50 protein-coding genes and 1 pseudogene (2 of these 51 running past the window's edge) are annotated in these 55,230 nt (G+C 74.5%); 34 read left to right on the top strand and 17 right to left on the bottom strand.

Going from position 1 to position 55,230, the window contains the following annotated elements; all coding sequences use genetic code 11:
* Positions 1 to 512, bottom strand: partial view of a MerR family transcriptional regulator gene (locus ACFVUH_RS01250; RefSeq protein WP_387910348.1) — the 5' portion only. Its footprint begins 265 nt before the window's first position; 512 of the gene's 777 nt are visible here — the first part of the coding sequence; it begins with the start codon at positions 510 to 512; its stop codon lies off the left edge, out of view.
* Between the two features lie 180 nt (positions 513 to 692).
* Between ACFVUH_RS01250 and ACFVUH_RS01245 the strand changes: the two genes are divergently transcribed.
* The 3 genes from ACFVUH_RS01245 to ACFVUH_RS01235 are packed head-to-tail and all read left to right on the top strand — an operon-like array spanning position 693 to position 4,296.
* Positions 693 to 2,393, top strand: coding sequence for a flavin-containing monooxygenase (locus tag ACFVUH_RS01245; RefSeq protein WP_387910347.1), 1,701 nt, complete (start codon positions 693 to 695; stop codon positions 2,391 to 2,393).
* A complete protein-coding gene (locus ACFVUH_RS01240) occupies positions 2,390 to 3,406 on the top strand; it encodes an alpha/beta fold hydrolase (protein WP_387910346.1) in 1,017 nt (338 codons plus the stop codon). Before ACFVUH_RS01245 ends, ACFVUH_RS01240 begins: the two co-directional genes overlap by 4 nt.
* On the top strand, positions 3,403 to 4,296 hold the full coding sequence (locus tag ACFVUH_RS01235; RefSeq protein ID WP_355365732.1) for an SDR family oxidoreductase: 894 nt from the start codon (positions 3,403 to 3,405) through the stop codon (positions 4,294 to 4,296). Before ACFVUH_RS01240 ends, ACFVUH_RS01235 begins: the two co-directional genes overlap by 4 nt.
* 114 nt (positions 4,297 to 4,410) lie before the next feature.
* On the opposite strand, the gene ACFVUH_RS01230 is transcribed toward ACFVUH_RS01235, so the two are convergent.
* The 4 genes from ACFVUH_RS01230 to ACFVUH_RS01215 form a co-directional block, all read right to left on the bottom strand.
* A complete protein-coding gene (locus ACFVUH_RS01230; RefSeq protein WP_387910345.1) occupies positions 4,411 to 5,448 on the bottom strand; it encodes a serine hydrolase domain-containing protein in 1,038 nt (345 codons plus the stop codon).
* Positions 5,449 to 5,502: 54 nt separating this feature from the next.
* Positions 5,503 to 6,480, bottom strand: coding sequence for a DUF6895 family protein (locus tag ACFVUH_RS01225; RefSeq protein WP_387910343.1), 978 nt, complete (start codon positions 6,478 to 6,480; stop codon positions 5,503 to 5,505).
* On the bottom strand, positions 6,477 to 7,370 hold the full coding sequence (locus ACFVUH_RS01220) for a hypothetical protein (RefSeq protein WP_387910341.1): 894 nt from the start codon (positions 7,368 to 7,370) through the stop codon (positions 6,477 to 6,479). Before ACFVUH_RS01220 ends, ACFVUH_RS01225 begins: the two co-directional genes overlap by 4 nt.
* Positions 7,371 to 7,465: 95 nt before the next feature.
* Positions 7,466 to 7,666, bottom strand: coding sequence for a hypothetical protein (locus ACFVUH_RS01215; RefSeq protein WP_355365744.1), 201 nt, complete (start codon positions 7,664 to 7,666; stop codon positions 7,466 to 7,468).
* 186 nt (positions 7,667 to 7,852) lie between these two features.
* Between ACFVUH_RS01215 and ACFVUH_RS01210 the strand changes: the two genes are divergently transcribed.
* Together ACFVUH_RS01210 and ACFVUH_RS01205 are read left to right on the top strand one after the other, a co-directional pair.
* Positions 7,853 to 8,626 (top strand): SDR family NAD(P)-dependent oxidoreductase, encoded by a 774-nt coding sequence (locus ACFVUH_RS01210; protein ID WP_387910340.1) that lies wholly within the window; start codon positions 7,853 to 7,855, stop codon positions 8,624 to 8,626.
* Between the two features lie 270 nt (positions 8,627 to 8,896).
* The gene (locus tag ACFVUH_RS01205) at positions 8,897 to 10,711 is read left to right on the top strand and encodes an ABC transporter ATP-binding protein (protein ID WP_387910338.1); all 1,815 of its coding nucleotides are present in this window, start codon (positions 8,897 to 8,899) and stop codon (positions 10,709 to 10,711) included.
* Positions 10,712 to 10,849: 138 nt separating this feature from the next.
* On the opposite strand, the gene ACFVUH_RS01200 is transcribed toward ACFVUH_RS01205, so the two are convergent.
* Entirely contained in the window at positions 10,850 to 11,518 is a 669-nt protein-coding gene (locus tag ACFVUH_RS01200; protein ID WP_355365753.1) for a lysophospholipid acyltransferase family protein, read from the bottom strand.
* A 215-nt stretch (positions 11,519 to 11,733) separates the two neighbouring features.
* Here ACFVUH_RS01200 and ACFVUH_RS01195 point away from each other — a divergent pair, with 215 nt between their 5' ends.
* A complete protein-coding gene (locus ACFVUH_RS01195; protein ID WP_355365756.1) occupies positions 11,734 to 11,946 on the top strand; it encodes an EF-hand domain-containing protein in 213 nt (70 codons plus the stop codon).
* Positions 11,947 to 12,084: 138 nt separating this feature from the next.
* Here ACFVUH_RS01195 and ACFVUH_RS01190 read toward each other — a convergent pair whose 3' ends face one another.
* Positions 12,085 to 14,295 carry a CDP-glycerol glycerophosphotransferase family protein gene (locus ACFVUH_RS01190; protein WP_387910336.1) on the bottom strand — a complete coding sequence of 737 codons (2,211 nt, stop codon included), beginning with the start codon at positions 14,293 to 14,295 and terminating at the stop codon, positions 12,085 to 12,087.
* 665 nt (positions 14,296 to 14,960) lie between these two features.
* Here ACFVUH_RS01190 and ACFVUH_RS01185 point away from each other — a divergent pair.
* Together ACFVUH_RS01185 and ACFVUH_RS01180 are read left to right on the top strand one after the other, a co-directional pair.
* Entirely contained in the window at positions 14,961 to 15,236 is a 276-nt protein-coding gene (locus ACFVUH_RS01185; protein WP_350542760.1) for a hypothetical protein, read from the top strand.
* Positions 15,237 to 15,457: 221 nt separating this feature from the next.
* On the top strand, positions 15,458 to 15,907 hold the full coding sequence (locus tag ACFVUH_RS01180; RefSeq protein WP_355365762.1) for a YjbQ family protein: 450 nt from the start codon (positions 15,458 to 15,460) through the stop codon (positions 15,905 to 15,907).
* 52 nt (positions 15,908 to 15,959) lie between these two features.
* On the opposite strand, the gene ACFVUH_RS01175 is transcribed toward ACFVUH_RS01180, so the two are convergent.
* A complete protein-coding gene (locus tag ACFVUH_RS01175) occupies positions 15,960 to 16,724 on the bottom strand; it encodes a DUF1990 family protein (RefSeq protein WP_387910334.1) in 765 nt (254 codons plus the stop codon).
* A gap of 67 nt (positions 16,725 to 16,791) precedes the next feature.
* On the opposite strand from ACFVUH_RS01175, the gene ACFVUH_RS01170 reads away from it, so the two are divergent.
* Complete coding sequence (locus tag ACFVUH_RS01170; protein WP_387910332.1) at positions 16,792 to 17,055, top strand: hypothetical protein; 264 nt, start codon at positions 16,792 to 16,794, stop codon at positions 17,053 to 17,055.
* A gap of 71 nt (positions 17,056 to 17,126) precedes the next feature.
* On the opposite strand, the gene ACFVUH_RS01165 is transcribed toward ACFVUH_RS01170, so the two are convergent.
* Both ACFVUH_RS01165 and ACFVUH_RS01160 read right to left on the bottom strand, forming a co-directional pair.
* Complete coding sequence (locus tag ACFVUH_RS01165) at positions 17,127 to 20,294, bottom strand: AAA family ATPase (RefSeq protein ID WP_387910330.1); 3,168 nt, start codon at positions 20,292 to 20,294, stop codon at positions 17,127 to 17,129.
* A complete protein-coding gene (locus ACFVUH_RS01160; protein ID WP_387910328.1) occupies positions 20,291 to 21,460 on the bottom strand; it encodes an exonuclease SbcCD subunit D in 1,170 nt (389 codons plus the stop codon). Before ACFVUH_RS01160 ends, ACFVUH_RS01165 begins: the two co-directional genes overlap by 4 nt.
* A 409-nt stretch (positions 21,461 to 21,869) precedes the next feature.
* On the opposite strand from ACFVUH_RS01160, the gene ACFVUH_RS01155 reads away from it, so the two are divergent.
* The 4 genes from ACFVUH_RS01155 to ACFVUH_RS01140 all read left to right on the top strand — a co-directional run bounded on the left by ACFVUH_RS01155 (position 21,870) and on the right by ACFVUH_RS01140 (position 25,230).
* Positions 21,870 to 22,718, top strand: coding sequence for a hypothetical protein (locus ACFVUH_RS01155; protein WP_387910326.1), 849 nt, complete (start codon positions 21,870 to 21,872; stop codon positions 22,716 to 22,718).
* Between the two features lie 217 nt (positions 22,719 to 22,935).
* On the top strand, positions 22,936 to 23,844 hold the full coding sequence (locus tag ACFVUH_RS01150; protein WP_387910325.1) for a hypothetical protein: 909 nt from the start codon (positions 22,936 to 22,938) through the stop codon (positions 23,842 to 23,844).
* A gap of 38 nt (positions 23,845 to 23,882) precedes the next feature.
* A complete protein-coding gene (locus ACFVUH_RS01145; RefSeq protein ID WP_387910324.1) occupies positions 23,883 to 24,224 on the top strand; it encodes a glyoxalase in 342 nt (113 codons plus the stop codon).
* A gap of 205 nt (positions 24,225 to 24,429) precedes the next feature.
* Positions 24,430 to 25,230, top strand: coding sequence for an SGNH/GDSL hydrolase family protein (locus tag ACFVUH_RS01140; RefSeq protein ID WP_387910322.1), 801 nt, complete (start codon positions 24,430 to 24,432; stop codon positions 25,228 to 25,230).
* Between the two features lie 333 nt (positions 25,231 to 25,563).
* Here the strand turns inward: ACFVUH_RS01140 and ACFVUH_RS01135 are convergent, their stop codons facing one another.
* Together ACFVUH_RS01135 and ACFVUH_RS01130 are read right to left on the bottom strand one after the other, a co-directional pair.
* The gene (locus ACFVUH_RS01135; RefSeq protein ID WP_387910320.1) at positions 25,564 to 26,724 is read right to left on the bottom strand and encodes a polysaccharide deacetylase family protein; all 1,161 of its coding nucleotides are present in this window, start codon (positions 26,722 to 26,724) and stop codon (positions 25,564 to 25,566) included.
* A gap of 227 nt (positions 26,725 to 26,951) precedes the next feature.
* Positions 26,952 to 28,796 carry an AMP-dependent synthetase/ligase gene (locus ACFVUH_RS01130; protein ID WP_387910319.1) on the bottom strand — a complete coding sequence of 615 codons (1,845 nt, stop codon included), beginning with the start codon at positions 28,794 to 28,796 and terminating at the stop codon, positions 26,952 to 26,954.
* 462 nt (positions 28,797 to 29,258) lie between these two features.
* Here ACFVUH_RS01130 and ACFVUH_RS01125 point away from each other — a divergent pair, with 462 nt between their 5' ends.
* From ACFVUH_RS01125 to ACFVUH_RS01100, 6 genes are all read left to right on the top strand, one after another.
* A complete protein-coding gene (locus ACFVUH_RS01125) occupies positions 29,259 to 32,216 on the top strand; it encodes a nitrate- and nitrite sensing domain-containing protein (protein ID WP_387910317.1) in 2,958 nt (985 codons plus the stop codon).
* A gap of 163 nt (positions 32,217 to 32,379) precedes the next feature.
* The gene (locus ACFVUH_RS01120; protein WP_350542745.1) at positions 32,380 to 32,799 is read left to right on the top strand and encodes a roadblock/LC7 domain-containing protein; all 420 of its coding nucleotides are present in this window, start codon (positions 32,380 to 32,382) and stop codon (positions 32,797 to 32,799) included.
* 140 nt (positions 32,800 to 32,939) lie between these two features.
* The gene (locus tag ACFVUH_RS01115) at positions 32,940 to 33,344 is read left to right on the top strand and encodes a DUF742 domain-containing protein (RefSeq protein WP_355366042.1); all 405 of its coding nucleotides are present in this window, start codon (positions 32,940 to 32,942) and stop codon (positions 33,342 to 33,344) included.
* Complete coding sequence (locus ACFVUH_RS01110) at positions 33,325 to 34,002, top strand: ATP/GTP-binding protein (protein WP_380679068.1); 678 nt, start codon at positions 33,325 to 33,327, stop codon at positions 34,000 to 34,002. The genes ACFVUH_RS01115 and ACFVUH_RS01110 overlap by 20 nt, the downstream gene beginning before the upstream one ends.
* A 601-nt stretch (positions 34,003 to 34,603) precedes the next feature.
* Entirely contained in the window at positions 34,604 to 34,873 is a 270-nt protein-coding gene (locus ACFVUH_RS01105) for a hypothetical protein (RefSeq protein WP_387910315.1), read from the top strand.
* A 424-nt stretch (positions 34,874 to 35,297) separates the two neighbouring features.
* The gene (locus tag ACFVUH_RS01100; protein ID WP_387910754.1) at positions 35,298 to 35,855 is read left to right on the top strand and encodes a winged helix-turn-helix domain-containing protein; all 558 of its coding nucleotides are present in this window, start codon (positions 35,298 to 35,300) and stop codon (positions 35,853 to 35,855) included.
* 64 nt (positions 35,856 to 35,919) lie between these two features.
* On the opposite strand, the gene ACFVUH_RS01095 is transcribed toward ACFVUH_RS01100, so the two are convergent.
* Positions 35,920 to 36,702 carry an IclR family transcriptional regulator gene (locus tag ACFVUH_RS01095; protein WP_387910314.1) on the bottom strand — a complete coding sequence of 261 codons (783 nt, stop codon included), beginning with the start codon at positions 36,700 to 36,702 and terminating at the stop codon, positions 35,920 to 35,922.
* Between the two features lie 399 nt (positions 36,703 to 37,101).
* Between ACFVUH_RS01095 and ACFVUH_RS01090 the strand changes: the two genes are divergently transcribed.
* The 6 genes from ACFVUH_RS01090 to ACFVUH_RS01065 all read left to right on the top strand — a co-directional run bounded on the left by ACFVUH_RS01090 (position 37,102) and on the right by ACFVUH_RS01065 (position 43,123).
* Entirely contained in the window at positions 37,102 to 38,163 is a 1,062-nt protein-coding gene (locus ACFVUH_RS01090; protein WP_387910312.1) for an ABC transporter substrate-binding protein, read from the top strand.
* Between the two features lie 130 nt (positions 38,164 to 38,293).
* Complete coding sequence (locus ACFVUH_RS01085; RefSeq protein ID WP_387910311.1) at positions 38,294 to 39,313, top strand: NrtA/SsuA/CpmA family ABC transporter substrate-binding protein; 1,020 nt, start codon at positions 38,294 to 38,296, stop codon at positions 39,311 to 39,313.
* A 17-nt stretch (positions 39,314 to 39,330) separates the two neighbouring features.
* Entirely contained in the window at positions 39,331 to 40,200 is an 870-nt protein-coding gene (locus ACFVUH_RS01080; protein ID WP_387910752.1) for an ABC transporter permease, read from the top strand.
* Positions 40,197 to 40,997, top strand: a complete 801-nt coding sequence (locus ACFVUH_RS01075; RefSeq protein ID WP_387910309.1) for an ABC transporter ATP-binding protein — start codon at positions 40,197 to 40,199, stop codon at positions 40,995 to 40,997. The genes ACFVUH_RS01080 and ACFVUH_RS01075 overlap by 4 nt, the downstream gene beginning before the upstream one ends.
* A 113-nt stretch (positions 40,998 to 41,110) precedes the next feature.
* The gene (locus ACFVUH_RS01070; RefSeq protein ID WP_387910308.1) at positions 41,111 to 42,043 is read left to right on the top strand and encodes an ABC transporter substrate-binding protein; all 933 of its coding nucleotides are present in this window, start codon (positions 41,111 to 41,113) and stop codon (positions 42,041 to 42,043) included.
* 3 nt (positions 42,044 to 42,046) lie between these two features.
* Positions 42,047 to 43,123, top strand: a complete 1,077-nt coding sequence (locus ACFVUH_RS01065; protein ID WP_387910307.1) for an LLM class flavin-dependent oxidoreductase — start codon at positions 42,047 to 42,049, stop codon at positions 43,121 to 43,123.
* A gap of 321 nt (positions 43,124 to 43,444) precedes the next feature.
* Here the strand turns inward: ACFVUH_RS01065 and ACFVUH_RS01060 are convergent, their stop codons facing one another.
* On the bottom strand, positions 43,445 to 44,437 hold the full coding sequence (locus ACFVUH_RS01060) for an aldo/keto reductase (RefSeq protein WP_355365812.1): 993 nt from the start codon (positions 44,435 to 44,437) through the stop codon (positions 43,445 to 43,447).
* Between the two features lie 210 nt (positions 44,438 to 44,647).
* Here ACFVUH_RS01060 and ACFVUH_RS01055 point away from each other — a divergent pair, with 210 nt between their 5' ends.
* From ACFVUH_RS01055 to ACFVUH_RS01030, 6 genes and pseudogenes are all read left to right on the top strand, one after another.
* Entirely contained in the window at positions 44,648 to 45,214 is a 567-nt protein-coding gene (locus ACFVUH_RS01055; protein ID WP_355365815.1) for a TetR/AcrR family transcriptional regulator, read from the top strand.
* A 113-nt stretch (positions 45,215 to 45,327) separates the two neighbouring features.
* Positions 45,328 to 45,903 (top strand): DUF4865 family protein, encoded by a 576-nt coding sequence (locus ACFVUH_RS01050; protein WP_387910304.1) that lies wholly within the window; start codon positions 45,328 to 45,330, stop codon positions 45,901 to 45,903.
* 17 nt (positions 45,904 to 45,920) lie between these two features.
* The gene (locus tag ACFVUH_RS01045) at positions 45,921 to 46,427 is read left to right on the top strand and encodes a carboxymuconolactone decarboxylase family protein (protein ID WP_387910302.1); all 507 of its coding nucleotides are present in this window, start codon (positions 45,921 to 45,923) and stop codon (positions 46,425 to 46,427) included.
* On the top strand, positions 46,424 to 47,362 hold the full coding sequence (locus ACFVUH_RS01040) for a phosphotriesterase (RefSeq protein ID WP_387910299.1): 939 nt from the start codon (positions 46,424 to 46,426) through the stop codon (positions 47,360 to 47,362). The genes ACFVUH_RS01045 and ACFVUH_RS01040 overlap by 4 nt, the downstream gene beginning before the upstream one ends.
* Positions 47,343 to 47,891, top strand: a pseudogene (locus ACFVUH_RS01035) (IS5/IS1182 family transposase); the annotation flags it as partial. The gene ACFVUH_RS01040 and the pseudogene ACFVUH_RS01035, both read left to right, overlap by 20 nt.
* Before the next feature lie 216 nt (positions 47,892 to 48,107).
* Complete coding sequence (locus tag ACFVUH_RS01030; protein ID WP_387910297.1) at positions 48,108 to 49,016, top strand: aldo/keto reductase; 909 nt, start codon at positions 48,108 to 48,110, stop codon at positions 49,014 to 49,016.
* Positions 49,017 to 49,279: 263 nt separating this feature from the next.
* Here ACFVUH_RS01030 and ACFVUH_RS01025 read toward each other — a convergent pair whose 3' ends face one another.
* The gene (locus tag ACFVUH_RS01025) at positions 49,280 to 50,044 is read right to left on the bottom strand and encodes an SDR family NAD(P)-dependent oxidoreductase (RefSeq protein ID WP_387910295.1); all 765 of its coding nucleotides are present in this window, start codon (positions 50,042 to 50,044) and stop codon (positions 49,280 to 49,282) included.
* A gap of 112 nt (positions 50,045 to 50,156) precedes the next feature.
* Here ACFVUH_RS01025 and ACFVUH_RS01020 point away from each other — a divergent pair, with 112 nt between their 5' ends.
* The gene (locus tag ACFVUH_RS01020; RefSeq protein WP_387910293.1) at positions 50,157 to 50,777 is read left to right on the top strand and encodes a TetR/AcrR family transcriptional regulator; all 621 of its coding nucleotides are present in this window, start codon (positions 50,157 to 50,159) and stop codon (positions 50,775 to 50,777) included.
* A 206-nt stretch (positions 50,778 to 50,983) separates the two neighbouring features.
* Positions 50,984 to 52,132, top strand: a complete 1,149-nt coding sequence (locus ACFVUH_RS01015) for an alpha/beta hydrolase (protein ID WP_387910291.1) — start codon at positions 50,984 to 50,986, stop codon at positions 52,130 to 52,132.
* A gap of 113 nt (positions 52,133 to 52,245) precedes the next feature.
* On the opposite strand, the gene ACFVUH_RS01010 is transcribed toward ACFVUH_RS01015, so the two are convergent.
* Positions 52,246 to 52,575, bottom strand: a complete 330-nt coding sequence (locus tag ACFVUH_RS01010; protein WP_355365836.1) for a hypothetical protein — start codon at positions 52,573 to 52,575, stop codon at positions 52,246 to 52,248.
* Positions 52,576 to 52,885: 310 nt separating this feature from the next.
* Positions 52,886 to 53,683 carry an IclR family transcriptional regulator gene (locus ACFVUH_RS01005; RefSeq protein WP_355365839.1) on the bottom strand — a complete coding sequence of 266 codons (798 nt, stop codon included), beginning with the start codon at positions 53,681 to 53,683 and terminating at the stop codon, positions 52,886 to 52,888.
* A gap of 129 nt (positions 53,684 to 53,812) precedes the next feature.
* On the opposite strand from ACFVUH_RS01005, the gene aceB reads away from it, so the two are divergent.
* Positions 53,813 to 55,230, top strand: partial view of a malate synthase A gene (gene aceB, locus ACFVUH_RS01000; protein WP_387910289.1) — the 5' portion only. Its footprint extends 259 nt past the window's final position; only the first 1,418 of its 1,677 coding nucleotides appear in the window; its start codon is at positions 53,813 to 53,815; the stop codon falls past the right edge of the window.

Below are 55,230 nucleotides of genomic sequence, written 5' to 3'. Positions count from 1 at the left end.
TCCAGCACCACCGAGAGCGGCACGCCCTCCGCGACCAGCGCCGTGGTGGCGTCCATCAGTCGCCGGCTGACGTGGGTGACCCCGTCCTCCTCGATCGTGACGAAGCCCTGGGCGACGGACTCGGCGGTGTTCTCCTCGGTGAGCTGGTCGCCGAGGGCCGCCTTCAGCTCGTCCCAGCCGAGGTGGACCGGCGTCTCGTCGGACCACGGCGCGACGATCGCCGCCTCCAGTCCGATCAGCTCGGCGACGTCCCGCCCGCTCTCGCCGGCGCCGATGAGTTCGGCGATGCCGCCGAGGGTGTGGCCGCGTTCCAGCAGTTCGGCGATCATCCGCAGCCGGGCCAGGTGGCCCTCGCCGTACCAGGCGATCCGTCCTTCCTTGCGGGGCGGCTGGAGCAGCTTCCGTTCGCGGTAGAAGCGCAGGGTGCGGGTGGTGATCCCGGCCGCCCGGGCCAGTTCCTCCACCCGGAACTCGCGGTGTCCGTCCTCGGTAGCAGCTTCGACCTTGTCCACGGCGCTCAGCATAGGACCGGCGATCGTCCGGTCGGGTCCGTCGGGCTTCTTCCATCAAGTGTCAACAAGGGCTAACCTGCCAATCGTGCCAGTGATTGCTGGCGCGGTTGGCGTGACCCGCGCCCCGCCGAGCAGCGGTGACACGCGCCCCACGGCCCCCACCCTCCAGGAGGACGCCGCATGGCATCCAGCAGCAAGCGCCCCCGCCCCCGCGCGTCCGAAGCGGACCCCGACGCCGCCGCTGACGCCGCCGCTGACGCCGCCGCGACCGTGCCCGGCCGGGCCGCATCCGGCGAGGAGCAGTCCGTCACGGAGAAGGTCGCCGAGGAGCGGCCCACCGGCGAACAGCCCGTCGACGAACAGCCCGTCCCGCACGTCCGGGTGGCCGTCATCGGCTCCGGCTTCGGCGGCCTCGGCGCGAGCGTCCGGCTGCGCCGTGCCGGCATCACCGACTTCGTCGTCCTGGAGCGCGCCGACTCGGTCGGCGGTACCTGGCGGGACAACAGCTACCCCGGCTGCGCCTGCGACGTCCCCTCCCACCTCTACTCCTTCTCCTTCGCCCCCAATCCGGACTGGCCGCGCAGCTTCTCCGGCCAGCCGGACATCCGCGCCTACCTGGAGAAGGTCGCTGACGTCTTCGGCATCCGCCCCCACTTGCGGCTCAACGCCGAGGTCGTCGAAGCCCGTTGGGACGTCGAGCGGACCCGCTGGCGGATCACCACCACGGCCGGCCGCTGGACGGCGGACGCGATCGTCGCCGCCGCCGGACCACTTGCCGACCCGCAGATCCCCGACCTGCCCGGTCTGGACTCCTTCCCCGGAGCGGTGTTCCACTCCTCCCGCTGGGACCACGACCTCGACCTCGCCGGCAAGCGCGTCGCGATGGTCGGCACCGGGGCCTCCGCCGCCCAGATCATCCCGGCGATCCAGCCGCGGGTGGGGAAGCTGACGGTCTTCCAGCGCACCCCGGCCTGGGTCCTGCCGCGCCGTGACCGGACCATCACCGAACTGGAGAAGTGGCTGCACGGCCGGCTCCCGTTCACCACCAAGGTGCGCCGCGGCGCGCTGTTCGCGCTGCGCGAGCTTCAGGTGGACGCCTTCGTCCGGCGGCCCGGCCTGCTCAAACTGGTCCAGCGACTCGCCGAGCGGCACATCGCGGACGGCGTCGCCGACCCGGCCCTGCGCGCCCGGCTCACCCCCGACTACCGGATCGGCTGCAAGCGCATCCTGCTCAGCAACACCTACTACCCGGCGCTCGCCGCGGCCAACACCGAGGTGGTGTCCGGCGGCCTGCGCGAGGTGCGCGGCTCGACCCTGGTCGCCGCCGACGGAAGCGAGCACGAGGCGGACGCGATCGTCTTCGGGACCGGCTTCCACGTCACCGACATGCCTCTGGGCTCCAGGGTGTTCGGAGCCAACGGCACCAGCTTCGCCGAGGAGTGGAAGGACGGCATGGAGGCGCTGCGCGGCTCCACCGTGCACGGCTTCCCGAACTTCTTCTTCGTCATCGGCCCCAACACCGGCCTCGGCAACAGCTCGATGATCCTGATGATCGAGTCCCAACTCAACTACATGATCGACGCGTTGACCACGCTCGGCCGGATCGGTGCGGCCGCGATGCAGCCCACCGCCCGGGCGCAGCGCCGGTGGAACCTCGAACTCCAGCACCGGATGGGCCGTACCGTCTGGACCACCGGCGGCTGTCGCAGCTGGTACCTGGACAAGAGCGGTAAGAACACCGTGCTCTGGCCGGGGTCGACCACCTCGTTCCGCCGTGCCACCCGGAAGGTCGACCTCGCCGAATATGAATTGACCCTTCGTCAGGAACGCCGCCCGGGCCCGCCCGGGATCGCCGCCGAGGCCGGGGAGGTCCTGGTATGAGTCGCCCGCCGATTCCCGCCGACTTCCTGCATCCCGTGCCCGCGGAGGAGTTGGCCGTCCTTTCGGCCGACGGGACCAGGCTGCACGTCGAGGTCCACGGACAGCCCGGCGCCCCGACGGTCGTGCTCGCGCACGGCTGGACCTGCTCGACGCGGTTCTGGGCGCCGGTGATCCACCGGCTCGCCGACCGGTACCGGGTGGTGGCCTACGACCAGCGCGGTCACGGGCTCAGCGAGATCCCGCCGAGCCGGGTGCGCTACTCCACCCGCGCACTGGCCGAGGACCTCGCGGCGGTGCTCACCCAGGTCGTCCCGCAGGGCGAGCGGGCCGTGCTGGTTGGGCACAGCATGGGCGGCATGACCGTCATGGCGGGCGCCGCCCGGCCCGAGGTCGCCGAGCGCACGGCGGCGGCCGTTCTGGTCTCCACCGGACCGTCCGACCTGGTCGAGGAGTTGCGCGTGGTCCCGGGGGCGGTGCGTTCCCCGGGGGTGCGGCGCTTCCTGCACCGGCGGATCCTGCGCTCCCGGCTGCCGCTCGGTCCGGTCGGTCCGGTCGCCCGGGCCGCGCTCGGGTACGGGATCGTGGGGAGGGGCGCGCCCGCCGCCCATGTCGAGGCGGCGGTCCGGATCGTGCGCGCCTGTCCGACCGGCGTGCGGGCCAACTGGGCTCAGGTATTGGACCGGTTGGACGTCCGCGCGGGGCTGGCCCGACTCGCCGCGCCGACGTCCGTCGTGGTCGGCGCCGAGGACCGGCTCACGCCGCCGGTGCACGCGCAGCGGATGGTCGCCGCGCTGGCGGACCCGCAGGGGCTGCTTCTGCTGCCCGGGGTCGGCCACATGGCGCCGATCGAGCGGCCGGCCGAGATCGCCGCCGAGATCGACCGGATGGCGACCGCTCACCTGCCGGGCGTCCGTGCCGACGTGCCCGCAACGGCCACGGCCGACGCCACGGACGCCCTTGCCGCCGTCGACGCCACGACCGATACCGACCCCGAGAGGACCGCCGTCGCATGACCGCCACCCCGCCGCTCTCCGCCCAGGTCGTCGTCGTCACCGGAGCCGCGCGTGGCGTCGGCGCCTCGCTGGCCCGCGCCCTCGCCCGTCGCGGCGCCAAGGTCGCGCTGCTCGGCCTGGAGCCGGAGGAGCTCAAGGCCGTGGCCGCCCAGTGCGGCCCGGACGCCACCGCCTGGGAGGCCGACGTCACCGACGTCGAGGCGCTCACCGAACTCGCCGGGCGGATCAAGGAGCACTACGGCCGGATCGACGCCGTCGTCGCCAACGCGGGCATCGCGATCGGCGGCCCGCTGCTGCAGAACGACCACCGGGCGTTCAGCCGGGTGATCGAGGTCAACCTGCTCGGCAGCGTGGCGACCGCCCGGGCCTTCCTCCCGGTGCTCGCCGAGAGTCGTGGCTATCTGCTGCAGATCGCCTCGCTGGCCGCGCTCATCCCGGCACCGCTGATGAGCGCGTACTGCGCGAGCAAGTCCGGGGTCGAGGCCTTCGCCCACGCGATCCGCGCCGAGGTCGCCCATGAGGGTGTCAAGGTGGGTGTGGGTTACCTGAGTTGGACCGACACCGACATGGTGCGCGGGGCCGACGAGGACACCGTGCTCAAGCAGATGCGCTCGCGGCTGCCGTGGCCGGCGAACAAGACGTACCCGCTGGAGCCGGCGGTGGACCGCCTGGTCGCCGGGATCGCCCGGCGCTCCGCCCACGTCTACGCCCAGGCCTGGCTGCGCGGCATGCAGCCGGTCCGCTGGGTCCTGCCGTCGCTGATCGCGGTGGTCGGTTCCCGCGACGTGGCCCGCCTCGCGCCCCAGCTCGCCGCCACCGCCGCCACCCGCCTGCGCGCGGTCGGCGCCGGCGGTGCCGCCGACACCGCCGCCCGCTCCGAGCGGCGGTGACGGGCGGAGCTGACGAGCGGCGGCTGACAACTGACAGCTGACAGATATCAGCTAACAGATGACAGCTGACGGATTTCAATAGCTGTCAGCTGTCATCTGTCAGTCGCCCCGCTTTCACGCCGCGTCCGCCGCCCGGGCGAACTGCTTGAAGACGTCGTAGGCCGCCTGCGCGAAGTTGTCCCGCCGGCTCGGGCCGGCGTTGCAGAGGGCGGCGACGGCGGTGGCGGTCTGCGGGCAGAACGCGATGAGCGTGGTGCAGCCGCGGGTGCCGCCGGAGTGGAAGAGGAGGTCCCGGCCGTCCCGGGTGCGCCGGAGGTTCCAGGCCAGGCAGAGCCGGTCGCCCGACCGCGGCAGTCTCAGCCGCGGCCGCTGCACCTCCCGAAGGGCCTCCCCCAACGTGCCCCCGCCCGCCGGCCCGCCCTCGCCCGGCCGCAGGTGCGCGCGCAGGTACCGCAGCAGGTCGGCGCCGCTGGCCCGGACGGCGCCCGCGCCCGGGAGGCCGGGGATGCGCCACGGCGGCAGCGGATGCCCGTGCCGGTGGCCGATCGCCCGGTGCGGCGAGTCGGGCGAGCAGGTGGTGGCCCGCAGCCCGAGCGGGCGGCAGACCCGGTCGGCGAGCAGTTCCGCGTAGCCCGCGCCGCGGCCCGCCTCGGTGAGCAGCCGCCCGAGCAGCCCGACCCCGAAGTTGGAGTAGCCGAACCGTTCGCCCGGCCGGTGCCGCACGGTGGTCCGGGCGAGGCCCGCCCGAAGCTGCCGGTCGCCGTACGCGGCGTACGGATTGCTGCTCCAGGCCGCGACGGCGCTGGTCATCAGTCCCGGCGGCAGCCTCGGCAGGCCGGAGGTGTGGGTGGCCAGGTGGAGCAGCCGGATCGGCCCGCCGCGCTGGACGTCGGCGGGCCGCCAGTCGGCCGGGAGGTGCCGCTCCACCGGGTCGTCGAGGGCGAGCTCGCCTCCCGCGGCCAGTTCGGCGAGCAGCAGGGCGGTGAACGTCTTGGTGATGGAGCCCAGTTCGAAGACGGTGTCGGGCGTGCAGGGCTCGCCGGCGTCGTGGTCCACCCGTCCGGCGCACCGCACCGCCTGACGCTCGCCCTGTGCCACGGCGAGCGTCACGGCGCTGGCGCCCGGTCCGGCGGCGCGGACGAGTTCAGTCAACTCCGGTTCACCCCAAGGGTCGTCGTCCTTCGAAGCGTCGCCGAGGGAGTCCACCTAGTGCTCCGGCGGCGCCCCGACCGCCACCGCCGGCGCGCCCGCCGAGGCCCCGGTCGTGCCGCCGAGAGCGCGGGCCAGGGTGGTGGTGGCGGCGACCACGGCGACCACGGCGGTGTGCCCGTGGTCGGTGAGCAGCTGGGCCGGGTCCCCCTCCGTCGCCGTGTTGGCGTCCTTGGGCAGGAGCCCGTCGGGCAGTTGGGCGGCGGCCAGCGCGGCCCAGCCCGTCGTGCCCTGGTCGAGCTCGCCGATGCAGGCGGCGACGATGAGCAGTTCGCCCACGAGGTCCCAGTGGCCGACCTCCTGCCAGACGTCGAGCCAGGCCGGCAGCCAGTCGCGCAGGTAGTCGCGGATGTGCGCGGGCAGGCACTCGGGGCGGGCGCCCCAGTCGGTGAGGTGGAAGACGGAGTGCGTGACGTAGTACGCGGTGAGCCAGTCGATGATCCACGGCTCGGGCGTGGCGCCCAGCCAGGTGGCGGCGGCCAGTTCGTTCCAGTCCTCCAGCTGGTCCAGGCCGATCACGCGCCGGGCGTTGGCCGAGGCCAGACGGCGGCTGGGGAGCTGCTCGGCGGCCCGGACGGAGTGCAGCCGGTTCAGCGTCGCCAGCTGGTCCTCCAGGGCCGGGTGGCGGAAGCCGGCCCGCGCGAAGTGGACGTAGACCTCCAGCGGGTCGGTCATCAGCGGGTAGCGCAGCTGCCGGTCGTACAGCAGGTCCCCCTCGCGCAGTTCGGCCCAGGCGAGGTCGATGACCTGGCGGGCGATCCGCGTGTCGTCGGCGCCGGCGACCCCCTCGCGCAGCAGCAGGCCGGTGGCCAGGGCGACTTCACCGAGGGGCTTGTAGATCTCGTTGGGGTTGGCGAGGTCGGTGGTGACGTCCTCCTGGAAGCCGCCGAGGCCGCTCTCGTAGTAGGCGTGCAGCCAGCGCAGCGACTTCGATCCGACCTGCTGGGCGATGGCGATGATCTGACTGTCCGTCATGCTGCCGCTCCGTCCGATGAGTCGCCGGAATGCCCGTCGGGATTCCCGCCAGTGCGCCCGCCGGAGGGTTCGCCGGCGCTCGACAGCTGTTCGGTGATGGCGAGTTCGAGCCACATCCGGGTGCTGCCGTCGCCGACCGCGCGGATCCGGTCCAGGACGGGTCCGAGGTCCAGGTGCGCCGGGCCGCCGTCCGCCTCGTTCCAGGCCAGCCAGCGGGCGAGCCGGGCGGCGGTGCGGTAGTCGCGGCGGAGCATGGAGCGGGTGACGCCGCGTGCCAGCGTCAGCGAGTGGCGGCGGGCCAGTTCGTGCACGGGGCCGTCGAGTCGGGGGAGGGCGAGGGCGGAGAGCCGGGCCATGTCCACGGACCACCGCGGCCAGTCGCGCGGGGTGGGCTCCTGGGGGCGGACCGGGTCGGGGCCCAGTGCCGGGACGGGGCGGCCCGCCAGCGCGACGAGCTGCGCGGTGGCCCGGTCCCGCCAGGCGTTGGCGAGCGCGGCGCCCGTTGCGGCCGGGCTCGCGGCGGAGGCGGCGGCGGTGGTGGTCGCGGCGCCGGGGGCGGGGGAGGCCGCGCTCATCGGGAAGGTGCCGAGGGCCTCGGTCGCGGCGTCGGCGGTCGGTCCGTCGAGGCGCTGGCCGGCGAGCAGCTGGGCGGCGAAGAGGTCGGGCCCCAGGACTCGCACCGCGGCCAACTCGGCTCGGGAGAGGGGGCCTTCGGCGGGGAGGGGGCCCTCGGGCGTCGCGTGGGCGAGCCGGGCGGCGGCGTCCGGTGCGGACCGGCGGGTGGGCGCGGCCGGGTCCCCGGCGCCCCGGAGGGCGTCGAGGACCCGGCCCGCCACTCGCTCGACGGCCGCCGCGTACTCGTCGCGGAGTGTGGTGTCGGCGAACGGCATGGAGTGGGATTCTCCTGTCTGGAGCGTGCTCAGGACCTTCGGGCCCGGTCGGTGGCCCGGCCGAGGTCTCGACCGGGTCGACCGGATCCAGGGGTCTACCGGGTCTTCTCCTTGGGCTGCTTCTGCGGCGAGAGCAGGAGGAGTCCGAGCAGCAGGAGCAGGCCTGCGGCTTCGGGCTGGTACGTGGGCGCGTCGCTGACGGCCGCCTCGTCCTCCGTGATCAACGTACCGAGGGTGTCGATCTCGGCCTGGGTGGCGAGCGGAGCCCGCGTGGTACGGGTGGTCTGAGCAAGCATCTGCGTGCCTCCTCATCGAAGTTCCACCGCCTGGTCCGGCGGTGCCCCCTCGACCGACGATACGAGCACGAACCGAACGGCGCCACCCCTGTACGCTCCGTCACCGCCGTCACGAAGCGCCACTACCCCGGGGTGCAGCCGCGCCACGGGGTGTCGCGGGTACTCGGGAGTAGGTACGGTCGCTGCATGACCACTGCCTTGATCACCGGCGCGACCGCCGGCATCGGAGCCGCGTTCGCCCGCCGGCTCGCGCGGAGCGGCTACCGGCTCGTCCTGGTGGCCCGGGACACCGAGCGGCTGGAACGTTCCGCCGAGGAGCTGCGGGGGAGGTTCGGCGTGGCGGTGGAGGTGCTCGGCGCCGACCTCGCCACCGACGAGGGCATCGCGGACGTCGAGGCCCGGCTGTCGGAGGCCGACCGGCCGGTGGACCTGCTGGTGAACAACGCCGGCTTCGGCAACCGGGGCGCGTTCTCCACCGTGCCGCTGCAGGACGAGCTGGACATGCTGAAGGTGCACATCGAGGCGGTGCTGCGGCTGACCACGGCCGCCCTGCCGGGGATGCGCGAGCGCGGGCGCGGCGCGATCGTCAACGTGGCCTCGGTGGCGGCGTTCCTGCCGCGCGGCACCTACGGCGCGAGCAAGGCCTGGGTGGTGAGCTTCACCCAGGGCGTGATGCGCGACCTCGGAGGCACCGGGGTGCGGATGATGGCGCTCTGCCCGGGCTTCACCCGTACCGAGTTCCACCAGCGGGCCGGCATGGGGACGGACAACATCCCGGCCTGGGGCTGGCTGTCGGCCGAGCGCGTGGTGGACGAGGCGATGCGCGACCTGGCCCGGGGCCGTTCGGTCTCGGTGCCGAGCAAGCGCTACAAGCTGGCGGTGGCGATCGCCCGGGCGCTGCCGTCCGGGAAGCTCGGCGGCGTCTCCTCCAAGGCGGCGCGCACCTATCGCACCAACTGACCCGCCCGGGGCACGCACCCGCCGTACCGGCCACGGCGCGGCGGGTGCGCGGCGGGTGCGCGGTCTTGTGCGGGCGGCGGCGTTGCGCGGCTGGCGTTGCGTGGGGCGGGCGGGCGTCCGGACCAGGCAACGCAGAGGGCATCTCACTATTAGCTTTGCTAACTATGAGCCTTTCTCGTTATGCTGGCGGCCGCCCGACCGCCCACCCCGCCGTCGGCGCGCGCCCCCGGGCGCCGCGCCCGTTCGGCCGTCCGAGGGAGGCTGCCGCCCGTGCGCCCCGAAGGCATCCAGTGGACCCCGCCCGACCGCGCCGAGGACGACCCGCGCCCGCCGACCCAGTGGCGCCGCATCCTCGCGCTCTTCCGCCCCTACGCCGGCCGCCTGGCCGTCGTCGGCCTGCTGGTCGCCGCCTCCGCCGTGGTCTCGGTGACCACGCCCTTCCTGCTGCGCGCCGTCCTGGACACCGCCATCCCGCAGGGCCGCACCGGGCTGCTGACCGCCCTGGTGCTGGGCATGGTCGCCGCCGCCGTGGTCAACAGCATCTTCAGCGTGCTGCAGACGCTGATCTCCACCACCGTCGGCCAGCGGGTCATGCACGACCTGCGCACCGCCGTCTACGGCCACCTCCAGCGGATGTCGCTGGCGTTCTTCACCCGCACCCGCACCGGCGAGGTGCAGTCCCGGATCGCCAACGACATCGGCGGCATGCAGTCCACGGTGACCTCCACCGCCACCTCCCTGGTCTCCAACTTCACCGCCGTGATCGCCTCGGTGGTCGCCATGGTGGCGCTGGACTGGCGGCTGACGGTGGTCTCGCTGCTGCTCCTGCCGCTGTTCGTCTGGATCAGCCGCCGGGTCGGCAACGAACGCAAGAAGATCACCGGTGAGCGGCAGAAGCAGCTCGCCGCGATGAGCTCGGCGGTCCAGGAGTCGCTCTCGGTCAGCGGCATCCTGCTCGGCCGCACCATGGGCCGCTCCGACTCGCTGTCGCGCGAGTTCACCGGCCAGTCCGACCGGCTGGCCGAGCTGGAGGTGCGCGCCTCGATGGCCGGCCGCTGGCGGATGAACACCATCCAGATCGTGATGGCCGCGATGCCCGCGGTGATCTACTGGGCGGCCGGCATGACGGCGGCCGGCGGCGCCCCGATCGTCTCGGTCGGCACCCTGGTCGCCTTCGTCTCGCTCCAGCAGGGCCTGTTCCGCCCGACCGTCAGCCTGCTCGCCACCGGCGTCCAGGTGCAGACCTCGCTCGCGCTCTTCCAGCGGATCTTCGAGTACCTCGACCTGACCGTGGAGATCGACGAGCCCGAGCACCCCGTCACCCTGGACACCGTCCGCGGCGAGGTCCGCTTCGAGGGCGTCGACTTCCGCTACGACCCGGAGCAGGAGCGGCCCACCCTGGCCGGGGTGGACCTGCGGATCCCGGCCGGCGGCTCGCTCGCGGTGGTCGGCGGGACCGGCTCGGGGAAGACCACGCTCAGCTACCTGGTGCCCCGGCTCTACGACGTCACCGGCGGCCGGGTCACCCTCGACGGCGTCGACGTCCGCGCGCTGTCCTTCGACACGCTCGCCCGTGCGGTGGGCGTGGTCTCCCAGGAGACCTACCTCTTCCACGCCTCCGTCGCCGACAACCTGCGCTTCGCCAAGCCGGACGCCACCGACGCCGAACTCGTCGCCGCCGCCCGGGCCGCGCGGATCCACGAGACCGTCGCCGCCCTGCCGGACGGCTACGACACCCTGGTCGGCGAGCGCGGCTACCGCTTCTCGGGAGGGGAGAAGCAGCGCCTCGCGCTCGCCCGCACCATCCTGCGCAACCCGCCGGTGCTGATCCTCGACGAGGCCACCAGCGCGCTGGACAACAGCACCGAACGCGCCGTCCAGGAGGCCATCGACACCCTCGCGGTCGGACGCACCACCATCACCATCGCGCACCGGCTCTCCACCGTGCGCGCGGCCGACCAGATCGCCGTCCTGGACCACGGCGAGGTCGCCGAACTCGGCACCCACGAGGAGCTGCTGGCGGCGGATGGCCGCTACGCCGCGCTGCTGCGCCGGGAGTCCCCGGCCGTGGCCGTCGCGCCCTGACCCGGGCGGACGGACGCTGCGCCGCTCCCGCCGCCCGGTTGCCGCCGCCGGATGGCCGCCGTGCGATCGGCGCCGACCGCTTGGCGCCGACCGCTTGGCGTCGCTCGGGTGCCGCCGCTCGGGTGCCGCCGCTCGGGGTCAGGCGGCCTTGGGGACCTCGTTGTACGTCTCCACGACCTCCTGGCCGGAGAGCCGCTGGATCGCCGCCATCACCTCGTCGGTGACCTGGCGGCGGGCCTTGAGCGAACGGGCCTGGCCGTGCAGCTCGTCGAAGCGCAGCGGCTCGCCGAAACGGACCGTCACCTTCTTGAGCCGCGGCAGCCGCTTGCCGACCGGCAGGATCCCCTCCGGCCCCTCCAGCGCCACCGGCACCACCGGGACGCCGGCGGTCAGCGCCAGCCAGGCCACGCCGGTCTTGCCGCGGTAGAGCCGGCCGTCCAGCGAGCGGGTGCCCTCCGGGTAGATGCCGAAGGCCTTGCCGTCCTCCAGGATCTCCAGCGCCCGCTCCAGCGAGGCCTGCGCCGAGCGGTAGGTGCCGCGCTCGACCGGCACCGCGCCGATGCCCTGGAAGAAGCCGCGGGACAGCGCGCCCTTGAGCCCGGTGCCGGTGAAGTACTCGGCCTTGGCCAGGAAGTGCACCCGGCGCGGTGCGGTGAGCGGGATCACCACACTGTCGATGAACGACAGGTGATTGCTGGCCAGGATGACGCCGCCCTTGCGCGGCACGTTCTCGATGCCCTCGATGGTGGGCCGCCAGATCCCCCGGGCGAGCGGTTTCAGTACCAGCCTGGTGACGAGATCGAGCATGGTCCCTCCCTGGACGAGCATGCCCGAGAGGTGCCCGGGCCTGGGGTTGCAACGAGCGGCGTGCGCCGGCCCGGCCGGGCCGGGATCAGAACCGCAGACTACGACACCCACCCCGGCGGCCGTCCACTCCCGGCGGCCGTGGCGCTCACCACGGCCGGGTAGGGTACGGCCGTCGGAAATACACATCAACAGCTGATCACCCCAGGGAGGGACCGATGGCAGACGTCGACGACATCCGCGCGGCGTTCGACAAGTACGACGTGAACGGCGACGGCCGGATCACCGCCACCGAGTACGCGCTGGTCGCGCGCGAGCTCGGCGACCTGACCACCTCGATCGCCGTGGCCGAGGCCGTCATCAACACGATGGACACCAACCACGACGGCGAGCTGACCTTCGACGAGTTCCTGGCCGCGCGCCAGGGCTGACGCGGCCCCGGACGGGGCCGGAGGGTTCCGGACGGTGCCGAGGAGGTTCCGAAACGGGTCCGGACGAGTCCGAAACGGATCCGGACGGTTGCGAACGGGGCCCCGGGGAACGCCCCGGGGCCCCGTCGCCGCGTGCGCTCAGCCGGTGGTCGGGAACACCCGGCGGACCACCCGCTCCGCCGCCCCGCCGTCGTCCCACGGGCAGAACCGCTTGCGGAACTCCGCCCGCGCCGCCGGCTCCGGGTCCCCGGCCAGCAGCGCCGCCACCAGCCCCTGCGGATCCGTCGTCAGCGCGCCCGGCGGCTGCTCGAACAGGTCGAAGTAGACGCCCCGGTCCCGCTTGTACTCCTCCCAGTCCGGCGCGAAGATCACGATCGGCTGGTCCAGCACGGCGTAGTCGAACATCATCGACGAGTAGTCGGTGACCAGCACGTCCGCGGCCAGGTAGAGGTCCTCCACGGTCGGGTGCGCCGACACGTCCAGGATCCGCGCCGCGCCCTCCTGCTCCGTCAGGTCGCCCGTGCCGCCGGTGTGGAAGTAGTGGGTGCGCACCAGCAGCGTGAACTCCGGTCCCAGCTGCCGGGCCAGCTCCCGCACGTCCAGCAGCGGCACGTACCCGCCGCGCGCCTCCCGGTGGGTGGGCGCGTACAGCACGGCGGTGCTCCCGGGCGCCAGCCCGAACCGCTCGCGCATCGCCGCGGTCGCCTCCGGCGTCGCGATGGCCAGCCGGTCGTTGCGCGGGTAGCCGGTGTCCAGCATCTCGTAGCGGCCGGGGAAGGCGCGGGCGAAGTGCTCGCTGGTGTGCGGGTTGGAGGAGACCAGGAAGTCCCAGCGGTCGACGGCCTCCTGGAGCCGGTCGAAGTCCATGCCGTCGGCGGCCACTGGGTGGTCCCTCAGGTCCATGCCCATCGCCTTGAGCGGTGTGCCGTGCTGGGTCTGGACGTGCACCGTGCCGGGGCGCTTCGCCATCGTGCGCGGGAAGTTGACGTTGTTCACGAAGTACTTGGCCGTGGCCATCGTCTTCAGGTAGGCCGGGGTGTTGACGATGACGTACGGCACGCCGTCCGGCAGCGTCGCCGCCTGGGCGCGGTTCTCCACCACCCAGACCCCGCGGATCTCCGGTGCCAGCTCCTTCGCCTTCTCGTAGATCGCGGCCGGGCTGCACGCGTAACCCCGGTGCCAGTACGCGGCGTACACCGCGAGACGGGGGTTGAGCGGCATCCGGCGGAAGGCGTTGTACGCGGTGAACCGGGCGCTGCCGCGCACCCCCTTCTTCAGGGCCGGCGCCACCGCCCGGGCCCCGCGCTTGAGTTCGCGCGGCAGCCGTCCGGTACGGCGCAGTTCCGCGTACGCGCGCCGGGCACCGCGAGCCGCGAGCCGGTACTGCACCCCCCGCACGCCCCCGGGGAAGCGGTAGCCCGCCGGACGGTGCCGGGCGAAGTGCTCGGCGATCCGGCGGAAGAACTCGGGCCGCAGCCCGACCGGTACCAGCCCCGGGGTGTCGTAGACGGTGAGCGCCTGCTGCACGGTCCGCTCGAAGACCAGGGTGCGCAGCGCCTCCGGGACGGGCCGGCCGGGGCGGTCGGGCCGGTCCAGGAACGCGAAGATCGCGTCGTACTGGGCGAAGGCGTCGGCGTGCTTGGCGGAGGCGGTGCTGGTGATCGCCCCGGCCCGGCCGCGCCGGTAGAAGTAGCAGGGGCGGTCGAGGTGGCGCAGCCGCTCGGCGGCGAGCAGTGCGGGGTAGGTGACGGAGATGTCCTCGTAGTAGCCGCGGCCGAAGGAGACGCTGAGGCCGAGCAGGAACTCCCGGCGGAACACCTTGTTCCAGACCGACATCACGGTCCTGAACAGCGCGGGGTGCTCGGCCAGCGTGCACCCCGCGACCAGCGGGGAGCCGGTCAGCACGTGCTGCCAGGGGTTGGGCTCGGTGCCGCCGTCGGGGTAGACGTGGGTGAAGTCGGTCAGCAGCACGTCGACGGGCGCCTCGCCGCGCTCGGCGCGCCCGGTCTCCGCGGTGAGCTCGTCGAGCAGGGCGGTCACCGTCCCCTCGGGCACCCAGTCGTCGCTGTCGACGAACCAGACGTAGGTGCCCCGGGTCTCGGGGAGGGCGGCGGTCCGGGCGCCGCCGAGGCCCTGGTTCTCGGCGAGGTGGAGGACGCGCAGGCGCGGATCGCGGGCCGCGTACTCGTCCAGGATCGCGCCGCAGCGGTCGGGGGAGCGGTCGTCGACCGCGATCACCTCGAAGCGGGACTCGGTGGAGGGGGTGTCCGCCAGGAGGGAGTCGAGGCAGCGCGGCAGGAAGCGCTCCACCCCGTGGACCGGGAGCACGATGCTGAGGAGGACTGGCACGCTGGCCGAGTCTACCGAGGCGGCACAAGGGCGGAACGCGCAGGTCCGCGACACAGGGACCGCCGGTGCCGGGCCCCGTACGGGGTGGCACCGGCAGCCTGGTGGCGGCCCGGCCGACCCTCTACGGCCGGCCGCCGGTCCGGGCACCGCCCGAGCCTGGCCGCCGCAGCGTCGAGGCGGCCTGGCAGTAGGCACGGGGGAGCCGGAATCTTCATCAGTCGAACACGGTGGCGGGCGCGGCTCGCGCCCGCGCGACAGGTTCGGCCGTCATTTGGAGCCGATATAGATATTGCTTGGAGACGCCGCTCGCGTCAATCCCTCGCCTGTGTTCACTTCCTAAACGGATAGTCCTACTGTGTGGGGGTGGGGCCGCCGTGCCGGACGGTATTCGGGTGGGTGCGGAGAGTGGGGGCGGGTGGTGGAGTGCGCCCGGCGTGCACCCTCGCCGGCGGGCGCCGGGTGCGTGCTCCGGCGAACCCGCTGACGAACCGCCGGTCGTGCACCATCATTGATGCCTAGTCGTGACCGCCCGGGCCGCCCCTGGTGCGGTGTCAGTTGACGCCGCACGGTACGGTGGCAGAACACCGGGACGGTTGCGCGAAGACCGTCTGTCGCGGATAGTCTTCGCCTCACGGCCCTGGCGCCTCGTAGGGGTGGGAAATCAGATGGAACACATGCAAGTGCGGACTCGGCCCCGCGTGCCGGCGATCCAGTGCGGCGTCGGTACCACCGGCCGCCGGATCGACCGGCACCTGGCTGTGCTCGGCGCGCCCGCACTCCCGGCGGTGGACACCGCCGAGGCGCTCGGGTTGATAAGGGAGCTGACGCCGCGCGGTGTCGGCGCCCCGACCGCGCCGCCGCGCCGCCACGCCCGGGTCAGGCTGCTGGCGCCACTGCGCCGGCTGCGCCGCGGTCTCTTCGGCGGGCGCGGGCGCGGCTGACAGGTCGGCCGGCCCCGGGGTGCACCGCCGCCCCTCCCGTGCGCATCCGCACCGGCCCGACGGATTCCCATGACCGTCGGGCCTTCGGCATGCCCGGAACCGGGCCCTCCCGTGGCGCCCGAATTGGTCTGAACCTCTCAGCGTACGCCGACTTGCCCCACCGGCACGGGAAGTCGGCGAGGCTGGTCGGACCGCCCCCGGACGTGGGTGAGGATGGCGCCATGGCGGACCACAAGCACACCACCCCCCACTCCCCGTCCTTCCGGACCGAGACCTTCGAGATCACCACCGGCAGCCGCGAGGTCGCACTCGACATCACCGACCGCTGCGCCCGGTTCCTCGACGGGCACGCCCCCGGCCGGGACGGCCTGCTCAACGTCTTCGTCCCGCACGCGACGGCCGGGATCGCCGTTCTGGAGACCGGCTCCGGCAGCGACGCCGACCTGCTCGCGAGCCTGCGCGACCTGCTGCCCGCCGACGACCGCTGGCAGCACCGGCACGGCAGCGCGGGCCATGGCCGCGACCACGTCGTCCCCGGCCTGGTCGCCCCGCACGCCACCCTGCCGGTGATCGGCGGGCGGCTCGCGCTGGGCGTCTGGCAGTCGGTCGTCCTCGTCGACACCAACGGCGACAACCCACGGCGGACGGTCCGGCTCTCCTTCCTCGGCTGACCGGCGCCCGGGGGCGGTCCGGGCCGGGCAGGCGGGAGCGTGAAGACAGCCCCTACCGGCCTCGGGCCGGTCCGCCCCCGGGGGCCCCTTCGGCGCCGGCGGCTCCTGTCGCGGGGGCCTCGCCGCTCGCGGCTCCGGTGGCTGCCGCCCCGGCGACCGCTGTCCCGGCGACGGCCGGCTCGCTGACGGTCGCCTCGGTGGCTGCCGCCTCGGCGACGGCCGAGAGGTACCGCTCGATCGCCAGGTACTGGCAGAGCGCGGCGACCGGGCGGCCGAGCCGGGCGTACCAGGAGGCGAGCCGGGCGAAGGCGCTCACCTCGAACCACACCTCGCCCGCCGCGTCCATGGACACCGTGAACGCCTCCTCGCCGCGCTCCGGGTGCCCCGGCAGCGTTCCGTAGGCGAAGCCGATCCGGTCCGGCTCGTCCACCGTCCACACCACCCGGCACGGGATCACCAGCCGCGGCCACCGGGTACCGGGCAGCGTGAGGCGCAGCAGCACGGTCGCCCCCGTCTCGACGGGCGCGTGCGGGTACACGGCGAAGCCCGTTCCCAGCTGGCAGCCCCAGCCGAGTACGAACCGCCCGGCCCGGTCCAGGACGTCGGGGCCGTGCCCGAGGTGCACCCGCCGCCGCAGGTGGGCGTAGCCCTCCGGCAGCCGGGCGTCCCGGGTGGCGCCCACCTCGCGGTAGCTGGGCGCGGACGCCCGGGCGGCCAGCAGCCGCCGCTCCAGGGCGGACGACGGCCGGACGGTGCGCTGCGTGCAGGTGTCGGTGCGGGCGTCGGTGCGGGCGTCGGTGCCGGGCGAGTCGGGCATGCGGCCACCGTATCCGCCGTCCGGAGCAACCTTGCGCGGGGCCCGGCCGAGGAGTAGAGAAGGCCCCATGAGCGAAACAGCCGTGAACGGCAGGGTCCCCACCGGCAGGCCGGACGGCGACGGCACCGCGGCGGCCGGCCAGGTCTGCGCCCTCGCCCCGGCCGACGGCGACGCCGCCGCGGCCCTGCTGCCCGACCCGGACCTCACCGGCCCGCGCGCGGACTGCGTGCTGTGCGGCGAGCCGACCGAGCTGCCCGCCGACCACCCGGGCAGCACCCTCTGCCCCGTCTGCACCTGGCAGCAGGCCCAGCGGATCGCCTGCTCCGGCTGAAGCGGTCCGGGTCGCACGGGCCCGTCCGGCCGGGACCGGTCACGGCCGTGACCGGCGTCGGGCATCGGGCGTCAGGCGTCCTCCCGCCCTGCCAGGGCCAGGGTGGAGCCGTGCCGGCCCTTGCGGACCAGCAGCTGGGCCGGGATCCGGCTGCGCAGATCGGCGACGTGGCTGACGATGCCGACCGCCCGGTCCCGCTCGCGCAGACCGTCGAGGACGTCCATCACCTCCTCCAGGGTGTGCTCGTCCAGGCTGCCGAAGCCCTCGTCGATGAACAGGGTGTCCAGCGGCATGCCCCCGGCCTCGTCGGTGACCACGTCGGCCAGGCCGAGTGCCAGGGCCAGCGAGGCGAAGAAGCTCTCGCCGCCGGAGAGCGTGGCGGTGTCGCGCTCGGTGCCGGTCCAGGCGTCCACCACCCGTAGGGCGAGCCCCGAGCGCTTGTTGCCCGCGCCCCGGTCGTCGCTGTGGACGAGGGTGTAGCGGCCGCCGGACATCCGGACCAGCCGGTCGCTGGCCGCCGCCGCCACCTGCTCCAGCCGCGCCGCCAGGACGTACGACTCCAGACGCATCCGGAGCCGGTTGTCGGCCGAGGTGCCGGCCGCCAGCGCGGCCAGCCGGCTGATCCGCGCGTACCCGTCCAGCTCCGGGGCGAGCGCGCGGGCCAGCTCGGCCAGCTGTCGCCCGATCGCCGCGAGCGCCTCGCACCGCGCCCGGGCCGCGTCCCGCGCGGCGTGCGCGGCCCGCAGCCGGTCGGTGGCGGCCCCGAGCGCGGCACGGGTGCCCGGCAGGTCGGCGGGGGGCAGGGCCGCCGCCGCGGCCGACTCCGGCTCGGCGAGCCGCCGCTCGGCCGCCGCCAGCTCCGCCCGGTGCCGGTCCAGCCGCTGCTCCAGCCGCTCGCGCTCCGGCCGGGGCAGGAGGACGGCGGCGGCGTCCTGCGCGCTCGCGAACCCGGCCGCCACCGCGGCGTCGGCCAGTTCGTCGTCGGCCCGCTTGAGCTGGTCCGCCGCCTCGGTGGTGGCCCGCGCCGCGCCCGCCAGCTCCGCCACGGCCGAGGCGAGCCGGTCCAGGGCGGTCGCGCGCGCCGCCACCGACGGCGCGTCACCCCGGGCCGCCGCCACCCGGGCGCCCAGCTTCTCCTGCTCGGCGTGCAGGGTCCGCGCCTGGGCGGCCAGCTCGGCGCTCCGCTCACGGGCCTCGGCCAGCGCCGTACGGCGGACGGCCTGCTCGGCGGTGAGCCGCTCGATCGCCCGGCCCGTCGGGCCGAGCCCCTCCGCGGACCGGAGCGCCTCGCGGTGCTCGCGCTCCAGTCCGGTGAGCGCTCCGGCGAGGGCGTCGGCGGGTTCCTCACCCGCCGCGCCGGCCGCCGCCGCCCGGCGCACCTGGAGGCCGGACAGCTTCCGCTCCGCCGCGTCGGCGGCCTGCTCGGCGGCCGTCTGGGCCTGCCGGGCGCGCTCCTCGTCCTCGGCCCGGACCGGTTGGCCGACCGCGCGGGCGGGGTCGGGGTGCTCCGGTGAGCCGCAGACCCGGCACGGCCGGCCGGTGCTCAGCTGCGCGGCCAGCTCGGCGGCCATCCCGGCCAGCCGGCGCTCGCGCAGGTCCAGGCCGTACTGCCGGGCGTCCAGTGCCTCGGCGCGCAGCGCGAGGACGCGTGGCCGGGCGTGGTCGATCTCCAGGTCCAGCGCGTCCCGGTCGCGGGCGGCGGACAGCCGGGCGGCCAGCTCGGCGCGCCGGGCGTCCAGCCGCTCGACACGACCGGCGGCGTCCCGCGCGGCGGACTCCTCCGCCTGGAGCGCGGCCAGCCGGGCCTCGAACTCGGCCAGCCAGTCGCCCGCCTCCTCGGCGAGGTCCTCGGCGCTCCGCAGGTCGGCGGCCAGGGCCGCCCGTGCGCCGGCCAGCTCGGCGCACTGCCGCTCGTCCTCACGGGCCGCCTCCAGCCGGACGACCTCCGCCCGCAGCCGCTGTTCGGCCGCGGCCAGCTCCGCGGCCTCGGCGTGCGCCAGCGCCGGCCCGCCGCCCGCCGCGCGCCCGTCCGCCGCGCCCCCGTCCGTCGTGCGCGTGCCCGTCGCGCCCGCGACGTCCTCGCGTGCCAGGACATCGCGTCCCGCCGGGCCGTCGGCGACCTCGGCCAGTGCCGCGCGGTGCCGGTGCTCCGTGTCCCGGGCCCGCCGGTACGCCTGCGCCGCGCGCTCGCGCAGGTGCAGCACCGACTCGACGCCGACCGCCGCCTGCGCCGCCACCAGCCGCTGCCGGTCCGCCGCCCGGGCCGGCTCGTCCTCGGCCAGCCGGGCCGCCTCCCGCACCGCCTGCCGGTGCCGCTCCTGCCGGTCGGCCAACTGCTCGGCGGCCTCCCGCGCCCGCTGCGCCGCCCGGTGCGACTCCTCCGCGCCCGCCAGCGCCGCCCCGGCGACCGTCAACCGCTCGGCCGCGCTGACCCGCAGCACGGCCGCCCAGCCCAGCACGCCGGCGGTGAGGTCGGCGCACCCCGGAGCACCCGCGGGACCGGATTCCTCCTCGACGGGCACCGGGCCGGCGGCCGGCTCGGCGCCCGGACCGGCCGCCTGCTCCGCCTTGCTCGCCAAGTCCCGCAGTCGGCGGCGCCCCGCCTGGACGGCGGCCTCGTGGGCCCGGCGCTGCTCGGCCAGCCAGGCCTCGACGGACTGGAACCGCTCGGTGTCGAACAGCCGGCGCAGCAGCTTGCCGCGCTCCTCCGAGTCCGCCCGCAGGAACCGCGCGAAGTCGCCCTGCGGCAGCAGCACCACCTGGCAGAACTGGTCCCGGCTCATCCCGATCAGCCGGTGGATCTCCTCCCCGGCCTCCTGGTGCGACTTGCTGACCGCCCGCCAGCCCGGTGCGCCGTCGCCGGTCCCCGCGCCGTCGGCCGACCACTCGCGCAGCAGCGTCTGCGCTCGCTCGGTCGTCGTACCGCGGCCCACCTTCTTCGGCCGCGGCTGCTCCGGGACGCGGGTGACCTCGAGCCGCCGCCCGCCCAGCGTCAGCTCCAGCCGGACGGTGGTCAGCCGGCTAGCCTCGGCGTGGTCGCTGCGCAGCCGGTTGGCCCGGCGGGTGCCGGGCACCTCGCCGTAGAGGGCGTAGCAGACCGCGTCCAGCACGCTGCTCTTGCCCGCGCCGGTGGCGCCGCGCAGCAGGAACAGTCCGCCGGCGGCCAGCGCGTCGAAGTCGACCGTCTCGGAGGCCGCGAACGGGCCGAACGCGGTCATGGTCAGCCGGTGGAGTCTCATCGGGGCAGCTCCGCCTTCCGGTCGGTGGTCTCCCGGACGCGCTCGAAGCCCTCGCGCAGCCAGTCCAGCTCGGCGGCGTCCGGCTCGGCGCCGGGGCGGACGTGCCGCAGGAATCCCTCGGCGATCTCCAGGTCCGTCCGGCCGCCGACCCGCGCGGCGTAGGAGACGGAGGCGGCGGCGGTCGTCTCCTCGGGATCGAAGAGCAGCTGGAGGGTGTGCGGGAAGCGCCGGCGCAGCCGCTCCATCGGCTCGCCCGGGCGGCTCGGATCGGTGAGGGTGGCCTGCACCCACGACTGCTCGTCGGCGGTGTACCGCTCGTCGGTGAGCAGGTCCTCCAGCCGGCCGCGCAGCCGGGCCAGCGGGCGCGGCACCGGGCACGGGACCCGCTCGGCGGCGACCGCGCCGTCGGCGGCGAGGTCGACCAGCCACATGCTCTTGCGGTGCTCGTGCTCGGAGAAGGAGTAGGCGAGCGGGGAGCCGCTGTAGCGCAGGTGCGGGGCGAGGGTCTGGCTGCCGTGCAGATGGCCGAGCGCGGCGTAGTGCACGCCGTCGAAGACGGCGGCGGGGACGGCCGCGACCCCGCCGACCGCGATGTCGCGCTCGCTGTCGCTCGGCTCGCCGCCGGTGACGAAGGCGTGGGCCAGCACCACCGCGCGGGTGCCGGCCGGCCGGGCCGCGAGGTCGGTCCGGACCTGGTCCATCGCCGCGCCGAGCACCGCGGCGTGGCCACCGCGCGCCAGCCCGAACCGCTCCCGGACCAGCGTCGGCTCCAGGTAGGGCAGTCCGTAGACGGCGACCGGACCGTGCTCGTCGGCGAGCAGCACGGGTTCGGCGCACCCGCCCGGGTCGGTCCGCAGGTGGACGCCGGCCCGGCCGATGAGTCCCGCGCCCACCCCGAGGCGGCGGGCGGAGTCGTGGTTGCCGCTGATGAAGACCGTCGGCACGCCGAGGCCGGCCAGCCGGTGCAGCACGTCGTCGAAGAGCGCCACCGCCTCCAGGCCGGGCAGCGCGCGGTCGTACACGTCACCGGCGACCAGCACGGCGTCCACGCCTCGGTCCCGGACCACCGCCACCAGGTGGTCCAGGAACGCGCGCTGGGCGTCGTGCAGGCTCTCCCGGTGGAACGATCGCCCGAGGTGCCAGTCGGAGGTATGCAGCAGTCGCATGGTCCCCGACCATAACGGGCGGCACCGACAACCCGGCGTGGACCGGAGCTCCCCGCCCGCCCCGCCGGTCCTCGGGGTCCCTCCCGGCGGTCGCGCTGGGTGGATTGTCAGTGACCGTGTGTATGTTCGCGGTTGCCGGGAGCCGAGGGGCTCGTGGGGCCGGTGCGACGGGTGTGACAGGTGCGGCAGGTCCGGACAGCGGGAGGAAGGGAGCGTGGTCGTGCGGGACGGGATGCGTGGTGGGAGCGGGTACGGGGGTCGGCGGCGACCGGGGCCGGGCGGACCGGGTGCGCCGGGGGCGCGGGGCCGGGGTGGACGGCCCCCGGGCGGCGGGCCGGGCGGGCCGGGCGGGCCCGGGGCGCGCGGGTGGCGGTGGGGGCGGCCGCGTGGGGCGCCGCCGCCGCAGCCGGTGGCGCTCGCGGTGGTGGTGCGCGCCGCCGACTTCGCCGAGCTCGCGGGGTACGGGCTGTTCGGCGGGCTGTCGTACCGGGCCTACCTGCGGCGGTTGGCGCTCCAGCTCCGGGTGCTGGGCGGGCACGGTTTCGAGGTCCACCTGAGGGTGCTGGACCCGGCGGACTACGAGGAGTACTGCGAGGCGTTCGGCTTCGACCCCGGGGACGCGGCGGCCGGGGTCGCGTACGCGGCCGACCCCGAGCTGGCCGGGGAGCCGTTCGTCTACACCGGGCAGCGGTCGGCGGTGCTGCTGCCGCGGTTGGCCGACGACCACCGGGCCAGGGTGCGGATCTCGATCGCGACGGTGGCGCTGCTGGCGGCGGTCGGCGAGGGGCCGCCGGGGGAGCGGCGGCTGGTGGCGGTGATGCGGCACGCGATCGAGGTCCGGTCGGCGGTGGCGGCGGGCGCCGGTGACGGGTTCCACCTGCTGACCCTGCGCTGTCACGGCCCCGAGGACGGCGAGGCGCTGACCACCGCGCTCGACCTCCTGGTGGAGCGGGGGCGGTCCGCGGTGGGTGACCGGGACGGGGAGGCGTTCTGCGTGACGCTGGCGGCGGGGCTGGCCGCCGGCGGCGCCGGGGCGATGGTGCTGCACGGGGATCCGGCGGCGCCCGGTGGTCACACGGTGCGGGGCTGGGCGCTGCGCGGCGGGCTGCTGCGGCCGATGACCGCCCGGGAGGTGCTGGACGAGCTGGCCGACGACGTCGGCCGCGGCCTGCCGTTCCCGCCGGCCGCCGTCCCGCTGCCGGGCTTCCCCCTCCCGGTGCCGCCCGCGCCGCAGGAGGGTGGTGAGCCCCTGGACTGACCGCGGCTGACCAGGGTGTTCGGCTCCCGGTGTCCACCAAGCGGCGCTGGGGACTGTTCATCGACCGCCTGTTCGGGGAAGATTTCGGGGAAGATCAACAGCGGGAACGGCCGGTGCCCCACGCCGCCGTGCCCGCCCGATCGGCCCCGAACCGCGCACCGCGAACCGTCCCCGCGCACCGTCGGTCCGGCGAGCCCGACACCGAAAGGGGGGACGCATGAGCCGGATCGAGTACAGCGCGGAGATCGCCGAACTGCTCGGCCGGGTACGGCGGCGTCCCACCGCGGGGTGGCCGTGGCGGCCGGGCGAGCGGGTGCCTCCCGGGCTTCCGGTCAAGCAGTCGTGGGGGTGGCTGTTCGCCCCCGACGGCCGGGTGCTGACACTGGTCAACCCCAGGGACGGCATCGTCTCGCTGCCCGGCGGTTCGCTGGAGCCGGAGGACGCCGGCGATCCCGGCTCGGCGCTGGCCCGGGAGGCGGGCGAGGAGGCGCAGGCGCTGATCGGCACGGCGTACTACCTCGGGTACCTCTACGACCGCGTCGGGTCGGCCAACGGCGGGCACGAGTGCGCGCGGGTCCGGATGGCCGCCGCGCTGCGGGCGGTCGGTCCGAGCGTGCCGGACCCGGCGTCCGGGCGGCACTACCGGCGGCTGCTGGTGGCGCCGGGCCTCGCTGTCGAGCTGCTCGGCTGGGGCACGCCCGGTCTGCGCCAGGCCCGGGCGGCGGTGACGGCCGCCGCCCGGTGGCTCGGCGTGCCCGCGGTGGCCAACGAGACGATCGAGGAGCTGCCCCTCGACGGCTGCGAGGTCTTCCCCGGTGTCGGACCGGGCGACGGCCCCGGTGCCGGTGCCGGACCCGGCGCCGGCCGGGGTACCGTCCCCGCTGAGGTCCAGGGCGCCGCCGTCCAGGGCGCCGTCCAGGATGTGGTCCGGGGAACGGTCCAGGGCGCCCCCGCCGACCCGGGCCGCCCGTCGGCCCTTCCGCCGCACCTTCCGCCGAACGGCTCGTCAGCCCGTCCGTCGAAACGCCCGTCGAACCACCCGCTGGGCCTTCCGCCGGACCACCCGCTGGACCTTCCGCCGGACCACCCGTCGGACCGTCCGTCGAACCGGGCCGGTGGCAGCTGAGCGCCGGCCGGCCGCGCCCCCGGGGCCTGTTCCACCACGTGGAGCTGTGGACGGACGACCTGGCGGTCGCGGCGGAGCAGTGGGGCCCGGTGCTGCTCGCGCTCGGGTGCGAGCCGTTCCAGCACTGGCCGAGCGGTCGCAGCTGGCGCCTCGGGGACGCCTACCTGGTGATCGAGCAGTCGCCGGCGCTGCTGCCGGGCGGTCACCAGCGGCTGCGTGCCGGCCTCAACCACCTCGCCGTGCACGGCGGCCGGGCGGCGGTGGCCGTCGCCCTCGCCGCCGGCTGGACGGTCCGGGTGGACACCGGCGAGGCGGTCCATCTGATCGACCGCCAGGGCTTCGAGCTGGAGATCGTCGTCCACGACGGCGAGTCCGAGTAGCCGCCGCCTGACCACCGCCCCTCCGCGGCCGGATGACGCGCCGTCCGGTCACCACCGGCGCACGCCCGGTCGCCCGTAGTGAGAAACGGGCGCGTTCACCCCGCCGTTGTCAGACTGTTCGTCAATTGACTTGGCATGACAACTTCACATGAAAGCTACCGCCTGGTATCAAATTCCGTGACACACGTCACTACCAGGAGACCTCATGTCGCGCCCTGCCCGAGTCATGTCCGTCGCCGTCACGGCGGCCCTCCTCACCCTCACCACGCTGGCGACGGCCGGCACGGCCCACGCCGCCGGCGTCAACTACGTCGCCCTGGGCGACTCCTACTCCGCCGGTGTCGGTGCCGGCGGCTACACCAGCGAGAGCGGGAGCTGCAAGCGCAGCACCAACGCGTACGCCTACCTGTGGAAGAACGCCCACACGCCGACGTCCTTCAAGTTCGTCGCCTGCTCCGGAGCCAGAACCGGCGACGTGCTCAACAGTCAGATCTCCGCCCTGAGCTCGACCACCACGCTGGTCAGCATCACCATCGGCGGCAACGACGCGGGCTTCGCGGACACGATGCAGACGTGCGTCCTGGACTCCGAGAGCGCCTGCCTCAACGCCGTCGCCACCGCGAAGAACTACGCCACCAGCACCCTGCCCGGCCAGCTCGACAAGGTCTACTCGACGATCCGGGCCAAGGCGCCGAACGCCCGCGTCGTCGTGCTCGGCTACCCGCACATGTACAAGGTCGGCGGCAGCTGCATCCTCGGCATCGGAGACACCAAGCGGGCCGCCATCAACGGCGCCGCCGACACGCTCGACGACGTCCTCGCCAAGCGGGCGGCCAACGCGGGCTTCGCCTTCGGCGACGTCCGCACGATCTTCCGCGAGCACGAGATCTGCGGCTCCAGCACCACCTGGCTGAACAGCACCACCCTGCCGGTCGACGAGAGCTACCACCCCAAGGCCGCCGGCCAGTCGGGCGGTTACCTCCCGGTCTTCTCCGCCCAGGTCTGAGCGGAGACGCACAGGGTCTGAACAGGCCCGGGCCCGCCGGTCCCTCACAGGGGGAGGGACCGGCGGGCCCGTCCGTTCGGCGGCGGCGACCCGCAGCACCCCGTCCGCGGCGGTACCGCCGTCAGGGCGGCGACGGCGACTGTCCGGCACCCGGCAGCGGGTTCGTACCCCCGGTCTCCCCAGGGGGACGAGTCTGGCGTCGGAGGGCCTCGTCCCGGCCACGGGCAGGGCGCGGAACGGGCGCACCGCCGGCCCGTACGGGGACCGGCGGTGCGGCGATCGGTGTGTGGTGCGTGACGGCGGGCGCGGGCCCGGGTACGGGCGGCTACCCCGTCAGCGCAGGTAGGAGGTCAGGCCGGCGGGCTTGAGGCCGGCCGTCCCGGCGGCGGCCAGGGCGCGCTGGAGGTCACCGGCGAGGGTGTCGCTCCAGTGCATCAGCACGACGTCCCCGGGCGACAGGGTCCCCTCGTGCCAGATGTTGGAGGCGCCCCAGCTGAAGTCCGCGTCGGCGGTGAGCACGGTGCGCATCCCGCAGTTGGCGGCGGCCTGCAGGGTGTCGGCGTTCCAGCTGAAGAACGGCGGGCGGAAGACGGTCGGCGCGGTGCCGAAGAGACGGGTCAGCGAGTCCCGTGCGTCGCAGATCTCCACCTGCTGCTCGGCGGGCGACAGCTTGGTGAGGTCCGGGTGGGAGACGCTGTGGTCCTGGACGGAGGAGCCGGGCACGGCGGTGACTCGCTGGAAGTAGCCGGGGTCGGCGGCGGCGGCCATCGGCAGCGGGAAGGCGGTGATCGGCAGCTGGTGGTCGGTGATGAACCGCTCCGCCTCCGGGGAGGTCTGCCAGCCGTCGTCGATGGTGAAGAAGACCACCTTGTCGCTGGTCGGCACCGACGGGGCGGCCGTGGCCGGGGCGGGCGCGGGGCCGTCCACCCGGACGTCGTCGACCGCGAACGGGCCCTGCTGGTACCAGCCGTGGACGGCGAGGCGGACGGTGGTGGCGGTGGGCCCGGCGGTGAAGCGGGTGGTGAGCTTCTGCCAGCCGCCGTGGGTGTCCTCGGTCCAGGCGGGCGCGGTCGGACGGTCGGTGCCGTCGGTGGCGCCGAGGAAGACGAACTTCCCGCGGACCCAGGCGGAGGCGGTGTAGGTGGCGCCGGGCTGGACCGAGACGGTCTGCGCGCACTCGCCGGTGGACTCGTCACCGGCGGGGGTGACGGCCAGCGCGGAGCCGCCCGAGTGCGGGGCGGCGGTGGTGACGGAGGCCTCGGCGGGCCCGCCGGAACAGCGCCAGCCGGGCACGCTGCCCCAGTCGGCGAGCGAGGAGGCGGGGATCTCGAACCCGGGGTTGGTGGCCAGATTGACGGTGGGCGCGGCGGCGTCGGACGCGGCGGCGGTCCCGGGCGCGGCGGCCGCGGCGGGCCCGGCGAGGCCGGCCGTCAGCAGCGCCGCGCAGGCGCCCAGGGCCGACAGGCGTGCGGACATGCGCGAGGAGATGGACACGTGGGGACTCCTGCGTGGGGACGCGCCCGTTGGGGCGGGCGCGCGGAGACGTGGATGTGGGGATGTGGGGATGTCTGGATGTGGGGTGCTCCCGGAGGGGGCGGGAGCGGTCGGCGCGCCGCACTCGGACCGGGAGGAAAACAATGGACTGGACCACTCCGATCGTCAAGGACCGGAGGCGGCCCGGCCGGTCACCGCTGCTGCGGCAAAAGGGACAAGACGATCCGTCAGGGGGCGTAGAGCTCTTCGATGTCCGCCGCGTAGTAGTCCGTGATCGCCGTCCGCCGCAGCTTCAGCGAGGGCGTCAGGAGCCCCTGCTCGAAGGCGAACTCCCGGGGCAGCAACCGGAACGCGCGGATCGACTCGGCGCGCGAGACCGCGGTGTTGGCCGCCGCGACGGCGCGCTGGATCTCGGTGTGCAGCTCCTCGTCGGAGAGCACCGCCCACGGGTCCGCCTGCCCGCGCCCGCGCCGTTTCAGCCAGTGCGCCAGCGCCCCCGGGTCGAGGGTGATCAGCGCGGCCACGTACGGGCGGTCGTCGCCCACCACCAGGCACTGCGAGACCAGCGGGTGCGTCTCGACCCGGAGCTCCAGGGCGGCGGGGGCGAGGTTCTTGCCGCTGCTGGTGACGATGACGTCCTTCTTGCGGCCGGTGATGGTGAGGTAGCCGTCCTCGTCCAGGCTGCCGAGGTCGCCGGTGCCGAACCAGCCGTCGAACAGCGACTCGGCGGTGCAGCGCGGATGGTTGAGGTAGCCGCCGAACACGCCGGGGCCGCGCACCCACACCTCGCCGTCGTCGGCGATGGCCACGGTGGCGCCGGGCACCGGCTGCCCGACCGTGCCGATCTTCGCGCGCCCGGGCGGGTTGCCGGTGATCGCCGCCGAGGTCTCGGTGAGCCCGTAGCCCTCGTACAGCTGGATGCCGGTCCCGGCGAAGAAGAGGCCGAGTTCGCGCTCCAGCGTCGAGCCGCCGCACATCAGCGTCCGCAGCCGGCCGCCGAACACGGCCCGCAGCCGCTGGTAGACCGTCCGCTCGTAGGCCAGGTGGCGCAGCCGCAGCGCGGGGCCAGGACCGGGGCCGCGCCCGAGGCCGCGCTTCTCCCGGCAGGCCGCCCAGTCGACCGCCACTTGCCGGGCCTGGTCGAACAGTTCGCCGCGCCCGGCCTCCTCGGCGGCCCGCCGGGCCTGCTGGAACACCTTGTCGAGCACGTACGGGACGACGAGCAGGAAGGTGGGCCGCAGCGCGGTGAGCACGGGCAGCAGGGCGTCGGTGGACATCTCGGAGACGTGGCCGAGCCGGAAGCCGCCGCGCACCGCCGCGATCTGCACCATCCGCCCGTAGACGTGCGACAGCGGCAGGAACAGCACGGTGGAGGGCTGGTGGCCGCCGGTGTCGCGCAGGGCCTCGTCCCAGCAGGCGAGCAGTGCGTCGGCCGCGTCGGCCAGGGCGCCGTGGGTGATCAGGCAGCCCTTGGGGCGGCCGGTGGCGCCGGAGGTGTAGACGACGGTGGCGACGGTGTCGGCGCCGACGCCGAGCCGTTGGCGGTGCACCAGCGAGTCGGGGACCCCGCGCCCGTCCTCGACGATCGCGGCGACGCAGCCCCGGTCCAGCTGCCAGATGCCGGTCAGGTCGGGTAACGCGTCGCAGACCGCGCCGACGGTCATCGCGTGGTCCTCGTCCTCGACCAGGCAGGCCACCGCCTGGGTCTCGGCGAGGATCCAGCGGACCTGCTCGGCCGCGGCGGTGGGGTAGACGGGGACGGAGACCGCGCCGATCGACCAGAGCGCGTAGTCGAACAGCGTCCACTCGTAGCGGGTGCGGGACATCAGGGCGACCCGGTCGCCGTGGCGCACGCCCCGGGTGAGCAGGCCCTTGGCGAGGGCGAGCACCTCGTCGCGGAAGCCGGCCGCGGTGACGTCCTGCCAGCCGCCGTCGGGGGCGCGCCGGGTGCCCTCGCCGCGGCGGGCCAACTGGACCAGTCCGGGGGAGCGCTCGGCGGTGTCGTAGAGCGAGTCGGCCAGCCCGCCGGCGGCCGGACCGCCGGCCGGGGCGGGGGTGGTGAACTCGCGCACGATCCCCCCGATCCGTCCTGCAGGTGGAGCGAAACTATCGGATAGCGTGCCGACTGCCCAGGGGTTGTGACCGGGACGCGACGAGATCGGCACCGGCTCGTGCGGAAAGTGCCGTGCGCGTCGGAGCCGCTGCTCGCGGTGGCGCTCGCGGCGGTGACCGGGTCATGACGGAGCGTGCGACGGAGACCCGGCGGCGGGGTGAAAGCGGTGATCTCGGTGCCGATCCGGACACGATCCGGGCCGGGGCGAAGAGAGGCCGGGTTCGACCCTCGAACGAGTGGTCAGGGCGTAGTAGAGTCTCGCAGACCTGCGGCCGGGGCATCCCGGTCGGCCCCGAGATCCACCCCCGGACCGGGACTTGGTCCGTACCAACCCGCCGTCCGTCCGCGCCGCCCCACGCCCCCCCACCGACCCCGCCGCCCGCACCCCGTCCGCGCCTGGCACTTCCCGACCGAGGACTCCATGCGTCTGCGCAGCAGCTCGATCCGCGCGAAGATCATCGCGCTGCTCCTGGTGCCCATCGTCGCCCTCGCCGCCCTCTGGGCGTACGCGACGCTCACCACCGCCGGAGACGTCTGGAGCCGACTGGACCTCAGCAGGACGTACCAGGAGTTCGGCACCCCCGTCGACCAGTACGCGCACGACCTGCAGAGCGAACGCCGGGCCGCCGTCAAGCGGCTGGCCGACCCGACCTCGGGCACCGCGCGCGAGGCCTTCGAGCAGGCCCAGGCCGCCACCGACCGGGACCTCGCCCAGCTGCGGCAGAAGAAGGACACCGCCGGCGGCCGGCTCGACGAGTCCCAGCGCGGCCGGCTGCTGCAGATCCTCGCCGCCGCCGACCAGTTGCCCCCGCTGCGCGCGCAGGTCGGCCGCGCCGCGCTCAACTGGGAGTTCGCGCTCGGCCAGTACACCGACCTGGTCAAGCCCACCTTCGCCTTCCGGTCGGCCTTCGTCGCCCGGCAGAGCGGCCAGCTCCCGCGGCAGGGGACCATCCTGACCGAGCTGGTGCGCGCCCGCGAGTACCTCTCGCAGGAGGACGCGGCGATGGAGGGCCTGCGCACCGCGACCTCCCGGCCCACCCCTGAGCAGTACCAGGTCGCGCTCGACGCCCTGCACAACCAGCAGGCCCTGTTCACCGTCTACATCGCCGAGCTGGACCCGGTCGACCAGGCCGACTACATCGCCCTGCGCGGCGGCGAGGCCTGGGCCTCGCTGGCCCGGGCCGAGGCGGACTTCGTCGGCGCGGGCGGCCCCGAGCGGGTGGTCCAGGCGATCAACGGCGGCGACTGGCGCAAGACCGCCGACCACGCGCTCGGCGACCTCGCGGCGATCAACGCCCGGCTGGCCGGCACCATCGACGACCGCGACCACTCGTACGCGATCGGCCTGCTCTGGCGCGGCGGCATCGCCGGTGTGATCGGCCTGGTCGCGGTGGTGCTCTCGATCCTCATCTCCTACCGGATCGGCCGGGGCCTGGTCCGCGAGCTGATCGGCCTGCGCAACGCCGCCAACGAGCTGGCCGGCACCCGCCTGCCCTCGGTGATGCTGCGGCTGCGCAAGGGCGAAGCGGTGGACGTCGCCACCGAGGCCCCCGAGCTGGAGTTCGGCCCTGCCGAGATCGGCCAGGTCGGACGGGCCATCAACGCGGTGCAGCGGGCCGCCGTCGAGGCCGCCGTCGAACAGGCCGAACTTCGGCGCGGCGTCTCCGCGGTCTTCGTCAACCTGGCGCGGCGCAGCCAGGTGCTGCTGCACCGCCAGCTGACCCTGCTCGACACCATGGAACGACGCACCGAGGACCCGGCGGAGCTGGAGGACCTCTTCAAGGTCGACCACCTCACCACCCGCATGCGCCGGCACGCCGAGGGCCTGATCATCCTGGCCGGCGGCTCGCCGGGCCGGGCCTGGCGCAAGCCGGTGCGGATGGTGGACGTGGTCCGCGCGGCGGTCGGCGAGGTCGAGGACTACGCCCGGGTGATCGTCCGGCCGTTCCCCGGCACCGGACTGCTCGGCAGCGCGGTCGCGGACGTCACCCACCTGGTCGCCGAACTGGTCGAGAACGCGGCGGTCTACTCGCCGCCGGCCACCCAGGTCACCGTCCAGGGCGAGGTGGTGGCGCACGGCTTCGCGCTGGAGATCGACGACCGCGGGCTCGGGCTGAGCGAGCAGGCGCTCGCCGGGATCAACGAACGCCTCACCGTGGAGCAGGAGTTCGACCTTGCCGACACCGACCGGCTGGGTCTGTTCGTGGTCAGCCGACTGGCCCGGCGGCACGGCATCCGGGTGCACCTGCGGCCCTCGCCGTACGGCGGGACCACGGCGGTGGTGCTGATACCGCGCGAGCTGCTGGCGGAGGCGCCGGACGGGCTGCCGGAGCCGCCGCCCGCGGGAGGTACGGGTGTCGGGGCCGCTTCCGGTGCGGGTGCGGGTTCCGGTGCGGGCGCCGCCGGTGGACGGCGGGCGGCGGCGGGTCGGCGCGACCTCGTCGCGGTGCCGGCGCTCGGCGCGGACGGGACGGCGGGTGCGGGCGGTCCGGGCGCTGCGCGGGCCTCCGGCGGGGCCAACGGATCGAGTGGGTCGAACGGCCCCAACGGCTTCAACGGCTCGACGGGCTCCGACGGCGAGGGCGGGCGGCACCGGGGCAGCGGGGGGCCGCGTCCCTCGGCGCCCGAACCGGCGCGCACCCCCGGTGGACTGCCGCGCCGGTCGCGGGGCGGCGGCGGGCCGGTGCTCGTCCCGGCACCGGCCGGCGAGCCCGCCGGGCCCGGCACCGGGCGGCACCGGCGCGCCGAGGCGCGGGGCACGGCGGTGGCGGACGCCGCCGCGGAGGCCTCGGCGCCGCGTGACGGCTCCTCGCCCTCGTCCGTTCCCGCTCCCTCGCCCGCGTCTGACGCCGCGCCGCGTACCGGTGGGTCGCGCGCCGGCGCCCCGTCGGGCGGCCTGCCGCGCCGCGTCCGGCAGGCGAGCCTCGCCCCGCAGCTGCGCGAGCGCGCGGCCGAGGCCGCTACCGCCGCGTCGGCCGAGGCCCGTCCGGACGGCGGCGCCGAGGCGGCACGCGAGCGTTCGCCGGAGGAGGCCCGGGCCACCTTCGCCTCGTTCCAGCGCGGCTTCACCCGAGGCCGGGGCGCGAGCGGCACCCCGGCGGCTCCCCGGCCGGCTCCCCGGCCGGCGCCGGCGCCGCGGCCCGTCCCCGGCTGGCAGCCGCCGGACCCGGGGCGCCGCGCGATCAGTCCGGCACCCGCCCCGGCGGCGCTGCCCGGCCCCGCCGGGGGCGAACCGGCGCCGCTGGCCCGCCGCGCGCCCGTCCCGCCGCCGACCAGGTTCGTCCGCGCTCCGCGCGTCACGGCGGAACCGGACGCACCCGCCGGTCCGTTGTCCGACGGGCCGTCCGAAGGCACGGCACCACCGGCACCACCGGTCTGACCCGCTCAACCCCGTCGACCGTGCACGACCGGTGCCACCCGCATGACCCGTACGACCCGTACGACCTGTACGACCTGTACGACCCGCATGGCCCGTACGACCGAGCAGCACCCGCACCACCGGCACGACCCGCACCACCCGCTCCAGCGGAAGGAACAGACTCATGACCACTTCGACGCAGTCGCCCGGAGACCTCAACTGGCTCCTGGACGACCTGGTCGGACGCGTCGCCGCGCTGCGGCACGCGGTGATCCTCTCCAGCGACGGCCTGGCCACCGGCGCCTCCCGTGACCTCGACCGGGAGGACGCCGAGCACCTGGCCGCCGTCGCGGCCGGCTTCCACAGCCTGGCGAAGGGCGCCGGCGGGCACTTCAAGGTCGGCGGCGTGCGCCAGACCATGGTCGAGCTGGACGAGGCCTTCCTGTTCATCACCGCGGCCGGCGACGGCAGCTGCCTGGCGGTGCTGAGCGAGGCCGAGGCGGACATCGGCCAGATCGCCTACGAGATGGCCCTGCTGGTCAAGCGGGTCGGCGAGCACCTGGCCGCCGAGCCGCGCGCCGACGTGGCCCCGCCCGGGAGATGAGCGGTCCGATGGCGGACGAGGAGCCGATACCGGTGCCTCGGGATCCGGAACCGGGAGCGGAGGGCCGGGGACCGGGCGACCGCGCGCCGGACGGCGCCTCCGGCGCGGACGGGCCCGGCGCGGACGGGCCCGAGGTCGACCTGTTCCGGGCGCGGACCCCGGTCGACGACCGCTGGTTCGACGACGACGCCGGCCCGGTGGTGCGGCTGTACTCGATGACCCGCGGCCGCACCCGGCCGGTCGAGGACGGCCTGTTCGACCTGATCTCGCTGATCACCGCCAAGGACCCCGGGCCGGTCACGGGCGCCGTGCCCGCCCACGTGCTCGACCCGGAGCACCAGACCATACTGGCCTGGTGCCGCCGGGAGCCGATCTCCGTGGCCGAGCTCGGCTCCTACACCGACCTGCCGGTCAGCGTCGTACGCGTCCTGCTCGGCGACCTCTACGACGCCGATCTGATCAGCGTCACCCGACCCGTTCCGCTCGCCGAGCTGCCGGACGAGCGCCTGCTGCGAGACGTGATCAATGGACTCCGTGCGCTCTGACCCGACCGCGACCGCCGCCGCCCCGGTGCCGCCCGCCCACGACCGGGCCGGCGGCGGGGCCGGCGACCGGGCCAACGACCCGCGCTGGCGGGGCGGCCCGGCGGTCGCGGTGAAGATCCTGGTGGCCGGCGGCTTCGGCGCGGGCAAGACCACCCTGGTCGGCGCGGTCAGCGAGATCCGCCCGCTGCGTACCGAGGAGGAGCTCAGCGAGCTGGGCCGGCCGGTGGACGACACGGCGGGGGTGGAGGCCAAGCGCACCACCACGGTGGCGATGGACTTCGGCCGGATCGACGTACGGCCCGGGCTCGCCCTCTACCTGTTCGGCACGCCCGGGCAGGACCGGTTCTGGTTCGTCTGGGACGAGCTGGCCCGGGGCGCGCTCGGTGCGGTGGTGCTGGCCGACACCCGGCGGCTGGCGGACTGCTTCCCCTCGGTGGACTTCTTCGAGCAGCGGGGCATCCCCTTCCTGGTGGCCGTGAACTGCTTCGACGGCAGCGAGGTCTTCTCCCCGGAGGAGGTCCGGGACGCGCTCGACCTGGACCCGGGCATCCCGGTGATCCTCTGCGACGCCCGGCTGCGCGAGGACGGCAAGGAGCTGCTGGTGGCACTGGTCGAGCACGCCGCCGACCGCCGCCGGGGAGCGCCGGCCGCGGTCTGAGCCGACGGCTCGGCAGGCCGCAGGGACCGGGCTCCGGTGCCCGCCGCGGTGGGTGGCGCCGCGTCAGCGTCTCATTTCCGTGTTCACATGCCGGACGATCGGTGTCAGGCAGGTTGCCTTGACCGGCCCGGCGTGGAAGGCTCTGTGGACGGAGGCCGCCCGGCCCGTTGCCGGGGTGCCGCCAATGTGCCGCGCACCGAGTGCGTCGGGCACGAGCGCCGCGGCACGACACAGGGACGTGCCGGCGCACCGAGACCAGTGGGGGGAGGACCGTACCGTGAACGTCGAGCAGCGACGTGCCGTGTCCGTGTCCGCCTCTCTGGTTCTCCCCGTCCCGGTCACCCCGGCGCTGACCGTTCGGCGGTACATCGACCACGCGCTCATCTGCAGCGCCTGCTGTCGCTGACGTCGCCACCCTTCGCCGTCCACGTCACCGTCGCCGCCGCCCACCGCCCGGGGAGCCCTCCCGTCCGGTACGGCCCGTCCGGGTCGCCCGTCCGGGCCCGGCGGAACCGGCGGCCCCTCGCACCGTCGACCCGGCAGCACCGGACAGCCGTCCGGTGAGCCACCGTCGCCCCTGCCCGCTCAGCGGAGAGCACCAGTGAACCTCGCCAGCACCACCCGTCACCCCGCCACCACCACCGCCACCGTCGGCGTCGCCGCCCGCGCCGCCATCGGGACGGCAGGGGTGGTCGGGGCGACCGGCGGCGGCGCGGGGTCCACCCGGTCGGATCGGCGCGGGAAGCACGCCGCGGACGGAGGAAGAGGTCGGTACGTCGACCTCGAGCCGTTCTGGCCGTCCCGGCAGCCGCACCTGTTCGACCAGACATGTCCCGGTTCGCCCAGCGCGTCCCGGCACTCCTTCCGCTGACCCAGGGTCAGTCCTCGGCAGTACGCCCGGTCGACGCGCAGACGACTCCACCCCGTCCGTCACGCGCGAAATGAGCGGCATCATGTCCACCCCTTCCACCGCCACCCTCCACCTCCCCTCCGCGACCCCGCACCTGCGCGCGGTCCGCTCCGTCCCCTCGAACCCCGAACGCCGGCACGGCGGGCCCGGCCCGCAGCGCCCGGCGGCCGGTCAGCCCGGGGCCGTCCCGCCCGCCGCGGCGGGTCCGGCCGTCTCCCCGGTGGTGCCCGGCGCGACCCAGGCCGTGCCGGCGCTGCCGCCGCAGACGCTGCTCGCGGCGCTCCCGGAGGGCGCGGCGGTCGTCGCCGCGCTGCCGCAGGGCTCGCTGCCGCAGGCCCTCCTTGCCCAGTACGGGGCGCAGTTCGGGGCCTCGGCCGGACAGCCGATGGTCGGCTACCTGGTGCTGGTCCCGGCCCAGGCCGGCGCCGCCCCGGCGGGCGGGACGGCGCCGACCGGCTTCCCGGTCGCGTCGATCGGGACCCCGTCCTCGGCTTCGGCCCCGGTTTCGACCCCGACCCCGACCCCGACCCCCGTCCCGGCCATCGCGACCGGCTCGTCCGTCCCCGGCCCGTCCGCCCCGGGTCCGCTCGGTACCGGTCCGCTCGGCGCCGGTTCGTTCGGCGCGGGGGCTCCGGTCCGTCCGGTGCGGCCCGCCGGCCGCGGCATCGCCGTCGACGTGGAGCGCCGCAACGCCTATGTGGACGGGCGGCTGCTCGATCTCACCTACCTGGAGTTCGAGCTGCTCGCCCACCTGACCGAGCACCCGCAGCGGGTGCACACCCGCGACCACCTGGTCTCCGCCGTCTGGGGCTACGGTCACGTCGGTGACGGCCGTACCGTCGACGTGCACGTGGCCCGCCTGCGCCGCAAGCTCGGAGTGGCCTACCGCGACAGCATCGTGACGGTCCGTCGGGTCGGCTACAAGTACACCCCGGTCGCCTGATCCGCGTCCACCGGGCCGGGCGTTCCCGTGAACGCCCGGCCCTTCGCGATTTCGTGACGATCCGTCATATTCGCTGGTCCGGCGGCAGCAGGAGGACGGCGAGCGCGCCGGCGCAGGACCGCGCGTGCCCGAGGAACCAGTCCAGCCGCTCCTCGGCGAGGTGGGCGGGTGTGGAGCGGACGGCGAGCGCGAAACGGGCCTGCCCGGCGCCGTCCAGCACCGGCACCGCCACCGTGCGCACGCCGGCCGCCGACTCGCCGTCGTTCAGCGCGTAGCCGGCCTTCCGGACCCGCTCCAACTCCTCGTCCAGGAGATCCGGTTCGGTGATGGTCCGGTCGGTGAACGGCGGCAGCGGACCCAGCGTCGAGACCCCGGCGTCACCCGGGCGCGGCCAGGCCAGCAGCACCTTGCCGAGCGCCGTCGAGTGCAGGGGGCGGCGCAGTCCCAGCCCGGTGTCCGGGCGGACGGAGGCGCCGACCAGGATCACCGCGTGCGGGCCGCTGCGGATCGCCAGGTCGGCCGCGGCGCCGGTGCGGCGCGACAGCAGGTCGAGCTCGGGTGCGGCCAGGTGCAGGCCCCGCTGGTGGAAGCTCAGTTGGCCCAGCTCGGCGACGGCCGGGCCGAGCCGGTAGCGGGCCGTGTGCTCGTCCTGCTCCAGGAACCCGGCGCTGACCAGGGTGCGGGCCAGCCGGTGCGCGGTGGAGACCGACAGGCCCATCCGGCGGGCCAGGTCCGAGGCGCTCAGATCGGGGCCGTTGTCGTGGAAGCAGTGCAGCAACCCGAGAGCCCGTTGAACGGCCTGGGCGCCGGCCGGCGGGCTCTGGACGGCGGTGACGGCCTCGGCCATGGCACCTCTCGTTCTGTCCTTGGCTCCGGCCGGTTCACCGGAGTCGCTCCCAGACTATGGCAGCGGGTGCTGCGGGAATGTGTCAACGGCGTTGCAAAAGTATGCCGTTCATGAACAACCGATCCCATGATGTGGCAAACCCTTGTCCGCCGCCGGTCCGCCGTGGAACGCTCGGCACAGCGCACCGGACGAGCCCGTCCACCGCGCCCCGACCCGCAGGAAGGAGCAGCGCCGTGACGAACCGCCGGTGCCCCGCCCCCTGCGTCTGTTGTCGCTGACGCGCCGCTTCCGTCCGCGCCGACCACCCCTCGGACTTCCCGCCCCACCACGCCTGGTGACCCGTGCCGTGCCGCGCCCCGCCGCGTTCGCCCGCACCCTGCCGCAGAGGACCCGCCCACCGTGCCCAGCCACGACAGCCCCACCGCCGCCGCGACGACCGCGTCCACCCCCGAGGCGCCCGACACCCTCTGGTTCACCCGTTGCCCGGTGCCCACCGCGACCGGCATCGCGGCCGACCAGGGCTGGCTCGGCCGGGAGTTCGCCGCCGACGGCATCGCCGTCCGCTCGCTCCAGGACGTGCCGCCGGAGGTGGCCGCCGACCACCACTACACCCACGCCCTGACCGGGCTGTTCCGCGAGGGCGGCAACGTTCCGGCGCTCTGGGCCCGTTCGCGCGGCGAGCGGACCAGGCTGATCGGGCTCACCTGGATCGAGGAGCGCCAGGTCGTCCTGGTTCGGGCGGGCAGCGGTATCACCGGCGCCGCACAGCTGCGCGGACGCAGGCTCGCCGTCCCACGACATGGGATCGCGATCGACTTCTGGCGGGCGATGGCCCTGGCCGGCCTGCACGGCGCACTCTCGCTCGCCGGACTCACGCTCGACGACGCCGAGTTGGTGGACGTGCCGGCCGTGCCGGACGGCGGGCAGTGGGCCGCGGAGCTGGCGGCGCTGCGCGACGGCGTCGTCGACGCGGTCTATGTGAAGGGCGCGCTCGCGGTCGAGGCGGCCCGCCGGATCGGCGCGGAGATCGCCGTCGACCTGGACGAGGCGACGGACCGGCGGGCCAGGGTGAACAACGGCACGCCCCGGCCGATCACCGTCCACCAGCAGCTGCTCGACGAGCACCCGGAGCTGGTGGCCCGCTTCCTGGCCGTCCTGCTGGAGGCCGCCGACTGGGCCGCCGGGCGCCCGGCGGAGGTCGCGCGCATCCTCAGTGCCGAGACCGGCGCGGGGGAGGAGGGCGTCGCCGGCGCGTACGCCCGGGGCGGCCACCGGACTCTGCACCTCGATCTCTCCGCGGAGCGGCTTGCCCTCCTGGAGCAGCAGGAACGCTTCCTTGAGCGACACGGATTCCTGGCCGGCCCGGTCGACGTCCACGCCTGGACCGACCCCGAACCCCTGCGCGCCGCCCGCGCCCTGCTCGCCGCCCGCCGCGCCGAAGGGCGGACGCACGGCGACTGACAAATGACAGCTGACAGATTTCATCATCTGTTATCTGTCATCTGAAATCTGTCAGCCGTCAACCGTCACCCGTCATTCGCCCGCCCCGCCACGCGCCCACCCCGTCCCCCCGTCCTCAGGAGTCGACCCCGTGAACCCCTCCCGCCTCGCCCTCGCCGCCACCGCACTGCTCGCCACCACCGCCCTGGCCGCCTGCGGCTCGTCCGCCGACGGGGCCAAGGCCTCCGCCGACGGTGGCAAGGCCGAGGTGGTGCTCCGGGTGCCCGACCCCGGTAACAACGGCTTCCTCGCCCTCGGCAAGAAGGACGGCTCGCTGGACCGGGCACTGGCCACCGTCCACGCCAAGGTCGCCTGGACCGGAAGCGCCGGCCCGTTCGCGCCCGCCGCCCAGGCGCTCTCCGCCGACCAACTCGACGTCGCCCAGGGCTCGATCACCTCCGCCGTCGCCGCGCTCGCCCAGAAGCCCGGCTTCAAGCTGTTCGCCCAGACCACCCCCGACGGCGTCGGCGAGGGCATCCTGGTGAAGAACGACTCGCCGATCAAGAGCGTGCAGGACCTCGTCGGCCGCAAGGTCGCCGTCAGCCAGGGCGGCACCAGCGAGTACCTGCTGCTCAAGGCCCTGGAGAAGAACGGCGTCCCGGCGGACAAGGTCGAGCGGGTCTACCTGCGGGCCGACCAGACCTCGGGCGTCTTCAACTCCGGCCAGGTCGACGCCTGGGCGACCTGGAACACCTTCTCCACCCCGTCGATCGCCAATTCCGGCGCCCACTTCCTCGTCAACGGCAAGGAGGTCGGCTCCGACAACTACGCCGTCTGGGCCGTGCGCAACGCCTTCGCGGACAAGCACCCCGAGGTGGTCAGGGCCTTCTACGACTACCTGCGCGAGAACGGCCTCAAGGAGAAGGCCGACCCGGCCGCCTACCTGAACGTGTTCACCGACTCCGGGCCGACCGCCGTCACGCCGGCCGAGAAGGGCGTAGCGATCGAGGTCTCCCGGCAGGGCGCCGCCGCCGGCCCCATCGGCGAGGCCGACATCACCCGGTTCGGCACCGTCGCCGCCTTCTTCGCCGACCAGAAGGTCACCAAGCAGCTGGTCGACGTCAAGCCCTACCTGATCGACGTCGACAAGCTCGGGACCGGTGCCAAGTGAGCACCACCAACGACCTCTTGAGCACCACGGCCGCCGGGGAGGGCGCCGACCGCGGCACCGCCGCCGCCCGCGCGGCCGGCCTGGTCGAGCCCCGTACCCGGATCCAGGCCCCGCGCCCCCGGGCGCTCGCCCTCATCCTGCGCACCCTCGGTCCGCTCGCCCTGCTCGGCGGCTGGGCCCTCGCCTCCGCGACCGGCGCCCTCACCCAGGACGTGCTGGCCTCGCCCGCCCAGGTCGCCGAGGCGGTCGGCGAACTGTGGGGCAACGGCCAACTCGCCGACGCCCTCGCCGTCTCGCTCACCCGGGCCGGCCTCGGCCTGCTGATCGGCGCCACCACCGGCCTGGTGCTCGGCGTCGTGACCGGCTTCTTCCGCCTCGGCGAGGAACTGCTGGACTCCGCCGTGCAGGTGCTGCGCACCGTCCCCTTCCTCGCACTTGTCCCGCTGTTCATGGTCTGGTTCGGCATCACCGAGACCGCCAAGGTCGCGCTGATCGGCGTCGCCACCAGCTTCCCGATGTACGTGTCGACCTCCGGCGGCGTCCGGAACACCGACCGCAAGCTCATCGAGGCGATGCGCAGCTTCGGCCTCGGCCGCTGGGCGATCGTACGCACCGTGGTCCTGCCCGGCGCCCTGCCGGCGCTGCTCTCCGGGCTGCGGCTGTCCATGACGCTCAGCGTGATCGCGCTGATCGCCGCCGAGGAGATCAACTCCACCGAAGGCATCGGGTACTTGATGGCCCAGGCGCAGAACTACTCCCGCACCGACGTCCTCGCCGTCTGCATCCTGATCTACGGACTGCTGGGACTCACCGCCGACGGCGTCGTCCGCCTCCTGGAGCGGTTCCTGATGCCCTGGCGCAAGGCCGTCCACGGAGCCGCCCGATGAACACCGCACCCGTCACCGCACCCGTCACCGTGCCCGCCACCTCACCCGCCGCCACCTCGGCGCCCGGTGCCCCGGAAGCGCCCGAGAGCCCCGTGCCCGCACCCGTACCCGCCGTCCATTTGCGCGGCCTGCGAAGGGTGTTCGGCACCCGGGCTGTCCTCGACGGCGTCGACCTCTCCATCGGCCGCGGCGAGTTCGTCGCCCTGCTCGGCGCCAGTGGCACCGGCAAGACCACTCTGCTGCGCATCCTCGGCGCCCTGGACCGGGCCGACGCCGGCACCGTGCTGGTGCCGCCGGTGCGTACCGTCGTCTTCCAGGAGCCCCGACTGGTCCCCTCGAAGCGGGTGCTCGCCAACGTCACGGTCGGGCTGCCGCGTGGCGCCGCCACTCGGGAGACCGGGCTCAAGGCGCTCGCCGAGGTCGGCCTCGACCGGCACGCCGACGCCTGGCCGGCCACCCTGTCCGGCGGCGAGGCACAGCGGGCGGCGCTGGCCAGGGCACTCGTCCGCGAGCCCCAACTACTGTTGCTGGATGAGCCGTTCGCCGCGCTGGACGCGCTCACCCGGCTGCGCATGCAGGACCTCGTGGGCGACCTGGTCCGCCGCCATCGGCCGGCCGTCCTGCTGGTCACCCACGACGTGGACGAGGCCGTGCGGCTCGCCGACCGGGTCGCCGTGCTCCGGGACGGCGCCCTGGTGCGCGACGAACGCGTCACGGTCGAGCGCCCGCGCGACCCGGCCGATCCGGCCTTCGCCGATCTGCGCCGCCGCCTGCTCGCCGACCTCGGCGTCCACTGACCCCTCCGACCGTCCACCCCGCGAGCCGCACGAGCCCCGCGAACCGCATGAACCCCGCGAACCAGCCGACCCCCCGAGTCGTCCGACCGCCCGCACCACAGGAGTTGATCCCCATGGCCATCACCCTCGGCGTCCACGCCAGTAACCCCTCGCTCTACTACCTCTCCCGACTCGACTACCTGGACGAGGAGTTGGCCCCGCTCGGCGAGACCGGAGCGTTCCACCGCTACAGCGACGGCACCCGCACCGGCGAGCTCCTCGCCGACGGCACCATCGACTTCGGCGGCACCGGCTCCACCCCTCCGGTCACCGCCCAGGCCGCCGGACACGACCTCGTCTACGCGGCGGTCTCCGCGCCCCGCCCGGACCACGGCGCCCTGCTGGTGCGCGCCGACGGCCCGGTGCGGACGGTCGCCGACCTCAAGGGCGGCACCGTCGTTCTCGCCATCGGCTCCTGGCAGACCCACCTGCTCGCCAAGGCCCTGCACGCCGAGGGCCTCTCCTACGCCACCGACGTCACCGCCGTCCGCCCGGCCGCCGGCGAGGACCAGGCTCGGCGGCTGCGCGAGGGCGAGATCGTCGGCTGGATCGCCCAGGGAGCCGAGCTGGCCGCCGCCCGGCGGGACGGCGGGTTCCGCGAACTGGTCCGCACCGGTGACGTGATCACCGACCGCTCGGTGTTCTTCACCCGCCGGGGCTTCGCGGCCGACCGCCCCGAGGTCGTCGCCGCGATCGCCACCGCCCTGCGCCGTGCGGACGCCTGGGTGGCCGGGCACCTGTCGGAGGCCGCCGCGATCGCCGCCGAGGACCTGGGCGGCAGCGCCGAGGACTGGCGGACGGCGCTGGCCGGGCTGCCGTGGCGGCTGGAACCGGCGACCGCCGCGTTTGTCGCCGAGCAGCAGGAGGCGGCCGACATCTTCCACCGGGTCGGGTTCATCGACCGCGCGGTGACGGTCGCCGACGCCCACCTGCCCGCGCTGGAGGCCCCGGTGGCCGCGGCCGTGACCGTCGCCGCTGCCGCCGGAACCGTCACCGAGGCGGTCTGACCGATGGCCTCCGAAATCCTCTGGTACATCATCCCGCGCGAGGGCCACTACCCCTGGGAGCCGGCCGGACGCCGCCCGGTCGACATCCGCTACCTGCAGCAACTCGCCGGCAGCGTCGAGCGCCTGGGCTACACCGGCGCGCTGCTGGCGACCGACCTCTACGACGTGTGGGACCTCGGCAACGCCCTGGCCGCCGCCACCACCCCGGCGTTCAAGCCGCTGCTGGCCGTCCACCCCGGGCTGATCGCGCCCACCCTGCTGGCCAAGATGGCGCTCAGCTTCGACCACCTGCACGGCGGACGGCTGCGCTTCAACGTGGTCAACGGCTCCACCGAGCAGCTGCGCGAGTACGGCCTGAACGTCGAGCACGACGACCGCTACCGCCTCAGCGCCGAGTACTGGTCGATCGTCAAGCGCCTCACCGCCGGCGAGGTCTTCGACCACAAGGGAGAGTTCTACGATCTGCGGAACGCCGGGGCGAGCCTGCGCGAACTCGCGCCGGTGCAGCCGGGCGGCATCCCGCTCTGGTTCGGCGGCAGTTCGGCGGCCGGCATCGAGATGGCCGCCGAGCACGTCGACGTCTACCTCACCTGGGGCGAGCCGCCGCAGCAGCTGAAGGAGAAGCTCGACCTGGTCCGTGAGCGGGCCGCCGCGCACGGCCGCAGCCTGCGGATCGGACTGCGGCTGCACCTGATCGTCCGCGACACCGAGGACGAGGCCTGGGCCGCCGCCGACCGGCTGCTCGACGTCACCAGCGAGGCCACCTACGCCCGTCAGCTCGGCGGCGTGCGCGGGGAGGACGGGGTCGGCTGGCAGCGGCAGTTCCGCCAGCACGGCGGCAAGGTGCCCGCCCGGGCGCGGGAGCTGGAGGTGTACCCCAACCTCTGGCCCGGGATGAGCCTGTTCCGTCCCGGCCCGGGCACCGCCGTCGTCGGCTCGACGGCCCAGGTGATCGAGCGGCTCCAGGAGTTCGAGTCGCTCGGCGTGGACACCTTCATCCTCTCCGGCAACCCGCTGCTGGAGGAGGCCCACCGGGTCGCCGAGACGGTGCTACCGGCGCTGGGCGTCACCCGGCGGTAGGGCACCCGGCACCACACCCGGCAGGGTGCCCGAGAGAACGCCCGGCAAGGCACCCGGAAGGACGGGGAACGGCAGCGGCGAGGTCAGCGCCAGCTGCCGGGCGAAACGGGCGACGGCCCGGAGGAGGTACGTCCGCACGACGGGCTCCCGAGGTCTCGAAGGACGCGTACGGACGGTCCCGTACGCGCGGTCCAACGAGCGCGGTGCCCGACCGGTCACGCATCGACCGGCCGGGCGCCGCGGCACGCCCTGCCCGAACCCCCACCCGAACCCCCGCCCGGAGCGGAGCCCGAACCGCCGTCCGGAGCGTCGCCCGAGGGCTCAGTGGCTCAGGACGTCGATCTCGGCCAGCTCCTCGGCGGTCAGCGGAGCGCCCGCCAGCGCGTCGAGGTTCTGGTCCAGCTGCGCCACACTGCTGGCCCCGATGATCACCGAGACCACCCGCGGGTCCCGCAGCACCCAGCTCAGCGCCAGCTGCGCCAGCGTCTGCCCGCGCCGCTCCGCCACCTTGTTCAGCGCCCGCAGCTGCTCCAGCTTCGCCTCGGTGAGCGCCTCCTCGCGGAGGAACTTGCCGATCGACATCCGCGACCCGGCCGGCACCTGCCCGGACAGGTAGCGGTCGGTCAGCAGGCCCTGGGCCAGCGGCGAGTAGGCGATCAGGCTGGTCTGCGTGTCGGCGACCGCGTCCAGCACGCCCTCGTCCTCGACGTAGCGGTTGAGGACGGAGTACGCGCACTGGTTCATCAGGATCGGCGTGCCCAGCTCGCGCAGGATCGCCACCGCCTCCCGGTGCTGCTCCGCCGGGTAGTTGGAGATGCCCGCGTACAGCGCCTTGCCCGCCCGGACCGCCGAGTCCAGCGCGCCCATGGTCTCCTCGAGCGGGGTGTCCGGGTCGTAGCGGTGCGAGTAGAAGACGTCCACGTAGTCGAGGCCCATCCGACCCAGCGACTGGTCCAGGCTGGCCAGCAGGTACTTGCGGCTGCCGCCCACGCCGTACGGGCCGGGCCACATGTCGTAGCCGGCCTTGGAGGCGATGAACAGCTCGTCCCGGTACGGGCGGAAGTCCTGCGCGAAGAGGTAGCCGAAGTTGCGCTCCGCGCTGCCGTACGGCGGGCCGTAGTTGTTGGCCAGGTCGAAGTGGGTGACACCCCGGTCGAAGGCGCGGCGCAGCACCGCCCGCTGGACGTCGAGCGGCTGGGCGTCACCGAAGTTGTGCCACAGGCCCAGCGAGACGGCGGGGAGCAGCACACCACTGCGGCCGGCCCGGCGGTAGGTCATCGAGGTGTAGCGGTCATCCGCGGCGAGGTAGGTCATGGCGGCCATCCTGCCAGGCCGTGGGCGTCCGGGGTGATCTGTGCCACCGTCCGTCGAGGAATGCCGGGCGGGGCGGGCGGGGACGACGATCACGCGAGGCCGTGGACCGCCGGGGGGCGGCCCACGGCCTCGTGGGCCTTCCCGGGCTCGCCGCGGATTCTGTACCTACTGGTATGTACATCTGCTGTACCAGTAGGTACAGTCGTCGGCATGGCAACCCAGGACCGTCTCATCGAGAGCACCCAGGAACTGCTGTGGGAGCGGGGCTACGTCGGCACCAGCCCGAAGGCCATCCAGCAGCGCGCCGGCGTCGGCCAGGGCAGCATGTACCACCACTTCGACGGGAAGCCGGACCTCGCCGCCGCCGCCCTGCGCCGCAGCGCCGAGCAGATGCGAGCCGTCGCCGAGGCCGACCTCGCCGGCCCCGGCACCGCCCACGACCGGGTCGCCGCCTATCTGCGGCGCGAGCGCGACGTGCTGCGCGGCTGCCGGATCGGGCGGATGGCCCAGGACCCGGAGGTGGTCGCCGACCCCCGGCTGCGGGCGCCCGTCGAGGAGACCTTCGACTGGCTGCGCGGCCGGCTCGCCGAGGTGATCGCCGAGGGGCAGACGGCCGGCGACCTGCGGCCGGGTGCCGAGCCCGCCGACCTCGCCGCCGCCGTGGTCGCCGTGGTGCAGGGCGGCTACGTGCTCGCCCGCGCCGCCGACAGCGCCGAACCGTTCGAGCAGGCCGTCCGCGGCGCCCTCGCCCTGCTCGCCGCCCACCGCACCGACTGAGCGATCGCGGACCGCAGCCGTACCGGCCGAGTCGCCGTGCTGGCCGAGACGCCGTACCGGCTGAGCCGCTGCGCCGGCCGGGCCGTCGGCCCAACCCCCTTCCGGAGCCCGCCGTGCACGCCATGCAGTACGAGATCACCCTCCCCGCCGACTACGACATGGGCATCATCCACCGGCGGATCGCCACCCGGGGCCACCTGCTCGACGGTCACCCCGGCCTCGGCCTCAAGGCCTACCTGGTGCGCGAACGCGGTCTGGACGGCTCTCCCGTCAACCAGTACGCGCCCTTCTACCTCTGGCGCACCGTCGAGGGCATGAACGCCTTCCTCTGGGGGCCGGGCTTCCGCGGGGTCGGCGCCGACTTCGGCCGTCCCGTCGTGCGCCACTGGCTCGGTGCGGGTCTGCGTCGCGGTCGCGCCGCGGGCGCACCGGCCACCGCCACCCGTCAGGCCGTCCTCCTCCCGGAGGGCGCCGACCCCGCCGAGGCCGTCGGACACGCCCTGGCCGAACTGCCGGACCACCCCGACCTGCACACCGCCGCCGTCGCCGTCGACCCGGACCGCTGGGAACTGCTGCGCTTCGCCCTCTGGCGCGACGCCGCCCCGGACGAGGTGCCCGGCACCCGGTACCGCGTGCACCACCTCTCCAGTCCCGAACTCGACCGGCTGCCCGCCGGCCGTCACTGGTGAAAGGACCATCCCGACCCATGAACCCGGCCGCAACCCCCGGATCCGGCAGGCGCGTCGACGCGGGCCCCATCGACGCGGGCCCCATCGATACGAGCCCCATCGACGAGGGCCCCGGCGCCGCAGGTCCCGATGCCGCTAGCCTCGCCTCCGCGCCACTCGACCGGGCCGCGGGCTACGCCCTGCTCGCCGAACTCGCCGGGCCGGGGACCCGGGCCGACACCCTCGGCCCCCTCGACGAACTCGCCCCCGGATTCCCCGACTGGATCGTCACCGCGCTCTTCGGCGGCACCTACCAGCGGCCCGGACTCGCCCTGCGAGACCGCCAGGTGGCCAACCTGGCCGCGCTCACCGCGCTCGGCGGGGTGCAGCCACAGCTCGCCGACCACGTCCGCAACAGCCTGCGGATCGGCCTGACCAGGGAGGAGATCACCGAGGTGCTGGTCCACCTCGCGCCCTACGTCGGCGTCCCCAAGGCGCTGGCCGGGCTGCGGGTCGCCGCCGCCACCTTCGCGGAGAGCGCATGAGCGCCGACACCGCCACGAGTGCGGTCCGGACCGTCCTCGGCGACCTCGACCCCGCCGAACTCGGTGTCTGCGATGCCCACGACCACCTCTTCCTGCGCAGCCCCAGGCTGCCGGGCGAGGAACTCGACGACCCGGCCGCCGCCGAGGAGGTGCTGCGCGCCTTCGCGGCGGCCGGCGGCGGGACGCTCGTCCAGTGGACGCCCGCCGGGATGGGGCGGCGGGCCGACGCGCTGCCGGCGCTCTCCCGCGCCACCGGGGTCCACCTGATCGCCGCCACCGGGCTCCACCAGGCCGTCCACTACGATCCGGCGGACCTCGAACGGCGCTACGCCGGACTCGCCGGGTTCTTCACGGCCGAGCTCACCACCGCACTGCACGGCGCCGCCGAGGGCGTGCGGGCCGGACTGATCAAGGTGGCCGGCGACTACCACGGCCTGGACGCCCACACCCGGCGGGTCATGGCGGCCGCCGCCGAGGCGCACCACGCCACCGGCGCGCCGATCGCCGTCCACCACGAGCTCGGCACCGCCGCGCCGGACGTCCTCGACCTGCTCTGCGAGCGGCACGGCGTCCCGCCGCGGCGGGTGATCCTCGGCCATCTCAACCGGCACCCGGATCTCCGCCTGCACCGCGAACTCGCCGCCACCGGTGCCTTCCTGGCCCTGGACGGCCCCTCCCGCGCGCACCATGCGACCGACCACCACCTCTTCGACACGGTGGCCGCTCTGGTCGAGGCCGGGCACGCCGACCGCCTGCTCCTCGGCGGCGACACCACCACCCGCACCGCTCGCCACGCCCCCGGCCCCACCCATCTCCTCACCGTCCTCGGCCCCCGCCTGGCCCGAGAGTTCGGCCCCGAACTCCCGCACCGCCTCCTCACGGACAACCCGGCCCGGGCCTTCGCGGCCGAGTGGCGGGCGGCGTCCGACGGCTGACAAGAATTGTTCCGCCACCACGCTGCGGCGTCGGCGCGACGAGTGGATCGCCGCCGGGGTGAGGGAGACGCTGAGGCTACTTGTTCTCGCCGCCCCACGACCGCGTGATCGGCCTCGAACTCCAACTATCGGTCCGCCGACGGCTGCATCACCGAGGCACCCTCTGCCAGCGAGTGCGCTGGCGATGGTCCCGTCGACCGATCCGAAAATGGCATCAATCGTTCACAGTTGACTGATGGCCAGGGAATTGGTCTGGTCACCGATCCTCTTCGCCGACCTCCAAGCATCCCTGGGGCCGCTACCCACCAGCCTGCGGCTGAGCCTGGACGCCGGATACGACGACAGCATGGCCCACCAGGACCTGCGGCGAGAGGGATCACCGGGCAGATTGCACTGAGCGACGAAAGGCTCCGGTCGAGTTCTTCATCGCAATTTCCAGCGCCATCATCACCGTCCAGTGCCTCATCCGGCGCGCCCGGTCCCTTTGCCGCTGGGATACCCGCCCCCTCGAAGCCCCCGCATCCGATGACCTGCCGGTGGACGCCTTGCGCTGCTAGAATGCCGGTTGTCACGTGAGCCTTCTCGGTGCGGATTCCGATCCGCCGGGGAGGCTTTTTTCATGCCCGGGGCCTGCCTGCCTCGACACCGGTGGACCCGCGTCGAGGTCCTTGCCCTGCCGAGCGACTTGAACGCGCCGCACCGAACCCATCGGTTCCCGATTCCCAGCCGCAAGGAGATCCACGCCATGAGCCCAGGAACGAACACCGCTACCGCTACGAGTACTTGGCGACTTGGCGACCGGACCGTCAACCGCGTCGGGTTCGGCGCGATGCGACTGACCGGTACCGGGCCTTTCGACCTCGGCGTGCCGCGCGACCGCGATCAGTCGATCGGCTTGCTCCGGCGGGCGATCGAGCTCGGCGTGAACCACGTCGACACCGCCGCCTTCTACTTCTCGGCGACACGCTCCGCCAACGAGCTGATCAGCCGGGCGCTGGCGCCCTATCCGGACGATCTGGTCATCACCACCAAGGTCTGGCCGGCCCGTGATCCCTCGGGCGCGTGGTGGTGGGCCACGCCGGCGCAGTTGCGCGGCCAGGTCGAGGAGAACCTGCGCCAACTCGGTCGTGATCACCTGGATGTGGTGAACCTGCGCGTGCCGCCGAGCCGGCGGACCGGCTCGATCGGCGAGCACTTCGGTGCGCTGGCCGAACTCCGCGATGCCGGGCTCATTCGCCACCTCGGCCTCTCCAACGTCACGTCCGAGCAACTGGCCGAGGCCCGGGCCATCGCCCCCGTCGTCTGCGTGCAGAACCCCTACGGGATCGGTGCGTCGAGCGAGGACCAGGCGCTCCTGCGGCTCTGCGGTGAACTTGGCCTCGCCTTCGTCCCGTTCTTCACGATCGCCGGTTCCGGGCGCGAGGCGGGTCCGGCTGCCGGCGACCGCGAGGAGGTGTGCGCCGTCGCCCGCGCGCACGGTGTGTCAGTCGCGCAGGTCCGGCTGGCCTGGACCTTGCAGCAGGGGCCGCACGTGCTGGCGATCCCGGGGACCGGCGATCCGGACCACCTCGCGCAGAACGTGGCGGCCGGGGCACTGCGGCTCTCGGAAGACGAGATGGCGCGCCTCACCTCGCTGCGGCCGGCCGAGGCATAGCGGGCCACCGCCGGCCGGAATCCATTCCACCGGCCACCGCTCGCACAGAAAGGGTCCGCCGGCCCCCTGCCGGCGGACCCTCCAACAGGTTTCAGATGACAGAATCTGAAATCTGTTAGCTGTCATCTGAAATCTGTCATTTGTCAGCTGTCGGTCCTGGCCGGGGCTCCGCCGCCGCCCGGCCTGGCGGCCCGGGCGGCGGCGAAGACCGGACCTGGTGATGGCCGGACCCGGCGAGGACCGTGTCCGGTAAAGCGCGGGCCTCACATGTGGGTGCCGCCGTCGATCCGCAGCTCGGTCCCGGTGACGAACGCGCCGTCGTCCGAGGCGAGCATGGCGATCACACCGGCCACCGCCTCCGGCCCGGCGAAGCCCTGCCCGATCGCGGGGGAGAGCTTGGCGAGGAGGCTGAAGTCGGCGTCCGCCGGCAGGCCCGGGTTGTTGGTCATGCCGCTGTCGATGCTGCCCGGCGCGACGCAGACCGCGCGCAGCCCCTGCTTGGCGTACTCGGCGGCGATCGCGTGCGTGAAGGACTGGATGCCGCCCTTGGTCGCGGCGTACGCGGCCATGTAGGGGTGGGCGAAGGTCGCGGAGGTGGAGCTGAAGTTCACCACCACGCCCTTGCCGCCCGCGAGCAGCGCGGGCAGCGCCTCGCGGGTCATCAGGAAGGTGCCGGTCAGGTTGACCGAGATCACCTTGTTCCAGAAGTCCAGGCTGGTCTCGTGGGTGTGCGCGGAGCGCAGGATGCCGGCCGCGTTGACCAGCACGTCCAGGCCGCCGAGCGCGGCCACGGCCTCGGCGACGCCGGCCCGGACGGCGGCCTCGTCCGACACGTCCAGCACCGTCGTGGTGAGGCGGTCGGCGGCGCCGTCGGCGGTGGCGCGGTCCAGGGTGGCCTTCAGGCCGTCCTCGTTGACGTCGACGGCGACGACCCGCCCGCCCTCGGCGAGGATCCGGTGGACGGTGGCCTGGCCGATGCCCGAGCCGCCGCCGGTGATCAGGACGTTGCGTCCCGTGAAGCGCTCCATGGTGGTGCTCCGTTTCGTTCGTGGTCCAGCAACCTCAATGGCACGGTACGCCTAAGTGGCACGTTGTGCCAAAAAGTCTCGATGTGCCGACCGGCTCGCGTACCCTGAGCCCGTGACCGGACGCCCCACCCTGACCCAGCGCCGCCGCGAGAGCACCCGGTTGGAGATCGCCCGGGCCGCGGCGCAACTGTTCGCCGCGCGCGGGGCCGAGGCGACCACCGCCGAGGAGATCGCCAACGCCTCGGGCATCTCGCTGCGCACCTTCTACCGCTACTTCTCGGAGAAGGAGGACGCCGTCGCCCCACTGCTCGCGGCCGGCGGCGAGCGCTGGGTGCGGCTGTTCGCCGAGAGCGCGTCCGACCTGCCGGTCCGCGAGGCGCTGGAGCGCTCGGCCGCCGAGTCGTTGAGTCCGGCCGACGCGCAGGACGGCGAGGCCATGCGCTGGACCCGCGAACTGCTGCGCGACCCCCGCCTCGCCTCGGTCTGGCAACGGGTGCACTCCGACTCCGAGGAACGGCTGCGGGCGGCGATCGCCGACCGCTGCCCGCCCGGCACCGACGCGCTGGAGATCCGGCTCGCCGCTGCCGCCGCCACCGCCGCCATCCGGGTCGCCCTGGAGGAATGGGCGTTCTCCGGCGCCCCGCCCACCGGACCCGGTTCGCCCCGCGAACTCGGCGCCCGCTGCGTGCACGAACTCACCGGTGGCCTCGGCCTCTGGAACCACCTCGGCTGACGGCGGGGGCCGGCCGGCGCGGGGACTCCTCCTCCAGGTCGAGGCCGTCACCGCTGGTCGGCGGGGGCGACGGGGTCCGCGCGGGCGTTAGGCTGAGTGGTCGCGCCCGGGCGACGAACCTGCTGCGGACGGGGGAACCGGGGCGGCCCTCCCGGGTGTCCTTCCCCCGGGGGTGGGGGAGTACGAGGCGTGGGAGCAAACAAGACATGGGTCTGACGAGCCACAAGGTGCTGGCGTTGACCGTCCTGATCGCCGTCGCGGCGATGGCTGGGACGGTCTGGCTGTGGCCGAGACTGTCGAAGCGCAGCTGGCAGGCCGTCCTCGGCCGGATCGGCGCGCTGCTCGCCACCCAGCTGACGGTACTCGCCGCGCTCGGTCTGGTGGCCAACAACTACTTCGCGTTCTACAGCAGTTGGGACGACCTGCTGGGCACCGGCGACGGCGGCCCCGTGGTCATCCAGAACAAGGTGGACGCCTCCGGCCGGCTGCGCGTCGAGACCATCGGCCACGCCGAGGTGCAGGGCGGCGGAGCGCTCGGCCGCGACCCCGGGAAGTCCGGCGAGATCCGCGAGGTCCGGATCGACGGCGCCACCACCCGGCTCTCCACCGAGGGCTACGTCTACCTGCCGCCGCAGTACTTCCAGCCGGAGTACGCGCAGAAGCAGTTCCCGGTGCTGATCGTGAGCACCGGCTTCCCCGGCCTCGCGAAGAACCTCGTCACCCGGCTCAACTACCCGGGCGCGGCGCTCAAGCTGCTCCAGGAGGGCCGCATGCAGCCGACCGTGATGGTGCTGGTACGCCCCTCGCCGGCGCTGCCGCAGGACACCGAGTGCGAGGACGTCCCGGGCGGCGCGCAGTCCGAGACCTATTTCACCAAGGACGTGCCCTCGGCGGTCCAGGCGAGCTTCCGGGTGTCGGCCGACCCGCAGGCCTGGGCGTTTATGGGCAACTCGACCGGCGGCTACTGCGCCCTCAAGCTGGCGATGCGCCACCCCGAGGTCTTCCCGACCGCCGTCTCGCTCTCCGGCTACTACCGGGCCGCCGAGGACCCGACCACCGGCGACCTCTTCAAGGGCAGCGCCCAGCGGCGCGACGAGGCCGACCTGATGTGGCGGCTCAAGAACCTCCCGCAGCCGAAGATCGCGGTGCTGCTGGCCGGCACCAAGGAGGGGGACGGCGACTACCGGAGCGAGACCGAGGCGTTCGTGGCCGCCGCGCACGGCCCGATGAAGGTCTCCTACAGCATGCTGGAGACCGGTGGCCACAACTTCGAGACCTGGAGCAGGCTGCTCCCGTCCTCACTGGAGTGGATCTCCCAGCACCTGTCCGTCCCGGCCACCGGCCAGTCGGCCTGACCGGCCCGGAGCCGGCCCAGGACCGGCCCGGGACCGGCCCGGGACGGGCAAGGAACCACCTCGGAGCCGCCGCGGGACCGGAACCGATCCGGTCCCGGCACGCGGCCGCGCGCTCAGGCCACCTGCTCCAGCGTGCCGGTGTGCAGCTCGCCGACCCGGCCGCCCTCGCCCTCGTACGTCCAGAACGCGCGGACCGTCATCCGGGCCAGGTCCATGACGTGGCTGACGGTGATGCCGCTCACCTCGGTCCAGCTCACGAAGTACAGCTGCGGGCCGATCTCGGCCACGTGCAGGGTCACGTCCTCCCACTGGCCCGCCGACTCGCCGAGGCCCTCCCAGCGCAGCCGCTTGCCGTCGGCCGAGTAGGCGTTGCGGAAGGCCGCGCCGTTGTCGACCCGGAACAGGTAGGTACGGCCGGCGAAGGCGGGCAGGGGCGCGGTCATGGTGGGGCGGATCTCCTTGTCGGGCGGCGCGGACGGAGCTCCAACTTATCCGACCACCCCGCCCCCGCGGCGCACTTTTCCCGCCGGACCCGCCACACCGGACACCTCCGCGGCGCCGTTCCCCCGGCCGGCCCGGCGCCCGCCGGGGCCTGCGGCGGCCCAACTGATCCACCCCGCCCGACCGTTGCTCGTCCACGGGCGAAGCGGTGCGGGCCGCGGGACGGCTGCCACGGCCCGCCCGGCCCGCCCGGCCCGCCCGGCCCGCCCGGCCCGCCGGGGCCTCCGCGCAGCCGCAGGGCCGTCAGGGCCGTCAGGGCGCCAGGACCTGCCCGAGCCGGGTCGCGATCCCCTGCATCACCGGCACCAGGGACGCCGCCCCGGCCTGCTCCTCCAGGGCCCGGACGCGGGCCTCGGGACCGGAGACCGACAGCGCCGTCGGGGTGGGCGCGCCCGGGACGGCGAGCGCGATGCAGCGCACCCCGATCTCCTGCTCCTGGTCGTCGACGACGTAGCCGCGCTCGCGCGCCTCGGCGAGCTGGCGCATCAGCTCCCGCGGGTCGGTCACCGTGTGCGGGGTGTGCGCGGGCAGCGGGTCGGGGCCGAGGACGGCGCGCGCCTCCTCCTCCGGCAGCTGCGCCAGCAGCGCCTTGCCGACGCCGGTGCAGTGCGGCTGCACCCGCCGGCCGACCTCGGTGAACATCCGCATCGAACGCCGCGACTGCACCTGGCCGACGTACACCACCTCGCCGCCCTCCAGCACCGCCAGGTTGGCGGTCTCGCCGGTGGCCTCCATCAGCTCCGCCAGGTAGGGGCGGGCCCAGCTGCCGAGCAGCCGGCCGGCGGTCTCGCCGAGCCGGATCAGCCGGGGGCCGAGGGTGTAGCGGCGGGCGGTGTCCTGGCGGACATAGCCCTGCTGGAGGAGGGTGCGAACGAGGCGGTGGATGGTCGGCATCGGCAGGCCGGAGGAGGTGGAGAGCTCGCTGAGCGTCGCCACGCCGCCGGAGTCGGCGAGCGCCTCCAGCAGCTGGAAGGCCCGCTCGACGGACTGCACCCCGCCGCTCGCGCGCTCCGGGGTCGTTCTCTCGGTGCTGTCGGAGGTCGGGGCCACCGGTGGTTCCCTTCGCTGTGGGGGAGGAGTACGGTCCCGGCGATCCTCTCAACACACCGTTGGAATTCTGTATCGCGGAAACTATTCTCCACCTTACAGAATCGAGCCCTCGATCGAGGAGTCCCGCTGATGGCTGAAGACCACGGACCCGCAGCCCCCGCAGCCCCCGCAGCCCATGCGGCCCCCACCGCCGCTCCGGCCGTCACGGTCGCGGGCCCGGACGTCGACCGGGCCGAGGAGGTGCTGACCGCACCGGCGGTCGCCTTCGTCGCCGGCCTGCACCGCGCCTTCGACGGCCGGCGCCGCGAACTGCTCGCCCGCCGCCGCGAGCGCCGCGCCGAGATCGCCCGCACCGGCACCCTGGACTTCCTGCCGGAGACGGCCGCCGTGCGTGCCGCGGAGTGGCGGGTCGCCGACGCCCCCAGGGCGCTCCAGGACCGCCGGGTGGAGATCACCGGCCCCACCGACCGCAAGACGGTGATCAACGCGCTCAACTCCGGCGCCCGGGTCTGGCTCGCCGACTTCGAGGACGCCACCTCCCCCACCTGGGAGAACGTCATCGGCGGCCAGGCCAACCTGATCGACGCCTTCGAGCGCCGGATCGACTTCACCACCCCTGCTGGCAAGGCCTACACCCTGCGGCCCGCCGCCGAACTCGCCACCGTCGTGGTCCGCCCGCGCGGCTGGCACCTCGACGAGAACCACCTGCTGGTCGACGGCGAACCGGTGGCCGGCGCCTTCCTCGACTTCGGCCTCTACTTCTTCCACAACGCCGCCCGGCTGCTCGCCCGCGGCGCCGACGACCCCAACTCCGGGCCGTACTTCTACCTCCCGAAGACCGAGAGCCACCTGGAGGCCCGGCTCTGGAACGACGTCTTCGCCCACGCCCAGGCCGAACTCGGCATCCCGTACGGCACGATCCGCGCCACCGTGCTCATCGAGACCGTCACCGCCGCCTTCGAGATGGACGAGATCCTCCACGAACTGCGTGACCACGCGGCCGGCCTCAACGCCGGCCGCTGGGACTACCTGTTCTCCCTCGTCAAGAACTTCCGCGACGCCGGCGCGCACTACGTCCTGCCGGACCGCAACACCGTCACCATGACCTCCCCGTTCATGGCCGCCTACACCCGGCTGCTGGTGCGCACCTGCCACCGTCGCGGCGCCCACGCCATCGGCGGCATGGCCGCGTTCATCCCCAGCCGCAAGGACCCCGAGGTCAACGCGGCGGCCCTGGAGAAGGTCACGGCGGACAAGGACCGCGAGGCCGGCCACGGCTTCGACGGCTCGTGGGTCGCCCACCCCGACCTCGTCCCGGTCGCCCGCGCCTGCTTCGACGCCGTCCTCGGCGAGCGCCCGCACCAGAAGGACAATCCGGGCCCGGCCGAGCCGGTCACCGCCGCCGAACTGCTCGACGTCGCCGGCGCCGGCGGTAGCTGCACCCGTGCCGGGCTGCACAACGCCGTCCAGGTCGGCGTCCGCTACATCGAAGCCTGGCTGCGCGGCCTCGGCGCGGTCGCCGTCTTCCACATGATGGAGGACGCCGC

This window comes from Kitasatospora sp. NPDC058032 (assembly GCF_042885845.1).
Classification (GTDB): domain Bacteria; phylum Actinomycetota; class Actinomycetes; order Streptomycetales; family Streptomycetaceae; genus Kitasatospora.
The sequence above is the reverse complement of the archived record's forward strand: the minus strand, read 5'-3'. Positions and strand labels throughout refer to the sequence as shown.

What these genes read in the sequence shown, in the direction of transcription:
- ACFVUH_RS01245 (WP_387910347.1), top strand. Translation starts at nt 693, where the DNA reads ATGGCATCCAGCAGCAAGCGCCCCCGCCCCCGCGCGTCCGAAGCGGAC.
- ACFVUH_RS01240 (WP_387910346.1), top strand. Translation starts at nt 2,390, where the DNA reads ATGAGTCGCCCGCCGATTCCCGCCGACTTCCTGCATCCCGTGCCCGCG.
- ACFVUH_RS01235 (WP_355365732.1), top strand. Translation starts at nt 3,403, where the DNA reads ATGACCGCCACCCCGCCGCTCTCCGCCCAGGTCGTCGTCGTCACCGGA.
- ACFVUH_RS01225 (WP_387910343.1), bottom strand. Translation starts at nt 6,480, where the DNA reads ATGACGGACAGTCAGATCATCGCCATCGCCCAGCAGGTCGGATCGAAG.
- ACFVUH_RS01220 (WP_387910341.1), bottom strand. Translation starts at nt 7,370, where the DNA reads ATGCCGTTCGCCGACACCACACTCCGCGACGAGTACGCGGCGGCCGTC.
- ACFVUH_RS01215 (WP_355365744.1), bottom strand. Translation starts at nt 7,666, where the DNA reads ATGCTTGCTCAGACCACCCGTACCACGCGGGCTCCGCTCGCCACCCAG.
- ACFVUH_RS01210 (WP_387910340.1), top strand. Translation starts at nt 7,853, where the DNA reads ATGACCACTGCCTTGATCACCGGCGCGACCGCCGGCATCGGAGCCGCG.
- ACFVUH_RS01200 (WP_355365753.1), bottom strand. Translation starts at nt 11,518, where the DNA reads ATGCTCGATCTCGTCACCAGGCTGGTACTGAAACCGCTCGCCCGGGGG.
- ACFVUH_RS01195 (WP_355365756.1), top strand. Translation starts at nt 11,734, where the DNA reads ATGGCAGACGTCGACGACATCCGCGCGGCGTTCGACAAGTACGACGTG.
- ACFVUH_RS01185 (WP_350542760.1), top strand. Translation starts at nt 14,961, where the DNA reads ATGGAACACATGCAAGTGCGGACTCGGCCCCGCGTGCCGGCGATCCAG.
- ACFVUH_RS01180 (WP_355365762.1), top strand. Translation starts at nt 15,458, where the DNA reads ATGGCGGACCACAAGCACACCACCCCCCACTCCCCGTCCTTCCGGACC.
- ACFVUH_RS01175 (WP_387910334.1), bottom strand. Translation starts at nt 16,724, where the DNA reads ATGCCCGACTCGCCCGGCACCGACGCCCGCACCGACGCCCGCACCGAC.
- ACFVUH_RS01170 (WP_387910332.1), top strand. Translation starts at nt 16,792, where the DNA reads ATGAGCGAAACAGCCGTGAACGGCAGGGTCCCCACCGGCAGGCCGGAC.
- ACFVUH_RS01165 (WP_387910330.1), bottom strand. Translation starts at nt 20,294, where the DNA reads ATGAGACTCCACCGGCTGACCATGACCGCGTTCGGCCCGTTCGCGGCC.
- ACFVUH_RS01160 (WP_387910328.1), bottom strand. Translation starts at nt 21,460, where the DNA reads ATGCGACTGCTGCATACCTCCGACTGGCACCTCGGGCGATCGTTCCAC.
- ACFVUH_RS01150 (WP_387910325.1), top strand. Translation starts at nt 22,936, where the DNA reads ATGAGCCGGATCGAGTACAGCGCGGAGATCGCCGAACTGCTCGGCCGG.
- ACFVUH_RS01140 (WP_387910322.1), top strand. Translation starts at nt 24,430, where the DNA reads ATGTCGCGCCCTGCCCGAGTCATGTCCGTCGCCGTCACGGCGGCCCTC.
- ACFVUH_RS01125 (WP_387910317.1), top strand. Translation starts at nt 29,259, where the DNA reads ATGCGTCTGCGCAGCAGCTCGATCCGCGCGAAGATCATCGCGCTGCTC.
- ACFVUH_RS01120 (WP_350542745.1), top strand. Translation starts at nt 32,380, where the DNA reads ATGACCACTTCGACGCAGTCGCCCGGAGACCTCAACTGGCTCCTGGAC.
- ACFVUH_RS01110 (WP_380679068.1), top strand. Translation starts at nt 33,325, where the DNA reads ATGGACTCCGTGCGCTCTGACCCGACCGCGACCGCCGCCGCCCCGGTG.
- ACFVUH_RS01100 (WP_387910754.1), top strand. Translation starts at nt 35,298, where the DNA reads ATGGTCGGCTACCTGGTGCTGGTCCCGGCCCAGGCCGGCGCCGCCCCG.
- ACFVUH_RS01095 (WP_387910314.1), bottom strand. Translation starts at nt 36,702, where the DNA reads ATGGCCGAGGCCGTCACCGCCGTCCAGAGCCCGCCGGCCGGCGCCCAG.
- ACFVUH_RS01075 (WP_387910309.1), top strand. Translation starts at nt 40,197, where the DNA reads ATGAACACCGCACCCGTCACCGCACCCGTCACCGTGCCCGCCACCTCA.
- ACFVUH_RS01070 (WP_387910308.1), top strand. Translation starts at nt 41,111, where the DNA reads ATGGCCATCACCCTCGGCGTCCACGCCAGTAACCCCTCGCTCTACTAC.
- ACFVUH_RS01065 (WP_387910307.1), top strand. Translation starts at nt 42,047, where the DNA reads ATGGCCTCCGAAATCCTCTGGTACATCATCCCGCGCGAGGGCCACTAC.
- ACFVUH_RS01060 (WP_355365812.1), bottom strand. Translation starts at nt 44,437, where the DNA reads ATGACCTACCTCGCCGCGGATGACCGCTACACCTCGATGACCTACCGC.
- ACFVUH_RS01055 (WP_355365815.1), top strand. Translation starts at nt 44,648, where the DNA reads ATGGCAACCCAGGACCGTCTCATCGAGAGCACCCAGGAACTGCTGTGG.
- ACFVUH_RS01045 (WP_387910302.1), top strand. Translation starts at nt 45,921, where the DNA reads ATGAACCCGGCCGCAACCCCCGGATCCGGCAGGCGCGTCGACGCGGGC.
- ACFVUH_RS01040 (WP_387910299.1), top strand. Translation starts at nt 46,424, where the DNA reads ATGAGCGCCGACACCGCCACGAGTGCGGTCCGGACCGTCCTCGGCGAC.
- ACFVUH_RS01030 (WP_387910297.1), top strand. Translation starts at nt 48,108, where the DNA reads ATGAGCCCAGGAACGAACACCGCTACCGCTACGAGTACTTGGCGACTT.
- ACFVUH_RS01025 (WP_387910295.1), bottom strand. Translation starts at nt 50,044, where the DNA reads ATGGAGCGCTTCACGGGACGCAACGTCCTGATCACCGGCGGCGGCTCG.
- ACFVUH_RS01015 (WP_387910291.1), top strand. Translation starts at nt 50,984, where the DNA reads ATGGGTCTGACGAGCCACAAGGTGCTGGCGTTGACCGTCCTGATCGCC.
- ACFVUH_RS01010 (WP_355365836.1), bottom strand. Translation starts at nt 52,575, where the DNA reads ATGACCGCGCCCCTGCCCGCCTTCGCCGGCCGTACCTACCTGTTCCGG.